This is a genomic window from Stieleria sedimenti (assembly GCF_025060895.1).
Lineage (GTDB): Bacteria > Planctomycetota > Planctomycetia > Pirellulales > Pirellulaceae > Stieleria > Stieleria sedimenti.
This window is the reverse complement of sequence record NZ_JANZKV010000111.1, coordinates 1-47,382: the sequence shown is the minus strand read 5'-3', so window position 1 is coordinate 47,382 and position 47,382 is coordinate 1. Positions and strand designations below refer to the sequence as shown.

Sequence of the window (47,382 nt, the reverse complement as noted above, 5' to 3'; positions counted from 1 at the left end):
CCACCTCCGGGAAGCACGCCCCAAAATCCCATCGACCCCGGACGGGGTCGCAGCGAATCAATCCGCCGGCGGTGCCGCAGTCCGCGTTTCAAGAAGAGTTGACCGGGATGCTCGTTCACTCGGGACGGCAGACCGGCTCCGAGGGCTCGGGCGCGATTTGCTTCGACACCCTCCGGGGTCGCAGCCGACGTGTGGACCCAATCTCCGGAGGTGTCGCTCCGCTCACCTCCGGCTACTGGCTTTGACCCCGTCGGGGTAGGCCAGCGACGCTGGCCTTGAAGGTGTTAGCGGAACGGCGCGAGCGGCCTGTCGATTTAAGCCCGCATGCGTTAGCAAGGGACCACGCGGCGCCGCTCGCTGACGCGTCGGGCTGCAGCATTGCGATGATTTCGGAACGTCGATTCAATCGACAGGCCGCGAGCCGTCCGGTTTGACCTTGAAAGACCGGAGGGCTCGCGCCCTGCCGCTAACAAAAAACACCCCGGTTGCCGCCAAAGTAAGTGGCATTGGACCGCGTTTGTTTGACCCACCCGACAATTGATCAACCACCGCACAGAATGATGTTCGGGGCGGCACCGTTCCACACCGCCAGTCTTAAAGATGAATCCGAAAACAACGACCGTCGCATGAAAGTTGCCAAGAACATCAGAAGCCTGTTTTCGCAGAAAACAGAACCCGCCGAAAAGTTTCTCCGCTCGCTGTCGATCACCGCCGACCAGCCCGGCCCCATCGTCTCGGACGCCAACGCGTTGCTCGATTTCCTGGACGGGCCACCGACCCCGACCGGCAATCAGAACTATGTGCTGCCGATGAAACTTCTCAAGGAGGCGAATCAGCGGATGGCCGAACCGCTGGTCAACCGAATGGCCCGACCCCAGCTGCGGTCCTTCCCCACGCTGGCCGGGCTTTATTTGCTGCTCCGATCGATGTGCTTGGTGACGACCCAGACCAAGCCCAAACGCGCCGTGTTTGTGGACGCAGAATTACGCGGGCGTTTCAATGATTTGAACCCGACCGAGCAATACATCGCGCTGCTTTCCGCCTATCTGTTCCGAGTCTCGGTCTCCATCATCGGTTACCACTCGCGTGGCGAAGGACGATACGCAGAAATAGCGAGCTGCTACAGCCAGCTAGACAAGGTGCAGACGATCCGTCCGGGTGAGACATCCTATCTGTTTGAATCATGGGAGGGTAAAATGGACGCGGCGATGCTGCACGAATTCGGATTCGTCAAACTGGAAATGGAATCCGACGTCAAAGAGGGGAAATCTGCTGGGATTGAATTAGCCACACGACTGCCGCTCGGTGACGCTGCGTACGTGGCCTTGCTCAACGTGTTGCGTTGGTCATCCGACGAAGACGATTTCTACGAAACGTGTCGGACACTGTTTCCAGATCTCAAAGGACGCTTGTCCCCGCCAGCCGCAGAATTTCAACCTGGCGAATATACACTGAACGTGTCTGTCGGCGATTGCTCGCGAGTCTTCGTCGCCCCCGCCGAAACCGACCTCCACGTCTTTGCCTACGCGATTTTGGCAGCGTTCAATTTTAACGACGAACACTTGTTTCTCTACGAGTATCGCGACCGGACCGGAATCTGTCGCAGGATCCTCGACGGCCGACTGGATGACGGAGAAATGTTCGCCGACGAGACGCGACTGGGGGACTTGCCATTGGAATCCGGCGAGTCGATTGCCTTTGATTACGACTTCGGCGACACGACACGTTTCTCGATCACGATCGAGAGCATCAGTGATCAACCTTCAAAACGCAAGAAGCCCGAAGTCACCCAATGCGTGGGCGAGCCGCCGCTTCAGTACCGGTGGCAAGAAGAGTATTACGACGACGAGGACGACGAGGACGACGACGAATAGCCACCGTCCATCGGCTCGCTCGCGACCTCGAATGCCGCACCTTTTTTCCGGGGATCACGCGACGCCCAAACCTCGCCGTCGGGAAACCGGTGCCGTTTGATAAAGCTCGGCAGAAACTCGAGTCCCCAACCCGCTGCGGTCGGCGTGACGTAACAGCCGTCGCGCGTCGTGACGGGATGCTCGACGGCTTCCTGCAGAAAGTCGATGTATTCGACCAGTTGTGTGTCGGAGTGTCCGGCAACGGCGATCTGGTCCCACATCCCATAGTGCTGGATCATGTTGCACAACGCGATGCCGCCGCCGTGGGGACACACGGGCACGCCGAACTTCGCCGCCATCAAAATGATCGCCATCACGTCGTTGACGCCCGCGACACGAACGGCGTCGATTTGACAATACTCGATCGCGTTACTTTTGAGTAACTGTTTAAAAATCACGGGCGAGGCGGCTTGTTCACCACAGGCGAAACCAAAATCCGCGTCCTCAAAGATCTCGGCAAGTTCGACGTAGCCGAGCACATCATCACGGGCGATCGGCTCTTCGATCCACTTCAAACCATACGGGCGATAGCGTTCGATATGACGCTTCGCCTCGCCGAGCCCCCAATACTGATTGGCGTCCACCATCAGGTTGCAGTCCGGCCCGATCGCGTCGCGCATGAAACGAATCCGCGCCACGTCCTGATCCGAATCCTGCCCGACCTTCAGCTTGAACGAATCAAAACCTTGCGTTTGCAGCTTGCGAATCGTCGCCAGAATCTGTTCGTCGCTCAGCCCCAACCAGCCGGCGGTGCAGTAGGCCTTCGGCCCGCGCGGATTCATTTCTGCTTCACGTTGTTTGACCGTCGATCGCCGCTCTTGCAACAGCGTCACCGCTTCGTCGCGGCTGAGCGCGTCACGAATGTTTCGCCAATCGATGCAGTCAGCGACGAACTCCGGTTCCAGATCGACCAACAATTTCCAAAGCGGTTTGTCGAGCGACTTGGCCCACAGGTCCCACATCGCATTCAAGACCGCGCCGGCCGCCATCCGAAACACGCCGTCGTGCAGCCATCGCAATTGATGGTGATCGATCAAACGTCGATACAGATCAATCGGGGCCGCGGCAAAGTCATGGAGATCGGATCCGATGATCAATTGGCACAGATCCTTGATCCCGTGACAGACCCAATCCGTTCCCGCGCCGACGGTGAAGACCACCGAAACGCCCCGCAATCCGGCATCGGTTTCCAGGTGCAAGACGGCCGACGAGTAGTCGGGTTGCTTGTGAAACGGGTCGGACCCGAGCAACCGATCGGAGGTGGGGACTCGGAGGTCGATGACGTCCGCGGAAGTGATGGTGATGCGAGGGCTGGACATATCGAAAGCAAGTCATCAATAACAAGGGTGATTCTTCACGAGGCCGCATCGTGCGGTCCCGGTGCCGCAGTCTAACCTCTCTTCATCCCAACCACTGGAAAATGCTGGTCACGATCAGCTTCAATCCGGTCGCGATCATCACCACGATCAGGAACGCGAAGATCAGCCGATTGCCTTTCTTGATCGCCAGCTTCGCACCGACGACACCGCCGATCACGTTACCGACCGCCATCACCAAGCCGGGCAGCCAGTCGATCAATCCATAAATCGCGAACATGATCGTTGCCGCCAGCGTGACCAAAAAACCGATCCAGTTTTTGATGGCGTTGGACGCCACCAGGTCGCCGCTGTTGGTCAGACTCATCGCCAACAAGATCAGGATCCCCATCCCGGCTTGGATAAAACCGACGTAGATGCCGATGGCGAAAAAGACCGGTTTGATCCATCGCTTGGAACTGACCGAACCCACGTTCGCCGCCGCAATTCGCTTGGGGTTGAGCATCAGCACGACCGCCATCACCAAGAAAATCGCACCGAAAACCGGCTCAAAGGCATCCGGCGGCAAATAGACCGCCAGCCAAGCCCCGACCGGCACACCCAACAGCGTCGGCAACGTCAGACGGTTGGCGAGCTTGTGATCCAGGTGCCCATGTTTGTGAAACGTCGCGACGGCGGCCCCGCTGGAAAACAGCACGGCGACGCGATTGGTACCGTTGGCCATTTTCGGATCCAATCCGAACAGCATCAACGCCGGCAACGTCATGAACGAGCCGCCGCCGGCGATCGTGTTCACCACGCCCGCCAGAAACCCGGCAACGATCAGAAGGAGGTACCAGACGACGTCACTGACCCTTTGAGATTAAATAAAAAGCTCGTTCAATGCGAGCACGGCATCGGGCTTGCAAGTCGGAGTCAGTGTGCCGGGGACCGAGACGATCCGTTTGGAATGAAATCGATTCTCTCGAGAATCGGTGAAGACGTGAATCGCTTTGGCGGCACAGTCGACGACCCAATATTCGGCGACTCCGGACTCGGCATACAGGTCGGCCTTCTCGCCAGTGACGCCGGCCAAACTGGAGTCAGCGACTTCGATCAGCAGCAATACATCAGACGCCTTGGGCCGACGTGCCGCATAACGCCCCGGTCGCAGCCACGTGACGTCGGGCTCTGGGCGACTGTCGCCCAGGTCAATGCTCGACTGGACTCGCACCACACAGTCCTCCGGATCGGTGACGCTGGTCGACCAACGGTTCAGGTAATCGACGTAGTCTTCGTGCACGGGACCGGCTGGACTCATCTGTCGCAACTCTCCTCGGATCAGTTCAATTTTGCGGTCCATGCCGACGAACGCGCCCCGCTGGATCATGCGATCGTACTCGTCCGCGGTGATTCGAAGTGCGGTGCTCATGAAAACAAAGTCTTGCAAGGGCTGGAATTCTGATGCGGTGAAACTGGCATCCCACTACTATAAACCACCGTAGAAAGTTTCGACATCCGAAAAACACGGCGGAACGCTCGACCGATGACCGACCACGCCAAAGAATATTCGCTGTTTCCGTTTGCGATCTGTCAAGCCTGCCAATTGGAAGCCGGCTACGAACGCTCTTTTAAAGTGGTGCAGGGTCGTGTCTTGGCGAATCGATACTTGATCGACAATCCACGACGTTTCCTGATCAACGTGGTGCTCTCCAGATGAAAAAGCTACACTGAAAAGGGTAAGACCGAGAGGATCGACAAGCGTCACGAGAGGAATCACAGGCCCCGCCAGACACCCGACACGACACGATGAGTACTGAGATTCGCAAGCTGACCTACCAGGATTACGTCTGTTTCCCGGACGACGGAAAACGGCATGAAATCATTGGAGGAGACCACTACATGAATCCTGCACCGAGCACCTATCATCAATACGTGTCACGGCGATTGCAATTTCAGCTGTATTCGAAAATCGAACTTACTGAACGGGGTAGCGTCATCGACGCGCCGGTGGATGTGCAATTGACCGAATGCGATATCGTCCAACCGGATCTTGTCGTGGTGCTGAAGGAAAATCGGATCATCACGCCAACCAAGGTGAAAGGCGCCCCCGATCATCTCATCGAAATCCTTTCACCGTCGACCGAATCGAACGACAAGACGCTCAAACGAGCGCTCTATGAGCGGACGGGCGTCGGTGAATACTGGATCGTCGATCCGTTCGAACAGACCGTGACGGCCTTGGTTTTAGAGAACGGCCGCTACGTCGAACAAGCCGTGACGGGAAAGCGAATCCCCGTCACGTACTTGAACGATATCGACGTCGACCTGAATCAAGTCTGGTGAGCGACTACTGGTTGAGTTGCTCTTCGATCGTCTCGTTGTTGGCTCGGGTGCCGAGTGCGCCCCAGAGACCGTAGGGACTTTGCGAACCCGGTGCCCGCGTGCCCGTTCCGTTCCAGATCACCATCGGGCTCTCCTTCCCGCCGGCTTCGATCGAATCGGTGATGAAGATGACCGCACCATCGCCCATCAAGACATGGGCACCGCCTTGGTGCCGGCTGCTGGTTCCGTAGATTCCAGGTCGCCACGTTCCGGCACCACTGCTGCAAATCGGACTGTTGGGCGGATGAATGGTGACCACGCCGGTGTGAACGCAATAGCCGCTGGACCACTTGAACCCGCGTTGTCCTTGGGTGCCGCCGGTCAAGAAAGCGCCCGGATCCCAGAACTTTGGTCGGTCCGGGTCGACGAACGCCTGACACAGTGACGGGTCGGTCATCAGGCCGCCGAGGTCGTTCGCACCGCCAGACGGTTTGGCGGCCTGTGTGATGACAGATCGGTCTCCGATGTCGGTGGCCATTTCGCCGGCCATGATGGTGTTGGAAAGCCCATCGAGCGTGTCGCGGAATCGCATGTTCACACGCGGGAAAAACATACCGCGACAGGTGGCTTTGGCACGCGGTGCCGCGGTGCGGTTCGGCTGACCGTTCTGGTTGATGCCTCCGGTGTTTTGAAATTGCAGCGCATCGCCGACACAGACGCCGTAGTTCGTGCGGCCTTGGGCCGGCAAGCCGTCACCCGGGTCACTGGGGCAGCGCAACATCGGGACGGTCGTCAGCCATGGATCGTACTGATAGCGACCATGCTGGGCCAAGCTGATGTCCGCGTTGGGACCCATCGCGCTGAACTCGTACTGCCCCGCCGCCGATGCGGGTTCCTTGACGCGAAACGGGTTGCTGATCTGATCCCAGAGCGCTTGCTGTTCGACGAAGGGTGCCAACTGAACCAGGGAACTCAGGTTGTTCAAATTGTTCCCGCCATAGCTGCCCCCGACCAGTCGGGGTTCGCGTGACTGCGGATTGTTGTTGCCGAACACCCGCGAAGTGCCGCCGCGAATCGTGGGCAGCCGCTTGTAGGCGGAATGATAATTATGAATCCCCAAGCCGATTTGCTTGAAGTTGTTACTGCAGCTCATTCGACGTGCTGCTTCGCGAGCCGCTTGGACGGCCGGCAAAAGCAGCCCGACCAAGATGCCGATGATCGCGATCACGACCAGCAACTCCACCAACGTGAAGCCGCCGCGTCTGGAACGGATGTTCATAGAAAATGCCTCAAAATACGAATCAAAAACAAAACGAATCAATGTCCCCGTCGGCGCGTGCGGCGACCGCGGGGTGATGCAACGCAACCAGAATCAATGCAAACCGGAGTGAACGATCGCCTCAACCGAGATTTCAGCTCGCAGCTTCGTTCTCATCCTCTTCGGACCCTGCTTCATCCGGATTGTCTTCACGCTCTTCGGGATGCTCTTGAAGGTAAGCTTCGACAGCCCCTAGCTCCGGCCCCTGAGACTCCGTCATGTCCTTCCCACAGCCGGACATCGGCACCGCGAATGAAAGGGACAAAAGAATGAGCAGGACATGGGAAATCGATGACCAACGCATGATGCCGGGAACCCTTTGGATGAGATGAAAAAGAAACCGCTCGGCGGCTGAACCACGTGACTCGTGTCCCGCGATTCGCCCCCCTCGGTCCGAAACGGGTATCCGCTACTATAAAACACTGGCAACCGTTGCTGCGTGTCAAATTTTCAGCCCGTGAGCGACAAAGACGACATTTCGTTGGCGAAAATGCGTCACCCGGGTCATGAATGCGAGCCGGGCGGAGGCCGGTGGCGTCCCGCGGAATCCACGTTCAGCACGCCTCCCACTCGGTCCAGCCTGCCATAGAATCGAAGTGCACATCGCGGCGTTTCCGTGAGGTGGCGATCCCCGCGTGAGGTGGCAGTCTCCGCCACCGTCAGGCACGCGAGCAACACGGGACGTGAATCGGGACGCCGAACGTTCATCGCTCTGCCAACGCGATCGCGCGCCGATTCAATTCCCCCATCGTGCCGCAACGCTCCACGGCGTCGCCTTCATAGGAACTGGCGTTCTTGCCAACGACGGTGACGCTCGCCGGACTTGTGGTGGCCGTTTCCCTGGTCGGAATTCCGCACGGCGGTCTGGACCACTGGACCGGCCGCCGACTACTCGGTAACCGGTTTCCACGAACTTGGGCGATGATCTTCTTCCCCAGCTACGTTGCGGTCGCTCTAGTCGTGGCGTTGGGCTGGTGGGTGATCCCGCTGGCGACGGTCGTCGCGTTTTCCCTTGTCTCCGCGTGGCACTTTGGGATTGAGGATGAGCAAGTCATGGGTCGGTCAAGCGTCTTGAATCATCTACTTGCGATCGCCGTCGGCGGGTTGGTCATCTGGATCCCCGTTCTGACACAGCCGGATAGAGTTGGGTCACTGTTGGGTAGCATTGTTCCGCCAGAGCTGATCCTGTCAACAGGAACGATCGTCTGGACAACCCGCTGGATCGCGGCGGCACTGCTTCCGCTTGCCGTGTCTGCCATCTTGCGGGGTCTAATGACGCACGAGCATCGCGGGAGGGCGGCGCGAAACCTCTGTTTTGCTTTGATGTTCCTCACTGCGGATGTGCTGGTCTCGTTTGGGATTTACTTTTGCGGGTGGCATTCGATTCGAGGCCTTCGGGGTTTGACCACGACGCATCGGCGGAGTCTGCCACAGGTTCTTCTTGCGACGACGCCTCTTTCGGTGGCCGCGATCGTTCTTTCAGTCATCGGCATGTGGTTCTGGTCGTCGGGTCAGTTCCTCAGTGACGCCGTGGCTCGAACGCTGTTCATCGGCCTGTCTGCAATCGCAGTCCCACATCTGTTGTTGCATGGACCGATCAGCCGCTGGGTGGGGACCTCGGCGGGCGTTTCGACGGTCGGCGCTTCGTCTTCGTCCGGCAACGTCGAGGTGGCGCGATGAACCGTGATACCAGCTCCCCAGAATTTGACTACATCTTGGTCGGTGCCGCTCGCCGACGCTCGCGTCGCGGTGCAGGAACTGGCGGACGAACACCGCTGGCAATCGATGTATGCGCGGTTTTTAAACCGGCTGCTGTTCCGACTGGTGACGCCCCGACAACGACATCGCCTTTTCCGCCGCTTCTACCGCGTGCTTTCCGACGACGCCATCGAGCGATTTTACTCGCACCGATTCACCGCCGGTGATGCGGCGAAAATCATCGTCGGCCTTCCGCCAACGGTGATCGGTCTGCGACCCATTCGATTTGTCCGTTCTTTCTTTCGAAGAGACAACTGATGGAGCACCCTGCTGTTACCTCAAACCGCCCGTGACGCCGAAGCCACTGCTGCGACCGGATGCCGTTCCGTCTCTCGACAGTTGTGGACTGACGCGTTGCCGCCGCGAAAGAAAGCCGCCGGTTGGAGAAGATGGAATGTTCGATGTCCTTGTTCGTGATTTATTTCGGCACCAATCGACGATACAGCGATTTGGCGCATCACACCATCCTGTTCGGGCGGCGTTTCAAAGGCCTGCTCGACGACATCTTCAAGGGCAACAAATTGCCCGAAGACTTCAGCCTGTACCTGCACGCTCCGACGGTGACCGATCCATCGCTCGCCCCCGACGGCTGCGAAGCGCTCTACGTACTGAGCCCGGTGCCCCATCTCGGCCGAGCGGCCATCGATTGGGATTCGGTGGCGCAAAAGTACGGAGATGCGATCTCGGAATCTCTCGAACAGCACCTTCCCGGTCTCCGCCAATCGATCGTCACCCGCCGCCATTTCACGCCCCATGATTTCCGCGACGAACTCAACGCCTACCACGGCTCGGCGTTTTCGGTGGCTCCCAAGCTGACCCAAAGCGCGTTTTTCCGGCCCCATAATCGTGCCGACCAGATCCCGGGCTTGTACATCGTAGGCGGTGGCCCGCACCCGGGTGCGGGCGTGCCTGGCGTGATCAACACCGCCAAAGCAACGTGCGGTCTGGTTGGACAGGATTTCGGAGTGCTGGCGTCATGAGGGCGACGGACAACCGCCGACCAATGCCCAGGTCCGCTCGTCCGTCCGACGCATGTTGAATCTCGCTACGGAGTCGATGATGAACGACGCAAAGTACTTGACCTATTTGGGCCTTTCCCTGACCGCCTTCATGGGCAGCAGCCTCTTTCTGTTGGTGATGATCCACCCGAAATCTCAGTCCTATTCGGTGCTGCCAATGATCTACGCGTTCATTTGCTTCGCGGTCGGCATCGCAACCAATTTACTTGCCAAGCGAGCGGAGTCTGCGTCGGCCGGTTCGAGAGTGGAGGGACCAGCCAGAACGGAGGTTCGACGGTTGCCTCAATAAGCCCTCAATCGCTCACGCCAGAATCAGAGGCGAAAGACGCTTTCTGGCGATCACCACATCGTCGGATTGGCTGCGGTCCATCACGAAACCACGGTTGCTGAACATGGTGATCATCCGCGAGTTTCTGGGAGCCATTTCGGCGACGACCGATCGAATCCCCCAATCAGCGCAGATCCCGAGGCAATAGTCCATCAGGACCGAACCGAGCCCGATGCCTTGCCAAGGATCGCCGACCAGAATCGCAAACTCGGCTTCGTGATGGTCGGCGTCGGCGACCAAGCGGCAGACCCCGAGCAGCTTCCGATGTCCGTCGTCTTCGTCTTCTGCGACGATGGCAATTTCTCGGTCGTAGTCGATATAACAAAACCGTGTGGCCATCTCGTGGGACGACGCTTTGAACATGTAGCGGAATCGCATGTGAAGCGATTCGGGTGAGCAACTGGCCAACAGGCGGTGCCACATCGGTTCGTCTTCGGGCTTGATCGGACGCAGCAGGATGGCCGTCGAATCCTTCAGGATCACTCGCTTGGTGTATTCGTCCGGATAGGGCCGAATGGCAAGATGGGAATACGGCCGAACAGGATGCAGCACGGCGTCATGATCAACCACGATCCGGGCATCCAAGGCGATCACGTCGTGGCTGGTCACCCACAGCGGGTTGACATCCAGCTCCGTGATTTCAGGATAGTCCGCAACGAGATAGGAAAGCCGCATCAAGACCTCGACGAGCCGGTTGAGATTGATGCCGGGGCGTCCCGGTTCACCCTGCAGCAATGGCCAGGCCTTCAGCGATTGGACCATTCGCCTGGCAAGACGCTCGTTCAGCGGCGGCAACTCAAATGCCAGGTCTCGCAACAACTCGGTCGTCGTCCCTCCGGCACCGACCATCAAGACGGTTCCGAAGACCGGATCACGCTTGGCACCCACGATCAGCTCGCGACTATTCGGTTCGACCAACATGCGTTGGACCGTGACACCGTCGATTCTGGCGTCGGGACAGAATTCTTTGGCTCGTTTCAGAATCCGATCATACGCCAGCGCGACATCGTTGCGGTTGGCCAGATTCAGTTCGACGCCGCCGACGTGCGTCTTGTGTGTGATGTCGGGTGAAAACACTTTGAGCGCGACGGGGTACCCGACCCGTGCGGCGCACTCGGTCGCGTACGCCAACGAACAGGCGACATGGGTGGGGATGACCGGAATGTCATGCGCCTGCAGGAATGCCTTGGACGTGGATTCCGTCAGCACGTCGTGACCCTCGCTCAAAAACGTCGTGACGAGGGAACGCTGCTTGGCACGATAAAGGGGAAACTCGATCGGGATTTCACGCGGTGTTTCGTACAGCGTTTCGCGGTTCCGCCCATAGGACACGAGGTTCATGAACGCTCGAACGCCTTTTTCCGGTGAGGAATACGTCGGAATGCCCGCCGCGTTGAGCCGTTCGGTGCCTTCACGAACCTTGCCGCCTCCCATCCACGCCGCCAGGATCGGTTTGGACGCATGTTTTGCGGCTTGCACCACCGCCGCGGCGATGCCGGTCGGGTCGGTCGTCGTGTAGGGCGAGAGCACCACCAACACGCCATCGACGCCCCGGTCGGCCAGCACGAGTTCCACCGAGGATTGAAATCGTTCTGGCGTGGCGTCCCTGAGCACATCGACCGGATTGCCATGCGACCAGGCCCGCGGCAGCTGTTGGCTCAGCTTTTCAATCGTGTCATCGGATAACTTCGCCAGCGAACCCTGCTGATCCAGTAACTCATCGGTCGCGATCACGCCCGGTCCACCGGCATTGGTGATGATCGCCAAACGTGGTCCGGAAGGCGTCTTTTGTTGCGACAGAAGTTTCGCGCAGTCGAACAACTGCTCCACGCTGTAGACCCGAAACACTCCGGCCCGCTTCATCGCAGCTTCATAGACACTGTCGACGCCGGCCATCGTTCCCGTATGAGTGGCCGCAGCCTTGGCCGACCCCGAGAACCGGCCCGCCTTGTAAGCGATGATCGGCTTCGTCCGGGTGAAAGCCCGGGCCGCCGACATGAACTTGCGCGGCTCTGTTATCGAACCGACGTACAAGATGATCGATCGCGTCCATCGGTCGATCGCAAAATAGTCAATCAGATCAGCGATGCCGACGTCCAACATGTTGCCGACGGACACGAAATGCGAAAAGCCGACGTTCTCTTGGATCGCCCAATCGAGCACGGCGGTGCATAGCGCCGCGGACTGGGAAATGAACGCGATATTCCCCGTGGGTGGCAAGTCGCTGACGAAACTGGCGTTGAATGACAGGTGCGGTGCCATGACGCCCAGACTGTTTGGCCCCACGATCCGCAGACCCTCGAACGGCTCAGCGGACTGTAGAACCGCCGCTTGGAGGACTTTCCCGTCGGGCGCCGCTTCGCGAAATCCAGAGGTAAGAATGACCAATCCTCGAATCCCCGCTTCGCCACACTCGGCAACGTATCGCGGCACCGTCTCGGCCGGACTGCAGATCACCGCCAAATCCACGGCCTCGGGCAAGTCGGCAATCGCGGCATAACACGGCATGCCGCCCACACGGGTGTACCTGGGATTGACCCGGTACACCGGCCCGGCGAATCCGCCCGAGACAAGATTGTCGAGAACGATCCTGCCCGCGCTGGATCGACGTTCGCTGGCACCGATGACGACAACGCTCCTGGGAGCGAAGATCATGTCTAGATTGCGGATCGGCATGGTAAACTGCTCGCAGGTCTTGAGCGTGGCATCGGCCTGCATCTTGCGAACCATCAAACCGTCGGCTGAACACGACCTCGATTGTCTCACATTGCACGCGTAATGCAAATCGTGAAACGTCGACCGTGACATTCTTTGAGCTACAATCCTTGGCGTTGCTGGTCGCCGCAGCCATGGCAATCGTCCCCCTTTGTTGGCTCGCCCCGGCGATTCCCGTGTCGCCACGGTCCGGTTCTGCACCGCTGTCCGGGCCGCCGTCCGGGGCCGCTGTTCGGGGCCGCCGTCCGGGGCCGCTGTTCGGGGCCGCTGTTCGGGGCGACCGAGTGCGTGTGGCGGGATTCATCTCGGTTCACCAGTCCTTTCGATTCGACTCGGAGAGTTCAACGTTTTGAACAATACATCGCTTCTTCTATGGTCTGCCGGATGGCTCATCGCATTGCTGTCGATCGACGCCGCTCGGGCCGCCGACGACCTTCCCAACGTCGTCGTGATCTATGCGGACGATCTCGGCTTCGGTGACTTGTCGTGCTACAACGACGAGGCGCCTTACCAGACGCCTCACTTGGATCAGATGGCGGCCGAAGGCATCCGTTTCACCGATGCCCATAGCCCCTCCACGATTTGTTCGCCATCGCGATACGGTCTCTTTTCCGGACAGCAGATTTATCGCTCGACCGGCGGGGGCGGTGGAGCGTTCGAAGGACCAAGCGGCCCCAGCTATCTAAAGCCCGGCACGCTGACAATTGCGGAAATGCTGAAACAGAAGGGCTATCGCACCGGCGTCTTTGGCAAGTGGCACGTGGGACTCAGCTGGTTCAACAAAGACGGACAGCGTCTCGGTGGCGGCTTCGAGAATTCGCTGCTGATCGATTACGAGAAGAGTACGCCGCTGATCGATGGCCCCAACGCCAGAGGCTTTGACGAATCGTTCATCACGCCCAATTGCCCGAACACCGACCCGCTGTACATCTACATCGAAAACGGCATGGTCCCGATTCCGGCCAGTGAACGACACAAACGCGATACGCTGCCCAACCCCGGTGGCAAATGGCGGTGGGACAACGACGAAGGCTGGAAGTCACCGGGCTATGACTTTATCAATGCCGACCTGCTGTTTTACGAAAAGACCAGAGCCTTTATCACCGATCACGTCCGACAAACGCCCGACAAACCTTTCTTCGCCGTGCTGTCAACTCAGATCGCTCACGCGCCCGTGTTGCCGGCCGACGAATTCACCGGAGCCACCGACGCCGGGCCGCGAGCCGATTTCGTCTGGCAACTGGACGCGATCGTGGGACGCGTGTTTGATTTGCTGAAGGAGTTGGAGATCGATGACGACACGTTGGTGATGTTCAATTCCGATAACGGAGCCGAGACGTTGCACGTTCACTGGATGCGGCAAGATCACCAGCACGATCCGTCAGGCGGTTGGCGCGGCATGAAGCGAGACGGCTGGGAGGGCGGTCACCGGGTCCCCTTCATCGCGCGATGGCCGGGTCACATCCCGCCCGGCCAGGTGACCGCTCAGATGACCAACACCACCGACATTTTTGCCACGGTCGCTTCAGTCGTCGGTGTCGAACTCCCCGACGACGTGGCGACGGACAGCTTTGACATGCTGCCGGTGATGTTGGGACAACAGCCAGAAACGGATTCGATTCGCCCCCATCTGTTGACGCAGAGTTTTCGTGGCGAGTTTCAGATTCGCCAGGGACACTGGAAGTACCTCGATCACAAAGGTTCCGGCGGCAATGGGTACGAACAGGGCAACATGGCCCAATACGCGCTGCCCGAACTCGCACCGGATGCACCAGGCCAGCTGTACAACCTGAAAACCGATCCCGGCGAGACGACCAATCTGTATTTCAAGGAAGTAGCCAAACGCAAAGAGCTGCAAGCCCTGCTGGTAAAGTTGAAGGCATCCGGCCGCAGTGCCCCCACCGGCCGCACGCCGTTCCGCAAGTAAATCAGCCCAAAAGGGGAAGGGGGTGTTTTTCATGAACACACCTCAAAATCCGGCGGATACCCGACAGGTCACCCTGGGTCCGATAGACACCGCAGTACGAGCCCGCCGCGTTTAGCGGGCGCCCAACAGCGATCGGATGTAGCCCGCAAACCCGCGCATGTCAGATGGCAGCGGGTGCTCACCCGAAGGTCCGATGACGATCGGGCCGTCGATCGGATCGGGATGCAGACCGTGGCTGCCGCGGACCAGCGTCGGGTCGAGCGGAATGACGTCCATCTTGTAGCGCATGCCGAGTTTTTTTTGCAACAATCGCGCCGCCATCCGCACCTTACTGGTCATGAACAACTCGCAAGGGTCATAGCCCGGCTTGCGATGGATATCCACCGTGCGAGCAAAATCGGGCGCGAGCGCGTCGTCGTCCCAGTAGTAATACGTGAACCAGGCATCGGGTCGGGCCAGTGCGATCAGTTCACCGCTGCGCGGATGATCGAGTTCCAGATCGCCGGGATCAAAGACGCCGCCGATACCCGGGACCGCTTCAAGCTCCTTTCGCACCGCAGGGACCAGTCGGGGATCGTTGACGTAGACGTGCGCCAGTTGATGGTCGGCGACCGCAAAGGCCTTCGATTCCCCCGGCATCAAGACTTCACCGAAGGGCCCGTTCCGCACCGACAGCCAGCCGGCCTGACGCAGCACGCGGTTGATGTGAATCGGCCGATCGACGGGAACCAAGCCGTATTCCGAAACGATCACCACCTGTGCCCCGATCTCGTCGGCGGCGGCCAGGATGGTTTGCACACACTGGTCGACTTCGGCCACCCGCGCCGGGTCGTGATCCGGAAATCGTTGGAAGTCGTAGTCCAGATGCGGCAAGTAGGCGAGTGTGACCTGGGGCTGCTTTTCACGCAGCACCGTCGCGGTGGCCTCCGCGATCCAGCGACTGCACGGCAACCCGGCACCGGGCCCCCAGAACGTGAAAAACGGAAACGCGCCATGCCGCTCGGTGAGATTGCACCCGGTGTGGTCGAGCACGTCAAAGACTTTACTGCCGTCACAGCCGTAATGCGGCTTCGGCGTGCAACTGTAACGCGCCGTCGAGGATTGATTGAACCACCAAAACATCTTGGCGGTTTCGAACTCGTCATAGAACGCGGGACCTTGGACCAACGAGCGGGCTTGCTGCCAGAACCGAATTTCCTGGGTCTCGCGGTAGTACCATCCGTTGCCGACGACGCCGTGATCGCGCGGGGCCAGCCCGGTCAGCATGGTGGCCTGGGAGGTGCAGGTGACCGCCGGCAGTGGGCTGGTCCACGGCATGAACTGCTTGCCGCCCGCGGCAAGCCCGTCCGTGGGCGGATTCCCCGCCAGCGACCGAATCGCCGGTGCGTCAGCGAGCAATCGAGCGGTCAGCCCGACGACATTGATAATGCAAACCCGATGCGTCATTCGGGATCGTCATCCGGTACCGGCGGCAGGGTCATCACCCGGTACAGACAATACGTCAACAACGTGACCACCGACCCGACCGAGCAGGCCATCACGATCCAACCGTAGATGTTCATTTGAGTTTCAGGTTTCGGGTTTCGGGTTTCAGGTTTCAGGTTTCAGGTTTCAGGACAATTTGGAACCTGAAACTTCGAACTTGCAACTTCACTCCATCTGGTCGAACCGACCCTGCTGACGCCAACGGATTCCGGCGACGTGCACCATCACGGTCAGGAACGCGATCGTGCCTCCGATGAATAACAACGACATCAAGATCACCTCGTCCCCGGCGATCTTGGACAGATAACCTTGCGTGACCGCACCCGTTTCCGGATCGGTTTTGTCCAACACGTTTTCCCAGGCGAACGCGATGAAAATCACGCCCAGGTAGACGGGCACGACGTACTTCAACATGTACTGCACCACGGTCGGGATTCTCAGGTGTGACCCCTGACTGGATTCTTTCGCTCCCTGCTCGATCCCAAACACCCAGCCGTAAATCACCGCTTGGACCATCGCGAGCACGAAAATCAAGAACGTGCCGACCCAAAAATCGAACGTGTCGAGTGCTTTCAGTCCGGCGGAAAAGTACATCACAAATCCGCTGCCCGACAGCGAGATGATGCCCAACAGCGACACCGACGCGCCACGCTGCATCCCGAAACCTTCCTCGAAGAACGCGATCACCGGCTGCAGCATCGACAAGCTGCTGGTGATCGCGGCCAAGAACAACATAAAAAACCACAGGAACCCGAAGAACTGCCCGGCCGGCATCTGAGCGAACACATTGGGCAGCGCGGTGAACCCCAGGCCGAACGTCCCCTGATCCCCTGCCGCCGCGCCGAGAAAAATGAACGCGGCCGGCAACGTGATCAGACCGCCCAGGCAGACTTCGAAAAACTCGTTCATGCCGCAGGCGGTCAATCCGCTGAGCACCACGTCGTCTTTTTTCTTCAGGTAGCTGGCGTAGTTGACGATCACCCCGAATCCGACCGACAGTGAGAAAAAGATCTGGCCGGATGCGGCGAGCCACGTCTTAGAATCCAACAAGGCCGAGAAATCGGGGTTCCACATGAATCCCAATCCTGCATTCACTTTGTCGGCCGGCAAGGTCAGCACCCTGACCAGCACGCACAGGGCACACACGACCATCAACGGAATGGCATAGCGACAAAACGTCTCGATCCCCTTGGCGACGCCTCGGTAGATAAAGATAAAGTTGATCACGAAGGTGATCATCACGAAGTACAGCAGCGACGACTCGCCTCGAAACGCCGCGCCGTTTTGCCCCTCGCCGCTGCCGACAAAGCTGCTGAAAAACGAACCGTAGGCCTCGGTGTCTTCGCCGAGCATCAGCGATCCGTTCAAGTACGAAAACGCATACGCCAGACACCAGGCCTCGATCACGACGTAATACATGTAGATCACCAGCGGGATCAGCAGTGCCGGAACCGCCAGGTAGCGTGCCTTCGCGTTGCGGCAAACGACGCTAAAAATCCCCGGGGACGAATTGAACCCATGGTGCCCGCCATAACGCCCCATCGTCCATTCGGCCCAACACAGCGGGATGCCCAAGACCAACAACGAGATGAAGTAAGGCAGCAGGAACGCGCCGCCACCGTTTTGAGCGGCTTGGCCGGGGAACCTCAAGAAATTGCCGAGCCCCACGGCCGAACCGGCGACGGCCAAGATCACGCCGATCCGAGTCCCCCACTGTTCATTGCTGCCGTGATGCGAAGCCGTCTGGTTTTCGGATGAATTTTCCACGTCTTTCCAGTCTTTGGATCGGGACATGCGGACAGGCGAGACGTCAGTTTAGCCCGCAGAGCGCATTTTTGGGCAGGCGGATGCCTGAAAAGCTTTCTCGACGTGCCAATAGACAGACCCCCGCCCGCAACCTCTCTTGCCGGCACCCTCAAGCCACCCGGCTCGGCGGTAGTCTCGCCCTCCCCTGAAACGCAGCGGCCCCTGAAACGCAGCGGCCCCTGAAACGCAGCGGCCTCTGCGTAGCAACCTGCGTAGCAACCTGCGGTTGTGCCGGAAATTCAAATCTGGGCAAAGCACCAGGGCGTGTCTCCACCAACGGTTCCGTGGCGGCCGACTGCGAATCCATCGAAAATCCGAAAAGATCCTGTTCGCCCGACCGCAGGGCTGTCGTCAACCTCAGGGGACGACACGTCGGTCAACCTCGCGGATGCCCCGGACGTAGGGGGCGGAGAGACCGCGGCAGAGAGATTCCGGGAAAGTGCTTGGGGCCGACGTCCCAACGGAATCGTCCCAGTACGATCATCGCTTTTTCCGGGGCAGGGCCGTCGATTAGTTGGGGCGGCAACCTGCAAGAAGGCCTGGCGAAACCAGAGAGAATCGAGGCCTTCACAGCGAGTCGAAGAGAGTGGTCAGGGCCGGGCTCGAACCGGCGACACCGGCCTTTTCAGGGCCGTGCTCTACCAACTGAGCTACCTGACCAGCTGGAAGATTCATTCGATCTGCGGGGATCCTAGGGTATGATGCGTGGGTTCGTCAATTGGTTCAGTGCGAGACAAATTTCAATTGAGACAACAGCGATTGCGACGGCGACTTTTTGCAGAGGCGTCCGGCAGCATATGATAGCTCGAAAAATCTCTCCAAACGGCGATTTCCTTACCGACGTGACGACCGCGCCAACTTTTCAGACCAATTCCCTGCCTGCACTCGCGGCCAATGGGTTTTCCGATCACACTATCGCCCCCGGCAGCCCATCGTCTGGCAGGCCGTCGTCCCGTTCGGGTCGAGACACAAATCACGAATTCCGGCCGCGCGAGCAGGGACGGAGGTAGTTAAAGCGATGTCAACTATCGTCGAGCAGGAAGAAAAAACGGACCAAATGGAAGCGGCCCGGCTGGAGCGGGAGCTGGAGCGCGAAAAACTGAAGCTCAGCCGCTTCGACTCGGTGACCTCGCTGTTCCTGGCCTTGATCCTGTTTCTCGGCGCGTTCGTGTTCATGATGTTCGTCGTCTGGCTGCTCAGCGGGGAACCCAAACCGATCGCGTTGGCACCGATCATCGAAAACCCGCCCGGCCGCGGTGAAAACCCGGAGGGTTTCGAGCGTGATTTCGAACCACCGGGGGCCGAAGAGGTTGAGGATTTGATGGAGCCGACGCTGGCCGACACGATCGAGGCGGTCACCGACGCGGTCAGCAGCGTGGCCGCTTCACTGACGACCGCCGACACCAACGCCACCGCCTCGACGCAGGGCACCGGCCAGGGGGACAGCCGGCCGCCGGGACCGATGGGTGAGGGAGACGACATCATCGGCCGCTGGGAACGCTGGGAGCTGACGTTCAACGCCAAGGGCAAGAAAGACTACGCGAAGCAACTGGATTTTTACAAAATCGAACTGGCCGCTTTCGGGGGCGGTGGCCCCAACGTCATCGAGATGGCCAACAACTTATCCACCTCGCCGACCAAGCGAGTCAACACGCAGCCCAAGACCGAAGAACGGCTGTACTTTTCATGGAAACTCTCCAACCCGCTGCTGCAGTTTGACCGCCAATTGCTCACCGCCGCCGGTATCCAGGTCAACGGCCGCAATGTGATCCGCTTTGTCCCCAAGGATCTGGAGAACCAGCTGGCCAACATGGAAAAGCAGTACGCCGAAGAAAAAGGAAAAAAATTCCCCCACTCGATCGCCAAAACCGTCTTTGAAAGCACTCCCGACGGTGGCGGCTACTCCTTCAGCATCGTCAGTCAACGTTACCGAAAGGGTTTCTGAACTGATCGACAGAGCAAACCGATCGCCCGGGGGATTGCCTGGGGAGATCGACCGTACGAACGACCGCGCAAACCAAGGTTCGGCTGAAATGGTCCAGCCCGACCGATCGTCCTGCCCTCAAAACGAAACCACTCAACTCATCAATCAACGGGAAAGACACGAATGTCAATGATCCTTGCGTATTCGCTTTTCAACATGATCGCCGATGCGACCTACCTCGCACTCGCGGCGGTGGCACTTTGGGGGTTGTACTGCATCGTCGTCGTCTGGAATCGCGTCGGACAGAAACGTTTCAAGTCCGAAGACGAACAAGACCAGTTCCTGGACGACGTGGAACAGATGATTCAAGCCGGCGATTTCGAAGGCACCATCGACTACTGCGAAGGGGACGCCCGGGCGTTGCCCCAGATCATCGAATTGGCCGTCAGCCATCGCAACCTGGGGTACAACCGAGCCCGCAAGTTCATGATGGACCGGTTCCAGCGTGACGTGATGAGCGATCTGGATTATCGACTCAGCTGGGTCGGCACCGTGATCAAAGCCGCTCCGATGATCGGGTTGTTCGGAACCGTGTTCGGCATGATGGGTGCGTTCCAAACCCTGGCCACCGCCGAGTCGGTCGAGCCGAGCAAGCTGGCCGGCGATATCCGCGTCGCACTGGTGACGACCGCCAGCGGATTGGCGATCGCCATCCCGCTGATGATCCTGGTCGCCAACGTCAACATTCGAATCGCCAAGATGGAAGACCTGGTCGGATCCGGGCTCAGCCGTTTCATGGACGCCTTCAAAGCCGGACTCGCTCGCAGCGGGGGACGCTAACGCATCATGAGTAGCGTGATCGAGGAACCTGACATCGAGGAAGATGACGATTTCCAAATGCCTCGCAAAAAGCGAGACGAAGACGAAATGGACATCACCCCGATGATCGACATCACCTTCTTGTTGCTGATCTTTTTTGTCGTCTGTTCCAAGATGGATCCGACCCAGATGGGAAAGATCCCCGAAGCACAAAACGGTATCGCCATCAGCGCCAAAGAGTCGGCGGTCGTGTTCATCGAACCGGCCGGCAAAGACAAGGTCATCCTGAAACGAATCGACGGAACCGAATTCAGCAGCGACGAAGAAACCCAAACGACCGAATTGATCGAGTACATCTCCGAAGAACTCAAGACCACCCGTGGGGAAGAAAAAAACCACGTGATGATCATGGGCGACGGGGAAGTCGCGGTCGGCGAGGTGACGCGTGTGCAAAAAATTATCGGCGACGCGTTCGAGGATATTTCGTCCACTTACATCGCGGTGAAAGAACTATGACGCGCCGCAACGAATCCGAACTCGACCTGACGCCGATGATCGACGTCACGTTTTTGATCCTGATTTTTTTCATGGTCACCGCATCGTTTTCGATGCAACGTGCGATCGAGACGCCGAACCCGGAGAACGACCAGGCCAGCCGCTCGGCCGTTGTCCAAGATTTCGACCCGATCCGTTTGCACGTCGACCGCCATGGCAGTTTTTTGTTGATGACAACCGACTGGCAAAAGGAACTGGTCGGCAAACAGGAATTGGTGAGCGAACTGGCGGCCGCAAAGCGGGCCACTCCGATGACATCCGACCTGCGGATCGAAGTCGAATCGGCGGCCCGGCTACAGGCCCTGGTGGATGCGATGGATGCCGCAACGATCGCCGGATTCCAGCAGTTTCAGCTGACCGAAATCGCTTCCGAATTGATTTAGACACACAGCTCCACTTCTCGTCCCAACGCATGTCGATTCCAGTTACCTGTCCCCAGTGCGGCGCCACGAACAAAGTCAACGATTCGTTGGCCGGTCGTCGTGTCCGCTGCCCCCAGTGCGACACGGCGGTCCACGTCCCCGAAGCCGACCTGGGCACCGCTCCGCCGCCCCTGCCCGGCGATTCTGCCGCGGCGGAAGCCGGCCCCGCTGTCGTCGCAGCGGCGCCCGTCGAAGCGATTTCGCCCCCTGCGGCGACCCCATCGCCGCCGACCGGCAGGCCGCCAACGGACGCACCGGCACCACCCGTCGGCCCGGGACCGGCAGCCACCTTCGCGGGCCTGGACGACGATGACGATGACGAACCGATCTTCCAAAAAACCAAACGGGAAGAGGAAGAGCTGGACATGACCCCGATGGTCGACGTCACGTTCCTGCTGTTGATCTTCTTCATGGTGACCGCGGCGTTCAGTCTGCAAAAATCGATCGAGATGCCGCGGCAACAAACCGACGCCCCCAGCACCACGGTTGTTGAAGAGGAAGAGGAAGACTTGGAAATGGTCGAAGTCCAAGTCGACGAATTCGGATCCTTCCTGGTCCTGGCGACGGATTGGCAAGAGGAAACGCCCGGCAAACAAAACCTGATCACGACCCTCAAACGTGCCAACGAAAGCGGCAACCCGGCGAGGCTGGTCATCAAAGTTCACGAACTGTGCAAGCTGCAGTACCTGGTCGACGCGATGGACGCCGGAACCATCGCCGGATTCAACGAAACCCAGGTCACCCAAGTCGAAGAATTCGACTAGTGCCGCTTTCAAATTGCTTCGTTCACCATGAACACAACACGTGGCGTTACGGCGGATCGCTCGTCAACCACTTCTCGTAACCACTCTCTTTATCACGATGCTTGCTAACGAACTGATCGATCAACTGGAACGACGCGGTCTGCTGGACCAGGAGATCATCGAAGCGCTGCGCGAACAACTGGACCAAGGCGGCGCACGGGTAACCCCCGAAGCGGTCGCAAAATTGCTGGTCGACAACGGGCAACTGACCCGTTTCCAGGCGACCAAGTTGATCGGCGAAATCCGGAGCGGCGAGTACGCCGACGACGCGACGATCGCCGCGGCGGAAGTCGTGGAAGACGACTTGGTCGCGATCGACGACGACGAGGCGGACGAGGTCCAAGCCGTCGAAGCGATTCCGGTCGAAACGACCGCCGAGTCGTTCGCCGAATTCGAACCCGTCGAAGCCGAAGCGATCCCCGTCGAAGCCGTTCCCGTCGCCGACAACGACTTGCTCTCCAACGCCCCCCAACGCGAACGCCCCCGCGCCCGACGCACCAAACCCGATCCCAAAGAAAACCAATGGGACTCCTTCAAGATTTACGGGTTCTTGGGGATCATCGGTTTCCTGCTTCTCTCCGGCGGCGGCCTCTATTGGATCCTCTCCCGCGGCAACGCAGACGAACGCATCCAGATCGCCAACGAACTCTACGACAACCAAAACTACACGCCGGCCCAAGAGAAATACCTGGAGTTTCTCGATTCGTTCGGCAACGGCAATGAACACAGTTCCCTGGCGCGGACCCGTGTGATCATGACCGAACTGTATCGGGCCGAAGGCATGACCGATCCGACCTACGCGACGGAATTGGCGCAACAAAAGCTGCCTGAGATCGAAGACGAAGAGGGGCTCAACGAAGAACGTGGCAACTTGGCCGCGCTGTTGGTCAAGATCGCCGAAAACATCGTCACCGAAGCCAACGAAAAATCGGAAACCACCGCCAAGCGAGAGCTCTTGAACAAGCTGGAAGAACAGATCGAGTTGACCAACAATCCGCAATACATGACCGGCGCGATGCGGACGACGCTCTCCGGACGACTCAAAGAAATCGACGAAGCGCGGGGCCGCGTCGAGCGCGAAATAAACCGCAACGAGCAACTCGATGCCGCAGTCGATCAAATGACCGCCTTGCTGGCCGAGAAGAAAACCAAGCAAGCGTACGATGTTCGCTACGAACTGCTCCGCTCCTTTCCCGAACTCGGCGACAACGAACGACTGGCCACGCTGATCGCCAAAGCCAGCGAGATCCAACAGCAATTGGTCGAAACCACCGCGGCGTTGCCCCAGCGGATCGAAGCGGAACCGCAAACCGACTTGAACCCAATCGTGTTGACGGCGCGCTCGGGTGATCGCGTCCCCGACTTGCGTGACGAAGTGATCTTCATTCGAACCAAGGGCAGTGTGCTCGCCTTCAACGGCGAAGACGGCACATTGCTGTGGCGGCGCTACGTCGGGAACTCCCTGGCCCACAGCCCGATCCGTTTGGACGGCGGCACCGCGGTGTTGCTGACCGGATCGAACGACCTGTCGGTGGAACGCTGCGACGGACGCAGCGGTGACGTCGATTGGCGTGTCAAGATCGGCGAGCCGTTCAACCAGCCGGTTGTCAGCGACAACGATATTTTCATCTCGACCAAGTCCGGACGATTGATCGAGCTGGACGCGACGACCGGTGATGCCAAATGGGCTCAGCAGATTCCCCAATCGCTGGAGGTCGGACCGGGCGTCGACGACCGCGCCGCAATCGCCTACATCCCCGGCGATCACAGCAACCTGTACGTGCTGGACAGCAACAACGGCGACAGCATTCAAAGCTATTACGTCGGGCACAAAGCGGGCACCATCGCGGTGCCGCCCACGCCGTTGTTGGAACACCTGTTTGTGATCGAAAACAAAGGTCCCGAGTATTGCCTGGTTCACATCCTGGGCGTGGACGAAAACGGTGCGAACGTGGCCAAGGTCCAAGACCCGGTGCGGATGAGCGGGAACGTGGTCGTGCCGCCGATCGTGGCCCAGCAACGCCGCCTGGTGGTGCTGACCGACCTGGGCGAAATCTCCGTGTTCGACATCGAAGTCACCAGTGAAACAGACAAGGTCTCCGTCGTCGCCAAACAACTTGCGTCTTACGGAACACCGACGCTGACACAGATGGCCGTCGGCCGCAGTCAAATGTGGACCACCGGATCGCGGATCGGACGCTACGAACTGCAGGTCAACCGCGCCCGAGTCGTCCCGGATTGGTTCAAACACGAAGGCGACATGTTTGTCGGACAACCGCTGGCGATCGGCGATGCACTGGTGCACGCGCGACAGCTACGGGGCACCTCGGGCATCCGGGTCTCGGCGGTCGATCCCAAAACGGGCGAGGAACTGTGGCGCAACGACATCGGCGCCCCCGTCGCGATGCTCCGTCGTGCCGACGCGGGCGTGCACGCCTTGACCACCCAAGCGGCCCTGTTTGAACTGGACCGATCGGCGATCGCAACCGGTGCCACCCGGGCACCGATCGAGAACCGCGGCGGCGTCGGCGTGATCATGCGTTTCGAAGATCCGCTGAAGATCGACGACAATCGCGCGGTGCTGTTGAACAAAGCGGGCGGCGAAGGCGGCCAGCAAATTGCCGTCTACGACCCGACACGCAAGACCGAAAAACTGCGGCTGGTCAGCTTGAACGTGCTCTCGGGGAAACCCTCCGGACGCGGACTGGTCGCCGGCGGGGGCTTGTTCCTGACACTCGACAACGGTCGTGCGGTCGTGATGGATTACCAGACGGGATCACAACTGGGCAACCCCTTCCAGCCGATCGCCAACCCCGTCGAAAAGATCTCGTGGTCCAACACCGTGCCGCTTCCCGATGACCCGGGCCAAGTGGTTGTCGCCGACAGCCGCGCCGGTCTGTACCGGTTGCGGGTCGGTCCCCGGACGACACCCTTGGCCGAAACCAAACTGCCCTCGGCAACGCTGGGAACCATCGCCGGCGTCGGCACGACGCTGTTGGCGGCGACCAGTGGACCGGCGGCGGATTTGATCATCGGTCGAGATCTGGTGACGCTGAAAGAGAAGTTCCAAACCCAAATGGACGGTCGAGTGATCTGGGGACCGGCAACGGCCGGCGATCAGGCGGTCGTGTTGACCGATGACCAAGTCCTGCGAGGGATCACGACCGACGGCCAACCCACCTTTGCGGTCCCCGTCCCGCGCGGCTTGCCGGTCGGAGACGCCGTGATCCACGAGGGCAACATCATCCTCGTTTCTGACACCGGCTGGATCGTCGTGATCGACCCGGCCTCCAACGATCCGGTCGGCCTGACCGAGATCGGCGAACCGTTCTCGGCAACTCCCCTGGTGCTGCAAGATCGATTGCTGGTGCCGGGTGAAGAGGGTGTCGTCTACGTCGTCAAGATTCCCAGCGGGGTGAGTGGCCGATGAAGTTCCAATACCAAGTAACCTCTCGCGTCCTCCTGCGGACCCTGGGCATCCTCGCGCTGGGGCTGGTCGGGCCGTCGGTGATCGGACTGAACCGACCGGCTGGGGCACAAATGCTGACCTATGCCGAATCGGGCAAACCGGAGGATTCCGGGCTGGGTTTGTTGCAAGAAGAACCCCACGACATCATTTACTTCACCGAAAAATCCGGTGGCGGATGGGTGAAATCGCATCTGTTGCCGGTCCGTGACATGCCGACGACTCCCCGCGGAACGTTGCAGTTTTCGATTCTGGGCATCGAAGTCGAGGAATTTGTGGCCAAGTGGTCGGACATCGAACGCATCGATTTCTGGGAAAAGCGACTCGAGCGTGAAACCGCATCGCGGATTGCCAACGAAGATTTCGTCGGCGCGTACCCGTTTCTGTCGATCTTGATCCGCGACTACCCGCGACGCCCCGGCCTGAAAGCCCTGCGTTCGGAGTTTCTGTGGCGGAACGCGATTCAACGCGCCTCGGGCAGCCAGCGCGCCGAGTCCCTGGCGATGCTGGAAGAACTGTTTCGTTATGACCCCCAATACAATCAAGCCCAAGTGCTCAAGGCGATCAGTTTGACCACCGGTGGGCTGATGCAGGCGATGGTCGACGAAGGAGACCTGGACAACGCCCAGCAGTTGCTGGCCCGATTGAAAGAAGATTACGGACGATTTGATCTGCCGGCGATTTCGAAGTGGGACGGCGAGTTCTTGCGGATGGCCACCGAGAAACGCAACGAGGCGATCGAAGCGGTCAAACAAAAGGACTTTCGCTCGGCGCGGACGTTGGCGCGGGAGAGTTTGTATCTCAAGCCCGACATCGAGGGCGGGCGAGAATTGGTCAAAAAGATCGACGAGGCCTATCCGCTGGTCTCCGTCGGTGTGCTGCAAGCGGCGCGGGTCTTCGATCCCGTACGTCTGGACAACTGGTCCGCACGACGCGCCGGCCGTTTGCTGTACCGGACGATGTTCGAAATCCAAGGCGCCGCACCCGAAGGCGGAGAATACGATTTCATTTTCGGATCCGCGGAAACAACGCCCGACCGCCAAGTCCTGGAACTGTCCATCGACACGGCCAAGCTGCCCAACCCACTCAATCGCATCGAAGTCGACTTTCTGGCCGACCAACTGGCCCGGCGTGCGAGGCCCGAATCGGAAACCTATTTTTCTCCCTGGGCCGCCAGCGTCACCGGGATCGGCATCGACGGCCCCCAACGCATCGAATGCGTCCTTCGCCGCCCCCACGTCCTGCCCACCTGCTTGCTTCAAATCAACGTCGACGCCAGCTGGTTCGGGGGTGAAAAAGGCGGACCGACGGGAGACTATTTCATCGACGTGATCGAAGACGACCAAACCCGGTTCAAGCTGACCGAAGAGGCGCGGCGGGCCAGCGGGGACAGCGGCAAACCTCGCGAAATCGTCGAGGTCCGATGCGACACCGGCAGCGATTCGGTGTCCAAATTGCTCAGCGGCGAAATCGATGTGCTGGATCAATTGTTTCCCGCCGACGCGATCAAGCTGAAAGAACGCCGCGACGTGAAAGTCGTGGAGTACCCGCTGCCCACGATCCACATGCTGGTCCCCTGCTCGGACCACGAGTTTGTCGCCGACAAGAACTTCCGCCGCGCCCTGCTTTACGGCATCAACCGCGAAGACATCTTGAAAGGCGAATTGTTGGAGAACCATGAATCGCTGGGATGCCGTGTCCTCTCGGGCCCCTTTCCGGCCGGGCTCAGCCAAGACGATCCGCTCGGTTATGGCTATGACACCTCGATCTTGCCGCGACGGTTCGAGCCCAGTTTGGCGCAGTTGTTGGTCTCGCTAAGCCAGAACTTGAAGGCGGCCGAGGCGGAACGCAAGGGCGAACCGGAACCGAAACTGCGCACCGTGCGACTGGCGTTCCCCGCCGACAACCTGTCCCGCGTCGCCTGTGAAGCGATTCGCAGCCAATGGGAATTGATCGGACTGGACGTCGAATTGGTCGAACTTCCCGTCGGACGCACCTACCCCGACCCCGACACCGCGGACCTGGTTTACGTTTCCTGCGCGATCTGGGAACCGATCATCGATGCGCGTCGCTTGCTCGGCCCGCGTGGACTGGCCAAGAGCGAGGACCAGCTGATCGGTCTCGGCCTCCGCCGTCTCGAAGAAGCTCGCAATTGGAAAGAAGTTCGAGACCGTTTGCTGGTCTTGCACTCGATTTCGCATCACGAATTACCGGTGTTGCCGCTGTGGCAAATGGTCGATTCGTTTGCGTACCGGAATAACTTGGTCGGCATGGGCAACAACATCGTTTCGCTCTATCAGAACGCCGGGAACTGGAGATTGGAATTTTGAAGCGTTTCACCACCGACCCGACCCGACTCATTTTCATCACCGCCTGTCTCGCGCTGCTGTCGTTGTCGATGGCCCCTTCGCTGTCGGCCCAGACCGCCAACGAAGCGGACGAGGCCACGTCGAGCGAACCCGAAGAGGACACGTCGGCCGCCCAGCCGGATCCCCGCGACGAAGAGCCGTGGGATTACTCTCCCTATCGGGTGCTGATCTGGGTCGTCTCTCGCGATCCCCGCTTCACCGCCGACACGCTTCGCGAACCGGTCTTGGAGTATTTGGATCGTGATTTCAATGCGCTGTGGCGGACCACGATCGCCGACGCCCCGCCGCCGGTCGCCACCGCGTCGTTTCGTTCCATGGAAGACCTGACGTATGATCAAATCGCAGCGTCGGATCCGGTCATCGCGGTCAAACGCGATCACGAGGACGCGATTCGAATCCAATCGGTCCGCAGCCTGCCCCAATACGTCAGCTCGGTCGCAGTCACTCAAGGCATGCAAGCCAACGTGCTCCGTCGCGCCGCCGAATACGGCGATCCAGCGATGGCCGGGACCGCCGCAAAGCTGCAACCGTTTGACGGCGACGCGATCGCGCTGTCGGAAACCTGGAACGAACCATCCACCGAAGCCCTGCTGGTCACCCGCGGACAAGCCACGACGTTCGCCAAACCCGGCGCCAAGATCATTCCCTTGCCCGTGACCGGACTGGTCGCGTCGACCGTCGAAGAATACGACAAGGTGTTCGTCGTTCGGATCCGGCAACACGCCAACGGATCCACCGTCGCGGTGTCGGAGATGGAAACCTTGATGCGGCTGTTCGGTGCCGTCGTTGAATCGCCGTTCCTGTCGGCCTATGACCTGCCCAACGTCGTCGGCCACACCATCACCCGGGCGTTTTCACCGATGGTGCGGATCGATGATGCCGGCCAAAAGACCGCAACGGGCATGATACGTGCCGGAAACCTGATCCTGGATCCCGAGTCACCGGCGAACGTGCCGGTGGGCAGCGCCCTGCAGCCGATGATTCGAAAAAACGACCGCAACGGGAAACCGATTGCCGTCGGTCGAATCGAGTGGGCCTACTTGATCGCCACCGAACGTGACGGCCCCAATGTCAACATGGACTACTACTCCGGTATGGCCGGCGGGCTGCAAGGGCGAAAGAATCAACGCACATTCAAGATGGCCATGCTGCTCAGACCACAGCGCGACGATACGCTGCTGCGGCTGCACGTCAAAGGCCGCGAAGACTTGCCCTTGATCGGCTACGAACTGTACGAACGCGAATTGAAAAGCAAATCCATGAGCTTCGTCGGGCGGACGGACTGGAACGGCCGCCTGGCGATCGAAAAGACCGACCACCCGCTGCGTTTGCTGTACGTCAAAAACGGCGGCGCCGTGCTCGCCCGCTTGCCGATGGTGCCGGGGCTGACGCCCAAGGAAGTCGCCGACCTGACCGGCGACGACATGCGACTGCAAGCCGAAGCATACATTCGCGGCGTGCAAAACGCGATCATCGACCTTGTCGCAATTCGTAAACTGCTCGCCGCACGGATCCGCTTGCGTCTGAAGAAAGGGCAGATGAAAGAAGCCGAAGAGCTACTCAATGCACTGCGTGATCAACCCACCAACGAACAGTTGGCCGATGACATGGGAAGGAAACAGGGGATGTTCTTGAAGGAGATCGGAACACGCAATCCCAACCAGCGTCGCAAGGTCGACATCATGTTCAAAGAAACGCGTGAAATGCTGGGCAAACAGATCAACCCGACCGTCATTCGCGATCTGGAAGTCGACGTCCAACGCGCCAAAGACAACGGCGGCAAACTGCCCGACGATCCCAAAGAAGACGACGAGGCCGCGGCGTAGGTCACCGCTGTGCGTGACACACACGTAGGTCACGCTGTGCGTGACAGACAACGTAGGTCACGCTGTGCGTGACAGACACGTAGGTCACGCTGTGCGTGACACACACGTAGGTCACGCTGTGCGTGACAGCCGGCATGCACAGCATGCCCTACGACTACGACAATCGATTCAACCCCGCCAGTCGGGACGCTTCCGCCGTGCCTTGGGGTGGTGCGTGACGATCTTGAACGTCGCGTCGCGGCCGGTCAATTTCTTTCCCATCGGACGACGCGTCAGCCGGACCACCTTGGCCCGAAGCCGCTGCTCGGCTTCAAACATCTCATCGTCGATCTCAAACTCGACGAACTTCGTGACCAATTCTTCGGGATCTAATTTTCGTGGCTGGTCGGAGTTGTTTTGCTGTAATTGAAGCGGCCCACCGGAAGACGCGCCACCGAACTGCCAGACGGTGTGATGAAAGAAAACGTCATCCCGAAAGTCTTCGGCATCGATGAATCCATAGTCACCCTTGGGGTCGATAAAACGGATCGTGCCGAGCCGCTTGCGGGTGATGCGGAACTTCCTCGGACGATCGTCTTCGGGCGGTTGGGGCTTATCTTGGGACACAGCAAGCGGACGCGAACAGGACGGGAGAAAGCGGAACAATCTTCAAAAGGTACCAAGAAAGTCGATCCGCGATAGATGAAATCCGGCAACGGGGATTCACCCGCCCGGACTAATTGACCTCGGCGGCGAACGGGGTGTCCTTGATTCCCAACCAATCGGCGACCGAACGCGTCGTCGCCCGGCGAATGACCATCGGCCAAAGTTCGTGGTCCCCGGCAAAGACGTCCTCATCGGTCGCGTCGATCATGTGCCAAAACCCCGCCTCCCGTTCGGCGCGCAACTGGTCAATCGACCAACCCAAATGCCCGACGATCAATCGAAACGGCCCCGGCTTTTGCCGGACCAAGGTCTCCAACATGTCCCGCTGGGCGGCAACGTAGATCCCCTTGCCCGCCTGGGCCTCGGCATGCTCGCTGGAATTGTGGACCGCCACGACGGGTCCCGAGAGCGGACCGCCGAAATGAATCATGCCGAGTGACTTGGAGGCCTCGGCGGCCGCTTGGGCTGCCAATGCATGCTTGTTTCCGGCCGATTGCAGCTCGTCCGCGGCATCCTCCATGGCACTCGGTGCCGTTTCCGCCCCCGGCAGATTCGTCGGAAACGCCCCCGCACCAGACAGGCTGGCCCCAGACAGACCGGACCCTGCACCACCCTTGCCGCCCAACCGATTGGATGGGCCGCGCCCCGCCTGCGATGCTTCTCCCGACGCCGATCCGAGCAACTGCATCAGCCCGGGCGGAGGGGTCATCGGTCGGTTCAGCAGCACGGCAAAGACGTTCTCGCTATCTTGATGCACGACAAGAGAAACGGATCGGCTCAACACCGGGTCTTGCACAGACGTCGATGCGACCAGCAGCTTTCCAATCATGGTTTCCGATCGTTGGGAAGGATTCATTTCCTGCATGACTTTACCTAAGAACAAGATCAATAAACTGCCATTTTGGCAGCTCGCCATTTGGCTGACTTCTAGAATGCACCGGGCGTGCCAACCGAACACCGAGGGAGAATCCCAACATGAGCCTTTACGAAATGCGTCAAAGCTACAAGCTTGGCAGCCTACTGGAGAAAGACATCTCTGGCGATCCGATGGTTCAGTTTCGCACCTGGCTCAACGAGGCGATGGAAGGGAATTTGCCGGAATGGGTGGAGGCCAATGCGATGACGCTGTCGACCAGCGATGGCCACGGCGGTGTGACCAGCCGCGTCGTACTACTGAAGGGGCTCGACGACGGCAAGTTCTGGTTCTACACCAATTACCGATCCCAAAAGGCACGGCAGATCGAATCGAACCCGAACGTTTCACTGTGCTTCCTGTGGCAACATGTTCAACGACAGGTCCGCATTGAAGGAACCGCGACCCGGACCCCACGGGATCAATCGGTCAGCTACTTTCGAAAACGGCCCCACGACAGCCAGCTGGGCGCCGTCGTGAGCCGGCAATCGAGCGTGATCGAGTCGCGCGAAGTGTTGGAAAAGCGTTTGGCCGAGTTGAAGAAACAATATGCCGACAAAGAGATCCCTTGCCCGGACGACTGGGGCGGATACTGTGTCAGCCCCAACCGCATCGAATTTTGGCAAGGACGTGAGAGTCGGCTTCACGATCGACTCTGTTATCGCAAACAAGCGTCTTCGTGGATCGTCGAAAGGCTTTCACCGTAAACATGACTCGCAAACGAATCGCAATCGGAATCTCGCTTGCCGTTCACGCCATCCTGCTGGTCGTGTTGCTGTTGTGGTATGTGCCCAGAGCGCAAGTCGGATCCGGTCCCCAAGTCACAAGCGCGAAGGCTGCTCGCGGCGGTGCATCGGAGATCGAATCCGACGCATCCTCCTCTTCCCGCAATCCGAATGCCAACCGGTCTGCCGACGAATCAACGCGAGCGGTCCCCGCCGAACTCGACAGCGTCGCCCAAGCGCCGGCGGAGGTCTCCGCCCAAGAGATCGAGCAGTCGATTGAATCGCAAATCCGATCGGCCGAAACACTCTCCGACGAGCGAAAGCTGACTGAGTTAGAAAAGAATCTCCAACGGCTCGAGTCGGTCGCCAGCGAGCAATCGGTCCAACAGGTCTCTTCCACGATCGCCCAGTCACTCGGGCTGGACGTTGATCAATACGCCGACAAGACACCGCCCGCCGAAGGAACCTTCGATACCAACACCGCACAACTCTCCGATGTGGTTCGAACCCAAGACGAATCGGGAGCCTGGCGTTATGAAACCGTGATGGTGGACGCCGACGGCCGCCAGATGCGCGTCCCGACCGATGCGGCCGGCGGACAGCAATTGTATGACACCTTCGAATTGATGAAGCGTTATCCGATGGCCCGCGGCGTCTATCAGACGGTCGTCATGCCGATGCTGCAAAAAATGCTCGAAGAGGAATCGCCGCCCAGCCCCGGCGATCCGGCTGATGCCAATTGAAGAGTTGCCGGACGGGGCGAGCAAACAACGTGCGCCGACGCGGGTGCGAATCAGCTTGCGCTCTCGCCCGCTTCCTTTCACTCGTAGTCGCTCATCGGCACGCAGGCGCAGACCAGGTTTCGATCGCCATAAGTGTTATCGATCCGGCCGACGGTCGGCCAGAACTTTGCATCACGCAACCACGCAGTCGGCCAAGCCGCTTGCTCGCGGGTGTAGGGATGCGACCAGTCATCGCCGCCGATCTCCTGCATCGTGTGGGGCGAGTTGCGGAGCGGGTTGTCCTCGCGGTCCATCTCCCCGTTTTCGATCGCTTCGATCTCTTTGCGAATCGCAATCAACGCGTCACAGAAACGATCCAGTTCGTGCTTGGATTCGCTTTCGGTCGGCTCGATCATCAACGTTCCGGCAACGGGCCACGACATCGTCGGCGCGTGGAATCCGTAGTCCATCAAACGCTTGGCGATATCGTCGGTCTTGATGCCGGCGGATTTCTCAAAGCTGCGGCAATCGATGATGAATTCATGGGCGACGAATCCATTTGCATCGGTGTAGAGAACGTCGTAGTGGTCGCTGAGTCGTTTCGCCATGTAGTTGGCATTGAGAATCGCGACTTGCGTGGCCTTCTTGAGACCCGCCGCCCCCATCAAGGCGATGTAGACGTAACTGATGGTCAGAATGCTGGGGCTGCCGTACGGGGCTCCGGCGACAGGCCCGATTGCAAACTCGCCGGCGGAGTCGGGGCGTTCGACCGGGTGCCCGGGCAAGAACGGCACCAACTGTTTGGCGACGCCGATCGGCCCCATGCCCGGCCCACCACCGCCGTGCGGGATACAGAACGTTTTGTGCAGATTCAAGTGGCAAACGTCGGCGCCGCAGATTCCCGGGCTGGTCAAACCGACCTGGGCGTTCATGTTCGCACCGTCCATGTAGACCTGGCCGCCGTGCTGGTGAATCACATCACACACTTCGCGAATCGTCGGTTCAAAGACACCGTGCGTCGACGGATAGGTGATCATCAATGCGGACAGGTGATCGGAGTGTTTTTCCGCCTTGGCCCGCAAGTCGTCCATGTCGATGTCGCCGCGATCGTCACACTTGATCGCCACCACCTTCATTCCCGCCATCACCGCCGAAGCCGGGTTGGTCCCGTGGGCGGAGGTCGGGATCAGGCAAACATCGCGTGCGTTTTCACGACCTTCCGCTTTGGCCATCTGTTCATGGTAGGCCCGTATCACAAGCAAGCCGGCGTATTCGCCTTGCGATCCGGCGTTGGGCTGCAAGCTGACCGCGGCGAAACCGGTGACTTCGCAGAGCCAGCGTTCCAGTTCGCGGAACATGTGCGTGTAACCGCGCCACTGCACGTCGGGGGCGAACGGATGCATGTTGGCAAACTCCGGCCACGTGACCGGAATCATCTCGCTGGTCCCGTTCAGCTTCATCGTGCACGACCCCAGCGGAATCATGCTATTGGCGAGCGAGAGGTCGCGGCCCATCAGTTTAAAGATGTAACGCAGCAATTCCGTTTCGCTGCGATAGCTGTGAAAGACCTCGTGGTTCATGAACGGCGTCGTGCGGGTGAACGATCCCAGGTCCAGCGTTCCATCCTCGGCGGCTTCGTCGACCAATGCATCGACGTCGAACCCGGTGTAATGGCCAAAGTTAAATGCGGCCAACAGGTCGGCGACCAAGCCGCGATCGGCGGTTTCGTCGAGCGTCACGCCCAGGGTTCCGTCATCGTATTCACGCAGATTGATCAGACGTTCGCGGGCCGCATCGGCAACCTGACGCGCCGCGTGGGTGCGGCCTTTGCCCAGTCGGATCCGGATCGTGTCGAAGATCGGTCCGTCGCCGAGCGTCTCGTGTCCCAGTCGTTCCAGCCCCTTGGCCAAGGCGGCGGTGTAGGCTTGGGTACGACGGCCGATCGCGACCAGTCCTTCGGGGCCGTGGTAAACGCCGTAGAACGAACTGATGATCGCCAATAGGGCTTGCGCGGTGCAGATGTTGCTGGTCGCCTTGTCGCGGCGAATGTGCTGTTCGCGGGTTTGGATGGCCATCCGCAGCGCCCGATCGCCGTGGACGTCCTTGGAGATTCCGATGATTCGCCCGGGCAGCTTGCGGGCGTGTTTTTCGTGCGTCGAAATGTAGGCCGCGTGCGGGCCGCCCAAGCCCATCGGCACGCCGAAACGCTGTGCGCTGCCGACGCAAATGTCGGCGCCCCACTCGCCCGGCGGCGTCAACAGGGTCAAGCCGAGGATGTCGGCTGCCGCGACGGTCATGCAGCCGGACTGCTTGGCGTTCGCGGCCACGTCGCGATAATCCTCGATCCGGCCTTCGGTCGTCGGATACTGAACCAATAGTCCACAAAGCCCCCCCTCGCCGTAGTCAAAGTCGATCTCCTCGATGGGGCCGACTTTTAGATCGATCCCCAACCCCTCGGCACGCGTCGCCAGCAGCGCCAGGGTTTGCGGATGGCACGCGTCGCTGGCCCAGAACCCTGTCTTCTTGTGCGAGGCGATGGAGTAGCACATCGTCATCGCTTCGGCCGCCGCGGTCGCCTCGTCCAGCAGGCTCGCCCCGGCCAAGGGCAAGCCGGTCAGGTCGGCGATCATCGTTTGGAAATTCAACAAGGCCTCCAACCGCCCCTGTGCGATCTCCGCCTGGTAAGGGGTGTACTGGGTGTACCAGCCCGGATTCTCCAGCACGTTGCGAAGAATCACCGGCGGGGTCACGGTGTCGGTGTAGCCCATCCCGATGCACGATCGATGGACTTTATTTTTTCCGGCGATCGTTTTCAGCGCCGAAAGAAACTCCCGCTCACCACGCGCCTCGGGGATATCCAGCTCTCTGCCGAGTCGAATGTCGGCCGGAACCGCCGCATCGGAGAGCCCGTCGAGTGACTCAAATCCGACCGTCGCGAGCATGGTTTCCAGGTCCGCTTCGGATGGCCCGATGTGTCGTTTGGAAAATCCATCCGCAAAGTTCAGGATACGGGTAGCGGCGGAGCCATTGGCTTGCATTTCGCTCAAAGAGGGCTTGGTGGACGCGATGCTCATCGGAGAGTGGTTCTTCGTTGCGCGGGAAGAATTTGGAGAACCCTATCGTAGAACAGCGAGAAGATTGTGTCATTGGGCTAAATTGCGTTTGTTCCGGGGCTCCCCTCACACGGCGAGGTCGTGCAGTTATAAAGTCACCCTCCTGGCAGGAGGGTCGAGCGAAGCGAGGGGAGGTCGAACGGTGAATCGCGGCGTTCACTTCGACAACGGCATGACCGCCAACTCGTCGTCTGCCACAACTTATTCTTCGGATAGGGTGTCACATAAACGCACCTTGTCCGCTTGTTAGACTGGAGCCTCGGTCGCGTCCATTCACCGAGAGCCGTCCGCAGAACCCTCTCCGTCTGAAATCGAGGAACAGCTCAATGAGTCGTTACGCCAAGTGGTTTTTCGCCGCCGTCGTCGTGGTGGGGACAATCAATCTGGGCGACGCCGAAACAGCCACCGCCGGCCGCGGGTTTCGCCTGTTTCGCGGCCGCGCCCTGTTTGCCCCACGCACCACTTCGCCCCGGCAATCGGTCTCGCCCAGACGCACGACATCGGGGTGGGCACACCAGTCGCAACCGAGCGCCAACGGCCCACGCATCAAGGGCTCGCACGACTGGCCCGGCGCCATCGGCAATCCACCACCCAACTACAAGTTCTTCCAGGACGTCAACGGTTACTGGCGGTAACCATCGGGCCGATGTATCGCCTCGCAATCACCACGTTGTCGATGAACACGTGTTGGTCGTGGGGCGAGGCGAGTTTGCCGCCGTGATAAACGTTCATCCAAACCTGTTCGATTTTTAGTTCGTCGGTTCGACGAAATCGGATATCGGTTTTCTCAAACGCCAATCGACCATCGACCCAAGCCTTCAAGACGCCATCCTTTTCGCCGGGTGTATTGAGGCGACAGTATTGTTCGATCGCATACCAGCGATTCCGCTCCAAGTAGCCGCGGTAGTCCTGGTTCCAGATCCAGTTGGTGCCGTAGGAACCTTCCATGTCGGCGTGGTAACAATAGAATCCGACCGGCGTGGTTCCAGCGAGCGGATTGCCGCGGGGAACGGTCATGCGAAACAGCCCCCGCGCCGACCATCCGTTGATGCCATCGCTCTTCCGCCCGCCCCAGCCCCCGCGGCCGTAGGTGCCGCTGATCCCTGGCATCTTGCCGCCTTGCAGCGTTTGGTTCCAATCATCACCCAAACGCAGGTAGTAACGAAAGTAAATCTCTTCGGGCTCGGCACCGGTTTCCTGGCCGAACTTGTAGGTCGTATTGAGCGCGGTCAGCGCCCCCTTGGCGATGCGTGATCGCAACGCGCGGCCTTGCAGAGCTTTAAATTTTTGAAATGTCGTGTCGGCAGCAATCGTATCGATCTTGTCCATCGGCTCCGCAACGGTCCATTCGTCGCTCCAGTCCTCGCGTTCAAACCCCGTTGCGAAGACGACGTCGGGATCGGCTCGGATCCCTTGATCGTCCTTGTACCTGGCCGCAAGCCCCACAACCGGTGGCGTCGGCGGTTCGTCGTGTCCCTGCCCGCAACGAAACACACCAATCGTTGCCGATCCATACTGCTCGGTCGAATGCAGGACCAACGTTGCCGCCGAGATCGCCCCCACAGCGGCGAGTTGGTCCAAATCAAATCGGACCAACAGATTCTCCGGCGCGGCGGAGACGCGCAGTTGCTCCGCTTGGCCTTGGCAACGATACGTCGATGCCGTCAGGTAGGTATCGGCGGTGGCGGCGAGCATGATGGTTCCGCCCGTGCCGTTGACCTCAAGCGCCGGATGCAGCGACGCGTCGGGGCGTTCGCGACTGGCGAAGACGATCCGTCCCCGGCCGTCGGTGACGCGCAGAAACATGCCTTTGTGGGGAGACTTCTGTGCGGTCCATTCTTTCACCAATCTCGTGACGTCCCAACGCACCGATTTGCGTGTGTCGTCATCGATCACTTCGCTCACGGCATAAGCCACATCGCCTTGCACAGTATCGTTCGCATCCCGCCAATCTCCCATGAAGTGCTTCCAGGGCAAAATCGCGGCTCCGTTGTAGTGTTCGCGATTCGCCCCATCGTTTTGAGTTGACGATCCCTCGACCCAGTCCGCACGATCGGCTCGTGCCGGGCATCCAATGGCGAAGGCAACGAGCAGCAGGGCGTGTCTGACAAAGTGCATGAGTTTGATCCATTACCAAAGGCAGGGCGGCGGAGAAGATTTGGGTGGTGTGAAGATTGTCCACATCGCCCCAGGCATCGCACTTCGATCAACCGCGCGAACCGAGAGCTTCGACTACAATAGCCGGTTTGCCGGAACAAGATGTGACACGGAGAGACGGAGCACGATGAATTTCGATCGACACAACTTATGGCGTCCTTGCCGCGGTCTTTGCCATCGCCTCGCCGGCTTCCGCGTCGCCATGCTGTCCCTTGCGATCATTGCGATGTTACAACCGGCATTTGCCGATCAGCGTCCGCAGCAAAAAGACGCCGACGATCAGCGGGTCATCGACAGCACGGCCACAGACCGGCCGAAGAAACGCACGGTTCGGCGAAACAAACGGCTATCGCGCGAACGAAAGTCCGACCGTGCCAAACACCCGAAACCCTCTCCGAACGATGCTCCCGTCCGCGTGCAACTCAACGGTTCCTTCGAACTGGATCTGGGATCGGGCAACGCGATCCGAGGCGATGGCAACATCACGATCGAACTGGATCGGGCGACCGCTGAACGGCTCGGTGCCGTGTCGATCGAGCATCTCGACGACGGCACCGCGGCTGCAACGGAGTTCCTGCAAATGGTGACGAAGCTGCCGGGGATGCTGGAGCAGACGGCCGAGATTTTGAAACTGCTTTCCAATCCCGAAACGCAACAGAACCTGCGTCAGGTCGAGCAGGTGTTGCGACTATTGCCAAGCGGCATGTTGACGCCTGCAACAGCGCCCTGATCGAACCCGGTTCAATCTCGATCATCGCGTTGCGTGTCAAGCTGTCGGTCAATTCGCCCGGAACCACCGCATGGCCGGTGTCGCCTCCGCGGCGAATACCCTCGCGGGTATCCAGCAACAAACCGCCTTCGGGTTCCTTGGACGTCGCGGAATGGCACTGGTAACAATGTTCGACCAGCACAGGGCGAATCTTCGTTTCAAAGAACGCCTCCTGTTCGGGACTGTCGGCTGCCGGCAACAAGGGAGCCAAGAAGCAACATGCCGCGAGAGCAACAATGGGGCGGGTACGCATGGCGTCGTGGAGGTAGGATGGCAGGCAACAGATCGAGCGGAAATGGGGTCAGGTACGAATGGTACGGGCATCAGCGTTGGTGTGCAGGCNNAGATGAGGGCCCGTAGGCTCGCGCCAAACGGCTGATATTCGTTTGACATCAGCCGGTTCGCGCCAGCGTCCGGGCCCCCTCATTCATGTTAACTTAGCGGTATTGGGCTTTAGCCGCCCATCGTCGCTGCTATGCAGCGACCGGGAATCGCCTAAAGGCTAGACACCAACGGATGCTGAATCCCGCGTCACGAATACCTGCCCCCTTTTCCGCAGCAACCTCGACCCATCCATTATGCCGATGTCGACGCCGCCTCCGTGCACGACGCGGATAAAACCTCTAATTCGTCCGCAGGTCAACGGCGGGTCACTTTCCTGAAGGTGTGGTGGGTCGCAGAGTATCATGGGGGCGGATCGAGAATCCGCACCTTTTGAGAACGTCACAACCGGGACCATTGACCATGCCACTTGACATCACCAGCTTGATCGTGGGCGGACTGTTCGGCGCTCTGGTCGGCGTCGCGTTGGCGGTTCCCCGGGTGGGACGCATCTTGGCGTGCGTCGTCTCGGTCGTCCTGTTTACCGCCGGCGCCGGATTCTTGATCTGGGCGGGCTCGGCCCTGATCAGCGGCGAAGAACTGCGGCCGATCGATTGGAACCCGCTGTACATCGCCTCTGCCGCCGAAGCGTTGGGTGTCGGCGGCGGACTGTTGATCGGCGGCATCCTGGTCTTGGTGCTCGCGTTGTCGCTTGGCAGCAAGGGCGTACCGCGAAGACTTTAGGTCGTGCGACTGACCTGATGGATTTTCCATTTTTGGGTCGCAAATGCATCCACCAGCCCCTCTTATTCTCCGGAAACGAGAGGCAACGCTGTGAGGTTCGCGTGTTCAAAGTCATTCAGATTTAACATGAGCCGTGACGGGCCGCAACGGCCGTCGTACTCGATCAAACGAGCCACCCGAAGATTCAGTTGCGACAAAGCACTAGTTTCCCAGCGGCAGGTAGGCGTAGCCGTCGGCCTGTAGATTGACGACGGCGGTCAGGGCGGAAACGGCGGTGTCGACAAAGACCGCGACGTCCTGGGGATCGGATCCTTTAGAAATCAACGACTGACCACACACGTACAGTTCGACCCCCGATTCGTGCAACCGATGCAGCAAGTCCAGATTGGGATTCGTCTTCACCTTGAAATTGGACGCGTAGGCATCGGAGTTGAGAACGGCGAGTGTCGCGTCGCCATGGAACACGACGGCGATTTGAACCTCCGCCGGTTCCGCGCCCGCCCCGGCGTAAATGTTGACGTACTTGGCAACCTTTTCGATCGCGGCATTTAATTTGCTCGGATCACCGCCGCGGGTCACGTCGACGAGCAACTTGGTCCCCGAACGCGGTTGATGTGCCGCCTGAGGCAATTGGACCACCGAACCGTGACCCTGGATCGTCGGATGGTTCGGCGTCGTCTTGGCGAGATTTTCTTGGCCCGGAACGGCATGGTTTTTCATCGCTTCGGCAAACCCGCGTTCGACGAAGCCCGAGACCGCCTTCGCATGGGCTTTGATCAATTTGGCAACGTAGGGATCCTGCGACGTCTCCGTGACCCGCACGCCTTTCTCCGTATCCTCGTGGATCATCTTGATCTTGTCGGTGTGGCGAAACAGTTCGGCAAACAGCGGATCACGCATCCGGATCGGCTGGGTGTGCTTGATCCGGTATTCCATCCACTCGACGTGCTCTTTGATTTTGTCCGCGATTTCGGGCGTGTCCGATTCGGTCAGCGTCTCGACGCCGTCAGGCAATGCTTTGACCGTGCGTTTGATCTTCTCGTGATGGGTCAGCAAAAACTGAAAGACTTCATGATCGGAATCGTGTCGGTCGTCGGCGCCGTGGGCGTGACCGGGGCCGTGTTCCGCCTGCGCAGCATTGTCCGCCTGCGCAGCATTGTCCGCCTGCGCAGCTTGGCCTCGACCGCCTTGGAATCCGAAACCTCGACCGCCGCGAAAACCGCGACCCTGACCCTGGCCGGGACCGCCCTGGGCCAGCAGGGGCTCGGCGATCAGCAAGGAGAGTGCAACGGTAACGATCAGTAGTGTGGTTCGTTTCATCATGGTCACTTGGGGAAAGGGGACAGTGGTCAATGACACGGTCATTCTTGGTAGCGACACCACAGCGTGTATCCGCCGCTCAGGTTGGCGGCATCGAAGCCGTGTTGCAGCAAGACGCGTGTCGCCAAATAGCCGCGTTGGCCGACTTTGCAGTAGGCGGTGATCGTTCGGTCACGGGGAACTTCGCCGAGACGTTCGCGCAGTTGTTCGATGGGAAGATTGACTGCACCGGGCAGATGCCCCGCGGCGAACTCGGCCTCGCTGCGAACGTCCAACAGGAACGCAGGACCACGAGACTTGTCGCTGAGTGTGTCCACGTGAACGATCGGTTGGTCACCGCGGAGCACGCCGGCGGCGACAAACCCGGCCATGTTGATCGGGTCTTTGGCGTGTCCGAATTGGGGCGCGTAACAAAGCTCCGATTCCTCCAGGTCTTCCACCGTCAGGCCGGCTTGGATCGCCATGGCGATGACGTCGATGCGTTTGTCCACACCGTTGCCACCGACGCATTGGGCGCCGAGGATCGCGCCTCCGTCGGGATCAAACAACAACTTCAGCGTCATGCCTTCGGCGCCGGGATAGTACCCGGCATGATCGGTCGGGTGAATGTAGATCTTTTCGTATCGCGATCCCTCGCGTCGCAGTGCCTTCTCACTTTGCCCGGTCATCGCGGCGACTTTCCCAAACACGCCGACGACCGCGGTGCCTTGTGTGCCCCGATAGGTCGATGGACGGCCGAAGAGATGATCGGCGGCGATTCTGCCCTGCCGATTCGCCGGCCCGGCAAGCGGAATTTGCGCGGGTTTCTTGGTGACAAAATCCGTCACTTCGATGACATCGCCGACGGCGTAGACATCGGGATTGTTGGTCTGCATGTGATCGTTGACGACGATACCCCCACGCGATCCACAGGCAATCCCGGCGTCGGCGGCGAGCCTGCTCTCCGGGCGAACGCCGATGCAGATCGCCGCGAAATCCGCGTCAATCGATGCCCCCGATTGCAATTCGATCTTCAGCCCCTGGGGCGAATCGATGAAACGCTGCGCCGATTCGTTGAGCCTCAACCCGACGCCCATTTCTCGCAAATGGTCCTCCAGCGGAACCATCATCTCCCGGTCCCAAGGCGGCAGAATCTGGCCACCGAGTTCCACGATGGTGGTTCGGATGCCGCGACGGACCAGATTCTCAGCGACCTCGATTCCGATGAAGCCCGCGCCGACGACGACGGCATGCGACGCCCCCGAGGTGGCGCTCTGGTGCATCCGATCGGCGTCGGCCAAGTCCCGCAGCGCCAAGACGCGCGGGCCATCGATGCCTTCGATCGGCGGCCGAAACGCGGACGCCCCGGTCGCAATGATCAGCTTGTCGTAGCGCTCGCTGTACTCGTTGCCCGATTCCAGATCACGCACCCGCACGCGTTTTTCAGCCAATTCCAACGCAACGACTTCGGATCGTGTGCGAATGTCCAATCGATGACGCTGCCGCAGCATTTCAATCGGAGCGACCAACAACTTGTCACGCGACTTGATCTCACCGCCGACGTAGTAGGGCATGCCGCAATTGGCGAACGAGGGATGATGCCCGCGCTCGAGCACGATGATCTCGGCCTGGTCGCTCAGCCGTCGGGCCCGAGCGGCCGCCGAGGCGCCTCCGGCGACACCGCCGATGATGACAATCTTCATGACTGGGTACCCTTCGTCGTTGACAATCGAAAACCATGACACATCGAGAGATGACGAGATGTTTGAAAAACAGGAAACGTGGCTTGCTAACGACGCTTCGCAGGCGAATGCAGGAACCGCCCTTCGACGCAGGCCATCAGCTGTTCGAGATGCGGTTCGGCGATTTGGTAAAACACCCGCCGCCCTTCCCGCTCACTGGACAGAAACCCACAGCGTTGCAGCAGCCGCAAGTGTTCTGACGCCACGTTGTCGGGGATCTCGCAATCTTCGGCCAATTCGCCGACGTTGTAGCGACCGTGCAGCAAGAGCTGGACGATTCGCAAGCGGACCGGATGGGCGAGGGTCTTGAGACATTCGGCGGCATCACCGAACGCCTTGACACTGCCGACAGGTTTCGAGGGGTTTTTCGCGGTTGCCTTGTTGGTCATGAAGTCTCCTGGGCTGGACGGCTTCATAATACATCGCAAGCTCGCGAGATGTCAAACACAAATCTCGGCTCGACGCAGCACCACACGTGCTGCGCCGCGGCCGATCGCCGGCCACGGCTGACGATGCTGACGCTCAGCCGGCGGCCGTTTGGTGCAGCAACGGACCGGCGGCGCGAACGGCGGCACTGACGCCATCGGCGTAGGTCACAAAGTTCTTGTGGAACAGTTCGGCCAACTTTGCCGCCGTTGCGTCGTAAGCGGTCGGATCGCCCCACGTGTTGCGTGGCAGCAGCATTTCATCGGGCACGCCCGGGACCTGCGTCACGACCTCCAATCCGAAGCACGGCTCTTTCTCGGTCGGCGCCGTCTTGAGGGCGCCGGAGTGAATCGCGTCCAAGATCGCCCGGGTGTACGACAGCTTCATTCGGCTGCCTTCGCCGTACGCACCGCCGCTCCAACCGGTATTGATCAGCCACACATTGGTCTTGTGCTGCGTGATTCGCTTGGACAGCAGTTCCGCGTACTTGCCCGGGTGCCAGACCAGAAACGGACCACCGAAACAGGGCGAGAACGTCGCTTCGGGTTCGGTGACGCCGACTTCGGTCCCGGCAACCTTGGCGGTGTAACCACTGATGAAATGGTATTCGGCCTGTTCCGGGGTCAACTTGCTGACCGGAGGCAGGACACCGAAGGCGTCGCAGGTCAGGAAAATCACATCGGTCGGATGCTCGGCGATGCAAGGGATCTTGGCGTTGGGGATGTACTCGATCGGATAGGCACCGCGAGTGTTTTCGGTGATGCTGGCGTTGGCGAAATCGACATGGTGATCGGCCTGGTCGTAGACCACGTTTTCCAGCACGGCGCCGTACCGCAGCGCGTCGAAGATCTGGGGCTCGGCGTCGCGGGTCAAGTAAATCGCCTTGGCATAACAACCGCCTTCGATGTTGAACACGCCGTCATCGGTCCAGCAGTGTTCATCGTCGCCGATCAGATCCCGTTTGGGGTCTGCCGAGAGCGTCGTCTTTCCGGTGCCCGAGAGTCCGAACAGGACCGAGGACTGACCGGTTTCGGTATCGGACGTGGCCGAGCAGTGCATCGGCAGCACGTTGCTACGCGGCATCAAGTAATTCATCAACGTGAACACGGCTTTCTTCATCTCGCCGGCGTACTGGGTGCCGAGGATCACCACCTCGCGTCGCTCCAGACTCAGGTCCACGCTGGTTTTGGAGGTCATCCCGGTGGTGTAGCGGTTGGCCGGGAAGGCACCGGCATTGATGATCACGCAATCGGGTTCGCCGAAATCGGCGAGCTCTTCGCGTGTCGGCCGAATCAGCATGTTGTGCATGAACAACGCGTGATACGGCCGCGCGCAGATCACTCGCACCTTGATACGATACTTGGGATCCCAGCCGGCAAACGCGTCGAGCACATAGAGTCGTTCTCGGGTATTGAGATAGTCGATCGCCCGTTCTCGGTTGACACAAAATGCGTTCTCGTGCAGCCCAATGTTGACGCTGCCCCACCACACGTCATCGGTCGACTCGGGATGCTCGACGATCCGCTTGTCCTTGGGCGAGCGGCCGGTCTTGTCACCCGAATAGGCGATCAACGCACCGGTGTCGGCTAGCGTTGCTTGTTTCTCGTACCGCAAGGCCTCCTCGTAAAGCGTCGCGGGCGAAGCGTTCCGGAACACGTTTTTGACATCGATTTGATATTCAGATAGATCAAACATTTTTCTGATTCTGCACTTGGTTCCTGAGAAGGACGGTTCCTGACAAACATTGGTGGAGGAAACGAGATCGTTCTGCAGGCCGCTCGCACAACCCTCCGCGCCGTTCTCGTTGCTACGGCACACCGCGCGCCAAATTCGATTTGCGATCCGAACTGACGCTGTAACGCGGCTGCAGCGGAAAGTCCGTGGACCGTCAATGGTTTACCAATCCTATCGATCGCCAGCGGCGCGCGATAGTGCACGGCAATAGGGCACTATCGTGCGGATCCAGCACGCACGCTCAGTGCGTCCGGACGGCGTATCGACCGCCACCGAGATAGTCGCCCAGCCGATCCCCTTTGCTCAGAATCAGAAACCTCTCGGCGTCGGTGGCCGAAACGACCGGAGGATTGTCCGACGTGAGCGTCAATTCAAACTCGATCTTCAAGCCGACGTCGTCAATGCGACCATACCGGGCCCACTCCGCCAGTCGCAGCGGGGGCGGAATGAAGGCGCGGCCGGCTGCATCGCCGAGCACTTTGGAATTGACCTGATTGGGAAACACCGCGCGGCGATAAGTGCTCCAAGAACCGCCGTTGGTTCGCAGGGGTGGCAGGGGAAGCATTTCTGTGCGGGCCGGAAAGGACGACTCGTCATCGCAAGAAAGTTTCCAACCTATCGGCTGGACGTCGTTCCACGAACCGACCCTGTCGAACAGGTAGCTGCGCTCGGCGGCCAAGGGGATGGACCATGTTGATTCCCCAACAAGCGGTTCAGCCGTTGCCGTGTCGGTCTCCGGCGAAGTCGCTGAGTTGGTTTTGGCCGCGGCAGGTTTCCAGACGCAACGAACGTCCAGCTGATGATTGCCTTCGGGAACGTAAAACGTGACCGATTCGCCGTTGTCGGCGTTGGAGATGATCCGGTGGCCGCCCAATCGCGGAAGATCTTCGGCGGTGCGACACTGGTCGAAGACGTTGGCGATCAAGTCGACGTCGTTGCTGAATTGATCGCGGAGTGCCTTGTTCAGTCGCGTCGACTTGTGGAGCGATTCCAACTCCTGTCGGAGCTGGACGATGTCACGGGCAATCGAGCGCCGGGTCATCCCGATCCAGCCGAGTCCGGCGATCATGGTCGCCAACGTGCAACAGAAAAGAACGGTCGTGAACTTCGGCATCATGGATTGATCAACGCGTGGGGGAACGGATCATAACCGCTGGAACGGTCACTCAACCACAGACATCCGTCGAAGGCCGCATCGCGGCGAGAGTTGTCGTCGAGTCGAAGATCGACTTTGATGTTCAGCAGCCAAGGCAAGCGACGCTGTGGCGGATAATCAATTTGTTTCGTCCCGCTGATGTGATACGCCCCCGTACTCGGGATCCCTTCGCCGGAGAACTCGGTTTTCAGCAAGGGCTTGTCTCCCAAGCGAACGCTGGCCGGCAGCACGTTGCCACGGACCGGACCGGTTTCCACCGCCAGAAGATGCTCGCCGGGTTCGAGCTTCACTTGATAGTGACCGGGATGCGCGAATCCGGATTCGACCGGAGGATCTTGACGTTCGTCGAGTTGATCCGGTGATCGGCTGACGCCCTCGGCGGGAATCACCGCATACTTCAACCACACGTCACGGTCGGTCGGGACACGGAGGCGGAACACGACCGGCGGCTGTGTCCTATCGCGTCGCAATTGGGGAATCGTTCGCAGGGAGAGCACGTCGCCGCCGCGAACTTCGATCCCACCGTACTTCTGCTGGAGCGACTCGAACTGCCGTTCGGCCTGCTCACGGATGGCCCGAATCGATGTCAGTTCGTCGCGTTGGTGCTGTTTGATCCGCTGTCGCTGCGGATCATCCAACGCCAACCTCTCGCGAAATGTTTCGATCTCCACACGCAACTGCGTCCGCATCGCCTCGTCACGGCGCAGGTCGGCGATCCCGGTCACCAACGGGAACGAGATCGCGCACAGCAGCAGGATCGCGAGCAGGGATCGGATGGAAAATCGCATTTCAGGGTCCAAGGTGCAACACGCGACGGATCGGCAGCCGTTGGTGTTTAGCCTT

The 47,382-nt window shown here is 59.7% G+C and carries 38 protein-coding genes, 1 tRNA gene and 2 pseudogenes; 21 read left to right on the top strand and 20 right to left on the bottom strand.

All coding sequences use genetic code 11. The features are described from left to right. The first annotated feature begins 626 nt into the window (after window positions 1-626). Window positions 627-1,874, top strand: a complete 1,248-nt coding sequence (locus NZK35_RS15535; RefSeq protein ID WP_259633449.1) for a plasmid pRiA4b ORF-3 family protein — start codon at window positions 627-629, stop codon at window positions 1,872-1,874. Here the strand turns inward: NZK35_RS15535 and NZK35_RS15530 are convergent. From NZK35_RS15530 to NZK35_RS15520, 3 genes are all read right to left on the bottom strand, one after another. After that, complete coding sequence (locus NZK35_RS15530) at window positions 1,838-3,232, bottom strand: enolase C-terminal domain-like protein (protein ID WP_259633448.1); 1,395 nt, start codon at window positions 3,230-3,232, stop codon at window positions 1,838-1,840. The genes NZK35_RS15535 and NZK35_RS15530 overlap by 37 nt on opposite strands. An 82-nt stretch (window positions 3,233-3,314) precedes the next feature. Next, a complete protein-coding gene (locus NZK35_RS15525) occupies window positions 3,315-4,052 on the bottom strand; it encodes a sulfite exporter TauE/SafE family protein (protein WP_259633451.1) in 738 nt (245 codons plus the stop codon). Between the two features lie 39 nt (window positions 4,053-4,091). Next, window positions 4,092-4,640 (bottom strand): Uma2 family endonuclease, encoded by a 549-nt coding sequence (locus NZK35_RS15520; RefSeq protein ID WP_259633447.1) that lies wholly within the window; start codon window positions 4,638-4,640, stop codon window positions 4,092-4,094. Between the two features lie 114 nt (window positions 4,641-4,754). Between NZK35_RS15520 and NZK35_RS15515 the strand changes: the two genes are divergently transcribed. Together NZK35_RS15515 and NZK35_RS15510 are read left to right on the top strand one after the other, a co-directional pair. Next, complete coding sequence (locus NZK35_RS15515) at window positions 4,755-4,928, top strand: hypothetical protein (protein ID WP_259633446.1); 174 nt, start codon at window positions 4,755-4,757, stop codon at window positions 4,926-4,928. An 89-nt stretch (window positions 4,929-5,017) separates the two neighbouring features. Next, window positions 5,018-5,554 (top strand): Uma2 family endonuclease, encoded by a 537-nt coding sequence (locus NZK35_RS15510; RefSeq protein ID WP_259633445.1) that lies wholly within the window; start codon window positions 5,018-5,020, stop codon window positions 5,552-5,554. Between the two features lie 4 nt (window positions 5,555-5,558). On the opposite strand, the gene NZK35_RS15505 is transcribed toward NZK35_RS15510, so the two are convergent. Both NZK35_RS15505 and NZK35_RS15500 read right to left on the bottom strand, forming a co-directional pair. Next, complete coding sequence (locus tag NZK35_RS15505; RefSeq protein WP_259633444.1) at window positions 5,559-6,812, bottom strand: DUF1559 domain-containing protein; 1,254 nt, start codon at window positions 6,810-6,812, stop codon at window positions 5,559-5,561. Between the two features lie 133 nt (window positions 6,813-6,945). Further along, window positions 6,946-7,155 carry a hypothetical protein gene (locus NZK35_RS15500; protein WP_259633443.1) on the bottom strand — a complete coding sequence of 70 codons (210 nt, stop codon included), beginning with the start codon at window positions 7,153-7,155 and terminating at the stop codon, window positions 6,946-6,948. A 491-nt stretch (window positions 7,156-7,646) separates the two neighbouring features. Between NZK35_RS15500 and NZK35_RS15495 the strand changes: the two genes are divergently transcribed. From NZK35_RS15495 to NZK35_RS15480, 4 genes and pseudogenes are all read left to right on the top strand, one after another. Beyond that, window positions 7,647-8,531 (top strand): Brp/Blh family beta-carotene 15,15'-dioxygenase, encoded by an 885-nt coding sequence (locus tag NZK35_RS15495; RefSeq protein WP_259633442.1) that lies wholly within the window; start codon window positions 7,647-7,649, stop codon window positions 8,529-8,531. 24 nt (window positions 8,532-8,555) lie between these two features. Further along, window positions 8,556-8,867: a lycopene cyclase family protein gene (locus tag NZK35_RS15490; RefSeq protein WP_259633441.1), complete on the top strand. Its 312-nt coding sequence runs from the start codon at window positions 8,556-8,558 to the stop codon at window positions 8,865-8,867. A 116-nt stretch (window positions 8,868-8,983) separates the two neighbouring features. Beyond that, window positions 8,984-9,589 (top strand): annotated as a pseudogene (gene crtI, locus NZK35_RS15485) (phytoene desaturase family protein); the annotation flags it as partial. Window positions 9,590-9,641: 52 nt separating this feature from the next. Continuing rightward, window positions 9,642-9,917, top strand: a complete 276-nt coding sequence (locus tag NZK35_RS15480) for a hypothetical protein (protein ID WP_259633440.1) — start codon at window positions 9,642-9,644, stop codon at window positions 9,915-9,917. Between the two features lie 12 nt (window positions 9,918-9,929). Here NZK35_RS15480 and NZK35_RS15475 read toward each other — a convergent pair whose 3' ends face one another. Further along, window positions 9,930-12,686 (bottom strand): bifunctional acetate--CoA ligase family protein/GNAT family N-acetyltransferase, encoded by a 2,757-nt coding sequence (locus NZK35_RS15475; protein ID WP_259633439.1) that lies wholly within the window; start codon window positions 12,684-12,686, stop codon window positions 9,930-9,932. A 334-nt stretch (window positions 12,687-13,020) separates the two neighbouring features. On the opposite strand from NZK35_RS15475, the gene NZK35_RS15470 reads away from it, so the two are divergent. After that, window positions 13,021-14,598 (top strand): sulfatase family protein, encoded by a 1,578-nt coding sequence (locus NZK35_RS15470; protein ID WP_259633438.1) that lies wholly within the window; start codon window positions 13,021-13,023, stop codon window positions 14,596-14,598. Window positions 14,599-14,709: 111 nt separating this feature from the next. On the opposite strand, the gene NZK35_RS15465 is transcribed toward NZK35_RS15470, so the two are convergent. From NZK35_RS15465 to NZK35_RS15455, 3 genes are all read right to left on the bottom strand, one after another. Continuing rightward, window positions 14,710-16,044: an alkaline phosphatase family protein gene (locus NZK35_RS15465; RefSeq protein ID WP_259633437.1), complete on the bottom strand. Its 1,335-nt coding sequence runs from the start codon at window positions 16,042-16,044 to the stop codon at window positions 14,710-14,712. A 204-nt stretch (window positions 16,045-16,248) separates the two neighbouring features. Then, a complete protein-coding gene (locus tag NZK35_RS15460; RefSeq protein ID WP_259633436.1) occupies window positions 16,249-17,877 on the bottom strand; it encodes a sodium-dependent transporter in 1,629 nt (542 codons plus the stop codon). Between the two features lie 599 nt (window positions 17,878-18,476). Then, a tRNA-Phe gene (locus NZK35_RS15455) sits at window positions 18,477-18,549 on the bottom strand. Between the two features lie 358 nt (window positions 18,550-18,907). Here NZK35_RS15455 and NZK35_RS15450 point away from each other — a divergent pair. The 8 genes from NZK35_RS15450 to NZK35_RS15415 all read left to right on the top strand — a co-directional run bounded on the left by NZK35_RS15450 (window position 18,908) and on the right by NZK35_RS15415 (window position 30,073). Then, window positions 18,908-19,834, top strand: a complete 927-nt coding sequence (locus NZK35_RS15450; protein ID WP_259633435.1) for a hypothetical protein — start codon at window positions 18,908-18,910, stop codon at window positions 19,832-19,834. 168 nt (window positions 19,835-20,002) lie between these two features. After that, on the top strand, window positions 20,003-20,653 hold the full coding sequence (locus tag NZK35_RS15445) for a MotA/TolQ/ExbB proton channel family protein (protein ID WP_095738917.1): 651 nt from the start codon (window positions 20,003-20,005) through the stop codon (window positions 20,651-20,653). Window positions 20,654-20,659: 6 nt separating this feature from the next. Continuing rightward, window positions 20,660-21,148 carry an ExbD/TolR family protein gene (locus NZK35_RS15440; RefSeq protein ID WP_259633434.1) on the top strand — a complete coding sequence of 163 codons (489 nt, stop codon included), beginning with the start codon at window positions 20,660-20,662 and terminating at the stop codon, window positions 21,146-21,148. Further along, window positions 21,145-21,570, top strand: a complete 426-nt coding sequence (locus NZK35_RS15435; protein ID WP_259633433.1) for an ExbD/TolR family protein — start codon at window positions 21,145-21,147, stop codon at window positions 21,568-21,570. Before NZK35_RS15440 ends, NZK35_RS15435 begins: the two co-directional genes overlap by 4 nt. 29 nt (window positions 21,571-21,599) lie before the next feature. After that, window positions 21,600-22,373 carry a biopolymer transporter ExbD gene (locus NZK35_RS15430; RefSeq protein WP_259633432.1) on the top strand — a complete coding sequence of 258 codons (774 nt, stop codon included), beginning with the start codon at window positions 21,600-21,602 and terminating at the stop codon, window positions 22,371-22,373. A gap of 97 nt (window positions 22,374-22,470) precedes the next feature. Further along, window positions 22,471-25,842, top strand: coding sequence for an outer membrane protein assembly factor BamB family protein (locus NZK35_RS15425; RefSeq protein WP_259633431.1), 3,372 nt, complete (start codon window positions 22,471-22,473; stop codon window positions 25,840-25,842). Continuing rightward, on the top strand, window positions 25,839-28,208 hold the full coding sequence (locus NZK35_RS15420) for an ABC transporter substrate-binding protein (RefSeq protein WP_259633430.1): 2,370 nt from the start codon (window positions 25,839-25,841) through the stop codon (window positions 28,206-28,208). Before NZK35_RS15425 ends, NZK35_RS15420 begins: the two co-directional genes overlap by 4 nt. Then, window positions 28,205-30,073, top strand: a complete 1,869-nt coding sequence (locus tag NZK35_RS15415) for a hypothetical protein (protein WP_259633429.1) — start codon at window positions 28,205-28,207, stop codon at window positions 30,071-30,073. The genes NZK35_RS15420 and NZK35_RS15415 overlap by 4 nt, the downstream gene beginning before the upstream one ends. 168 nt (window positions 30,074-30,241) lie before the next feature. Here the strand turns inward: NZK35_RS15415 and NZK35_RS15410 are convergent, their stop codons facing one another. Together NZK35_RS15410 and NZK35_RS15405 are read right to left on the bottom strand one after the other, a co-directional pair. After that, window positions 30,242-30,679 (bottom strand): S1 domain-containing protein, encoded by a 438-nt coding sequence (locus NZK35_RS15410; RefSeq protein ID WP_259633428.1) that lies wholly within the window; start codon window positions 30,677-30,679, stop codon window positions 30,242-30,244. Window positions 30,680-30,788: 109 nt separating this feature from the next. Further along, entirely contained in the window at window positions 30,789-31,634 is an 846-nt protein-coding gene (locus NZK35_RS15405; protein WP_259633427.1) for a YqgE/AlgH family protein, read from the bottom strand. 59 nt (window positions 31,635-31,693) lie between these two features. Between NZK35_RS15405 and pdxH the strand changes: the two genes are divergently transcribed. Further along, window positions 31,694-32,338, top strand: a complete 645-nt coding sequence (gene pdxH, locus NZK35_RS15400; protein ID WP_259633426.1) for a pyridoxamine 5'-phosphate oxidase — start codon at window positions 31,694-31,696, stop codon at window positions 32,336-32,338. A 2-nt stretch (window positions 32,339-32,340) separates the two neighbouring features. Beyond that, window positions 32,341-33,099 carry a hypothetical protein gene (locus tag NZK35_RS15395; RefSeq protein WP_259633425.1) on the top strand — a complete coding sequence of 253 codons (759 nt, stop codon included), beginning with the start codon at window positions 32,341-32,343 and terminating at the stop codon, window positions 33,097-33,099. A gap of 77 nt (window positions 33,100-33,176) precedes the next feature. Here NZK35_RS15395 and gcvP read toward each other — a convergent pair whose 3' ends face one another. After that, window positions 33,177-36,152: an aminomethyl-transferring glycine dehydrogenase gene (gcvP, locus tag NZK35_RS15390; RefSeq protein ID WP_259633424.1), complete on the bottom strand. Its 2,976-nt coding sequence runs from the start codon at window positions 36,150-36,152 to the stop codon at window positions 33,177-33,179. A gap of 365 nt (window positions 36,153-36,517) precedes the next feature. On the opposite strand from gcvP, the gene NZK35_RS15385 reads away from it, so the two are divergent. Further along, window positions 36,518-36,826, top strand: coding sequence for a hypothetical protein (locus NZK35_RS15385; RefSeq protein ID WP_259633423.1), 309 nt, complete (start codon window positions 36,518-36,520; stop codon window positions 36,824-36,826). On the opposite strand, the gene NZK35_RS15380 is transcribed toward NZK35_RS15385, so the two are convergent. Next, a complete protein-coding gene (locus NZK35_RS15380) occupies window positions 36,807-38,309 on the bottom strand; it encodes a polysaccharide lyase (protein WP_259633422.1) in 1,503 nt (500 codons plus the stop codon). The two genes, NZK35_RS15385 and NZK35_RS15380, sit on opposite strands and share 20 nt — an antisense overlap. 166 nt (window positions 38,310-38,475) lie before the next feature. Here NZK35_RS15380 and NZK35_RS15375 point away from each other — a divergent pair, with 166 nt between their 5' ends. Beyond that, the gene (locus NZK35_RS15375) at window positions 38,476-39,078 is read left to right on the top strand and encodes a hypothetical protein (protein ID WP_259633450.1); all 603 of its coding nucleotides are present in this window, start codon (window positions 38,476-38,478) and stop codon (window positions 39,076-39,078) included. A gap of 46 nt (window positions 39,079-39,124) precedes the next feature. Here the strand turns inward: NZK35_RS15375 and NZK35_RS15370 are convergent. Then, window positions 39,125-39,370, bottom strand: a pseudogene (locus NZK35_RS15370) (c-type cytochrome domain-containing protein); the annotation flags it as partial. 491 nt (window positions 39,371-39,861) lie between these two features. On the opposite strand from NZK35_RS15370, the gene NZK35_RS15365 reads away from it, so the two are divergent. Next, window positions 39,862-40,182, top strand: coding sequence for a hypothetical protein (locus NZK35_RS15365; RefSeq protein WP_259633421.1), 321 nt, complete (start codon window positions 39,862-39,864; stop codon window positions 40,180-40,182). A 201-nt stretch (window positions 40,183-40,383) separates the two neighbouring features. On the opposite strand, the gene NZK35_RS15360 is transcribed toward NZK35_RS15365, so the two are convergent. The 6 genes from NZK35_RS15360 to NZK35_RS15335 form a co-directional block, all read right to left on the bottom strand. Beyond that, entirely contained in the window at window positions 40,384-41,541 is a 1,158-nt protein-coding gene (locus NZK35_RS15360; RefSeq protein WP_259633420.1) for a DsrE family protein, read from the bottom strand. 2 nt (window positions 41,542-41,543) lie between these two features. Next, a complete protein-coding gene (locus tag NZK35_RS15355; RefSeq protein WP_259633419.1) occupies window positions 41,544-43,184 on the bottom strand; it encodes an FAD-dependent oxidoreductase in 1,641 nt (546 codons plus the stop codon). Between the two features lie 86 nt (window positions 43,185-43,270). Further along, a complete protein-coding gene (locus NZK35_RS15350; protein ID WP_259633418.1) occupies window positions 43,271-43,612 on the bottom strand; it encodes an ArsR/SmtB family transcription factor in 342 nt (113 codons plus the stop codon). A gap of 133 nt (window positions 43,613-43,745) precedes the next feature. After that, window positions 43,746-45,344: a phosphoenolpyruvate carboxykinase (ATP) gene (gene pckA / locus NZK35_RS15345; protein WP_259633417.1), complete on the bottom strand. Its 1,599-nt coding sequence runs from the start codon at window positions 45,342-45,344 to the stop codon at window positions 43,746-43,748. A 280-nt stretch (window positions 45,345-45,624) separates the two neighbouring features. After that, window positions 45,625-46,500 (bottom strand): hypothetical protein, encoded by an 876-nt coding sequence (locus NZK35_RS15340; RefSeq protein WP_259633416.1) that lies wholly within the window; start codon window positions 46,498-46,500, stop codon window positions 45,625-45,627. Further along, window positions 46,497-47,327, bottom strand: a complete 831-nt coding sequence (locus tag NZK35_RS15335; protein WP_259633415.1) for a hypothetical protein — start codon at window positions 47,325-47,327, stop codon at window positions 46,497-46,499. The genes NZK35_RS15340 and NZK35_RS15335 overlap by 4 nt, the downstream gene beginning before the upstream one ends. Between the last annotated feature and the right edge of the window lie 55 nt (window positions 47,328-47,382).

Coding starts and splice junctions, on each gene's coding strand:
- NZK35_RS15535 (WP_259633449.1), top strand. CDS start 627: ATGAAAGTTGCCAAGAACATCAGAAGCCTGTTTTCGCAGAAAACAGAA.
- NZK35_RS15530 (WP_259633448.1), bottom strand. CDS start 3,232: ATGTCCAGCCCTCGCATCACCATCACTTCCGCGGACGTCATCGACCTC.
- NZK35_RS15520 (WP_259633447.1), bottom strand. CDS start 4,640: ATGAGCACCGCACTTCGAATCACCGCGGACGAGTACGATCGCATGATC.
- NZK35_RS15515 (WP_259633446.1), top strand. CDS start 4,755: ATGACCGACCACGCCAAAGAATATTCGCTGTTTCCGTTTGCGATCTGT.
- NZK35_RS15510 (WP_259633445.1), top strand. CDS start 5,018: ATGAGTACTGAGATTCGCAAGCTGACCTACCAGGATTACGTCTGTTTC.
- NZK35_RS15505 (WP_259633444.1), bottom strand. CDS start 6,812: ATGAACATCCGTTCCAGACGCGGCGGCTTCACGTTGGTGGAGTTGCTG.
- NZK35_RS15500 (WP_259633443.1), bottom strand. CDS start 7,155: ATGCGTTGGTCATCGATTTCCCATGTCCTGCTCATTCTTTTGTCCCTT.
- NZK35_RS15480 (WP_259633440.1), top strand. CDS start 9,642: ATGTTGAATCTCGCTACGGAGTCGATGATGAACGACGCAAAGTACTTG.
- NZK35_RS15475 (WP_259633439.1), bottom strand. CDS start 12,686: ATGGTTCGCAAGATGCAGGCCGATGCCACGCTCAAGACCTGCGAGCAG.
- NZK35_RS15465 (WP_259633437.1), bottom strand. CDS start 16,044: ATGACGCATCGGGTTTGCATTATCAATGTCGTCGGGCTGACCGCTCGA.
- NZK35_RS15460 (WP_259633436.1), bottom strand. CDS start 17,877: ATGTCCCGATCCAAAGACTGGAAAGACGTGGAAAATTCATCCGAAAAC.
- NZK35_RS15450 (WP_259633435.1), top strand. CDS start 18,908: ATGTCAACTATCGTCGAGCAGGAAGAAAAAACGGACCAAATGGAAGCG.
- NZK35_RS15445 (WP_095738917.1), top strand. CDS start 20,003: ATGATCCTTGCGTATTCGCTTTTCAACATGATCGCCGATGCGACCTAC.
- NZK35_RS15440 (WP_259633434.1), top strand. CDS start 20,660: ATGAGTAGCGTGATCGAGGAACCTGACATCGAGGAAGATGACGATTTC.
- NZK35_RS15435 (WP_259633433.1), top strand. CDS start 21,145: ATGACGCGCCGCAACGAATCCGAACTCGACCTGACGCCGATGATCGAC.
- NZK35_RS15430 (WP_259633432.1), top strand. CDS start 21,600: ATGTCGATTCCAGTTACCTGTCCCCAGTGCGGCGCCACGAACAAAGTC.
- NZK35_RS15425 (WP_259633431.1), top strand. CDS start 22,471: ATGCTTGCTAACGAACTGATCGATCAACTGGAACGACGCGGTCTGCTG.
- NZK35_RS15420 (WP_259633430.1), top strand. CDS start 25,839: ATGAAGTTCCAATACCAAGTAACCTCTCGCGTCCTCCTGCGGACCCTG.
- NZK35_RS15405 (WP_259633427.1), bottom strand. CDS start 31,634: ATGGCGAGCTGCCAAAATGGCAGTTTATTGATCTTGTTCTTAGGTAAA.
- pdxH (WP_259633426.1), top strand. CDS start 31,694: ATGAGCCTTTACGAAATGCGTCAAAGCTACAAGCTTGGCAGCCTACTG.
- NZK35_RS15395 (WP_259633425.1), top strand. CDS start 32,341: ATGACTCGCAAACGAATCGCAATCGGAATCTCGCTTGCCGTTCACGCC.
- gcvP (WP_259633424.1), bottom strand. CDS start 36,152: ATGAGCATCGCGTCCACCAAGCCCTCTTTGAGCGAAATGCAAGCCAAT.
- NZK35_RS15385 (WP_259633423.1), top strand. CDS start 36,518: ATGAGTCGTTACGCCAAGTGGTTTTTCGCCGCCGTCGTCGTGGTGGGG.
- NZK35_RS15380 (WP_259633422.1), bottom strand. CDS start 38,309: ATGCACTTTGTCAGACACGCCCTGCTGCTCGTTGCCTTCGCCATTGGA.
- NZK35_RS15375 (WP_259633450.1), top strand. CDS start 38,476: ATGAATTTCGATCGACACAACTTATGGCGTCCTTGCCGCGGTCTTTGC.
- NZK35_RS15365 (WP_259633421.1), top strand. CDS start 39,862: ATGCCACTTGACATCACCAGCTTGATCGTGGGCGGACTGTTCGGCGCT.
- NZK35_RS15355 (WP_259633419.1), bottom strand. CDS start 43,184: ATGAAGATTGTCATCATCGGCGGTGTCGCCGGAGGCGCCTCGGCGGCC.
- NZK35_RS15350 (WP_259633418.1), bottom strand. CDS start 43,612: ATGACCAACAAGGCAACCGCGAAAAACCCCTCGAAACCTGTCGGCAGT.
- pckA (WP_259633417.1), bottom strand. CDS start 45,344: ATGTTTGATCTATCTGAATATCAAATCGATGTCAAAAACGTGTTCCGG.
- NZK35_RS15340 (WP_259633416.1), bottom strand. CDS start 46,500: ATGATGCCGAAGTTCACGACCGTTCTTTTCTGTTGCACGTTGGCGACC.
- NZK35_RS15335 (WP_259633415.1), bottom strand. CDS start 47,327: ATGCGATTTTCCATCCGATCCCTGCTCGCGATCCTGCTGCTGTGCGCG.